General features: G+C 34.7%; 32 protein-coding genes, 2 tRNA genes and 1 rRNA gene (1 of these 35 only partly in view). 6 read left to right on the plus strand and 29 right to left on the minus strand.

Features of this window, described 5'->3' with window-relative positions; all coding sequences use genetic code 11:
- From H0173_RS21195 to H0173_RS21270, 17 genes are all read right to left on the minus strand, one after another.
- On the minus strand, positions 1-1,576 hold the 5' portion of the coding sequence (locus tag H0173_RS21195) for an MBL fold metallo-hydrolase (protein ID WP_221848784.1). 926 nt of this gene lie to the left of the window's left edge; 1,576 of the gene's 2,502 nt are visible here — the first part of the coding sequence; its start codon is at positions 1,574-1,576; the stop codon falls past the left edge of the window.
- Positions 1,577-2,018: 442 nt separating this feature from the next.
- Positions 2,019-5,879 carry an AAA family ATPase gene (locus H0173_RS21200; RefSeq protein WP_221848785.1) on the minus strand — a complete coding sequence of 1,287 codons (3,861 nt, stop codon included), beginning with the start codon at positions 5,877-5,879 and terminating at the stop codon, positions 2,019-2,021.
- Between the two features lie 457 nt (positions 5,880-6,336).
- Positions 6,337-8,166, minus strand: a complete 1,830-nt coding sequence (locus H0173_RS21205) for an ATP-dependent nuclease (protein ID WP_221848786.1) — start codon at positions 8,164-8,166, stop codon at positions 6,337-6,339.
- 92 nt (positions 8,167-8,258) lie between these two features.
- Positions 8,259-9,374 (minus strand): UvrD-helicase domain-containing protein, encoded by a 1,116-nt coding sequence (locus H0173_RS21210; RefSeq protein ID WP_221848787.1) that lies wholly within the window; start codon positions 9,372-9,374, stop codon positions 8,259-8,261.
- The gene (locus H0173_RS21215; RefSeq protein WP_260631302.1) at positions 9,358-10,434 is read right to left on the minus strand and encodes an ATP-dependent nuclease; all 1,077 of its coding nucleotides are present in this window, start codon (positions 10,432-10,434) and stop codon (positions 9,358-9,360) included. The genes H0173_RS21210 and H0173_RS21215 overlap by 17 nt, the downstream gene beginning before the upstream one ends.
- Positions 10,367-10,948 (minus strand): AAA family ATPase, encoded by a 582-nt coding sequence (locus tag H0173_RS22485; protein ID WP_260631303.1) that lies wholly within the window; start codon positions 10,946-10,948, stop codon positions 10,367-10,369. The genes H0173_RS21215 and H0173_RS22485 overlap by 68 nt, the downstream gene beginning before the upstream one ends.
- Positions 10,949-11,865: 917 nt before the next feature.
- Complete coding sequence (locus tag H0173_RS21220; protein WP_221848788.1) at positions 11,866-13,359, minus strand: class I SAM-dependent DNA methyltransferase; 1,494 nt, start codon at positions 13,357-13,359, stop codon at positions 11,866-11,868.
- Complete coding sequence (locus H0173_RS21225) at positions 13,352-14,704, minus strand: restriction endonuclease subunit S (protein WP_221848789.1); 1,353 nt, start codon at positions 14,702-14,704, stop codon at positions 13,352-13,354. The genes H0173_RS21220 and H0173_RS21225 overlap by 8 nt, the downstream gene beginning before the upstream one ends.
- Positions 14,701-17,496 carry a type I restriction endonuclease subunit R gene (locus H0173_RS21230; RefSeq protein WP_221848790.1) on the minus strand — a complete coding sequence of 932 codons (2,796 nt, stop codon included), beginning with the start codon at positions 17,494-17,496 and terminating at the stop codon, positions 14,701-14,703. The genes H0173_RS21225 and H0173_RS21230 overlap by 4 nt, the downstream gene beginning before the upstream one ends.
- 132 nt (positions 17,497-17,628) lie before the next feature.
- Positions 17,629-18,276, minus strand: a complete 648-nt coding sequence (locus H0173_RS21235) for a hypothetical protein (RefSeq protein WP_221848791.1) — start codon at positions 18,274-18,276, stop codon at positions 17,629-17,631.
- Positions 18,277-18,293: 17 nt separating this feature from the next.
- On the minus strand, positions 18,294-20,213 hold the full coding sequence (locus H0173_RS21240) for an N-6 DNA methylase (protein WP_221848792.1): 1,920 nt from the start codon (positions 20,211-20,213) through the stop codon (positions 18,294-18,296).
- 50 nt (positions 20,214-20,263) lie between these two features.
- Positions 20,264-20,587, minus strand: coding sequence for a DUF2325 domain-containing protein (locus H0173_RS21245; RefSeq protein WP_221848793.1), 324 nt, complete (start codon positions 20,585-20,587; stop codon positions 20,264-20,266).
- A gap of 507 nt (positions 20,588-21,094) precedes the next feature.
- Positions 21,095-22,252: a tyrosine-type recombinase/integrase gene (locus H0173_RS21250; protein WP_221848794.1), complete on the minus strand. Its 1,158-nt coding sequence runs from the start codon at positions 22,250-22,252 to the stop codon at positions 21,095-21,097.
- Positions 22,253-22,959: 707 nt separating this feature from the next.
- Entirely contained in the window at positions 22,960-23,877 is a 918-nt protein-coding gene (locus tag H0173_RS21255; protein ID WP_221848795.1) for a tyrosine-type recombinase/integrase, read from the minus strand.
- Positions 23,877-25,058: a tyrosine-type recombinase/integrase gene (locus tag H0173_RS21260; protein WP_221848796.1), complete on the minus strand. Its 1,182-nt coding sequence runs from the start codon at positions 25,056-25,058 to the stop codon at positions 23,877-23,879. The genes H0173_RS21255 and H0173_RS21260 overlap by 1 nt, the downstream gene beginning before the upstream one ends.
- 1 nt (position 25,059) lies before the next feature.
- Positions 25,060-26,634, minus strand: a complete 1,575-nt coding sequence (locus H0173_RS21265; RefSeq protein WP_221848797.1) for a tyrosine-type recombinase/integrase — start codon at positions 26,632-26,634, stop codon at positions 25,060-25,062.
- Positions 26,635-26,855: 221 nt separating this feature from the next.
- Complete coding sequence (locus H0173_RS21270) at positions 26,856-27,887, minus strand: site-2 protease family protein (RefSeq protein ID WP_221848798.1); 1,032 nt, start codon at positions 27,885-27,887, stop codon at positions 26,856-26,858.
- A gap of 340 nt (positions 27,888-28,227) precedes the next feature.
- On the opposite strand from H0173_RS21270, the gene H0173_RS21275 reads away from it, so the two are divergent.
- Both H0173_RS21275 and H0173_RS21280 read left to right on the plus strand, forming a co-directional pair.
- Positions 28,228-28,458 carry a helix-turn-helix domain-containing protein gene (locus H0173_RS21275; RefSeq protein ID WP_260631304.1) on the plus strand — a complete coding sequence of 77 codons (231 nt, stop codon included), beginning with the start codon at positions 28,228-28,230 and terminating at the stop codon, positions 28,456-28,458.
- A 108-nt stretch (positions 28,459-28,566) separates the two neighbouring features.
- Complete coding sequence (locus tag H0173_RS21280) at positions 28,567-29,790, plus strand: tyrosine-type recombinase/integrase (RefSeq protein ID WP_221848799.1); 1,224 nt, start codon at positions 28,567-28,569, stop codon at positions 29,788-29,790.
- Positions 29,791-30,338: 548 nt separating this feature from the next.
- On the opposite strand, the gene H0173_RS21285 is transcribed toward H0173_RS21280, so the two are convergent.
- On the minus strand, positions 30,339-33,374 hold the full coding sequence (locus H0173_RS21285; protein WP_221848800.1) for a tetratricopeptide repeat protein: 3,036 nt from the start codon (positions 33,372-33,374) through the stop codon (positions 30,339-30,341).
- A gap of 619 nt (positions 33,375-33,993) precedes the next feature.
- Here H0173_RS21285 and H0173_RS21290 point away from each other — a divergent pair.
- Positions 33,994-35,205: a site-specific integrase gene (locus H0173_RS21290; RefSeq protein ID WP_221848801.1), complete on the plus strand. Its 1,212-nt coding sequence runs from the start codon at positions 33,994-33,996 to the stop codon at positions 35,203-35,205.
- Positions 35,206-35,287: 82 nt separating this feature from the next.
- Here the strand turns inward: H0173_RS21290 and groL are convergent, their stop codons facing one another.
- On the minus strand, positions 35,288-36,916 hold the full coding sequence (groL, locus tag H0173_RS21295) for a chaperonin GroEL (RefSeq protein WP_221848802.1): 1,629 nt from the start codon (positions 36,914-36,916) through the stop codon (positions 35,288-35,290).
- Between the two features lie 97 nt (positions 36,917-37,013).
- Positions 37,014-37,298, minus strand: a complete 285-nt coding sequence (gene groES, locus H0173_RS21300; protein WP_221848803.1) for a co-chaperone GroES — start codon at positions 37,296-37,298, stop codon at positions 37,014-37,016.
- A gap of 307 nt (positions 37,299-37,605) precedes the next feature.
- Here groES and H0173_RS21305 point away from each other — a divergent pair, with 307 nt between their 5' ends.
- Together H0173_RS21305 and H0173_RS21310 are read left to right on the plus strand one after the other, a co-directional pair.
- A complete protein-coding gene (locus tag H0173_RS21305) occupies positions 37,606-38,337 on the plus strand; it encodes a CPBP family intramembrane glutamic endopeptidase (protein WP_221848804.1) in 732 nt (243 codons plus the stop codon).
- Positions 38,334-38,540, plus strand: coding sequence for a YdiK family protein (locus H0173_RS21310; protein WP_221848805.1), 207 nt, complete (start codon positions 38,334-38,336; stop codon positions 38,538-38,540). The genes H0173_RS21305 and H0173_RS21310 overlap by 4 nt, the downstream gene beginning before the upstream one ends.
- Positions 38,541-38,563: 23 nt before the next feature.
- Here H0173_RS21310 and H0173_RS21315 read toward each other — a convergent pair whose 3' ends face one another.
- A complete protein-coding gene (locus H0173_RS21315; RefSeq protein ID WP_221848806.1) occupies positions 38,564-39,211 on the minus strand; it encodes a redox-sensing transcriptional repressor Rex in 648 nt (215 codons plus the stop codon).
- A gap of 66 nt (positions 39,212-39,277) precedes the next feature.
- Positions 39,278-39,766 carry a cyclic pyranopterin monophosphate synthase MoaC gene (gene moaC, locus H0173_RS21320; RefSeq protein ID WP_221848807.1) on the minus strand — a complete coding sequence of 163 codons (489 nt, stop codon included), beginning with the start codon at positions 39,764-39,766 and terminating at the stop codon, positions 39,278-39,280.
- A 208-nt stretch (positions 39,767-39,974) separates the two neighbouring features.
- On the opposite strand from moaC, the gene H0173_RS21325 reads away from it, so the two are divergent.
- Entirely contained in the window at positions 39,975-41,897 is a 1,923-nt protein-coding gene (locus H0173_RS21325) for an ABC-F family ATP-binding cassette domain-containing protein (RefSeq protein WP_221848808.1), read from the plus strand.
- Between the two features lie 237 nt (positions 41,898-42,134).
- On the opposite strand, the gene tsaD is transcribed toward H0173_RS21325, so the two are convergent.
- The 7 genes from tsaD to rrf all read right to left on the minus strand — a co-directional run bounded on the left by tsaD (position 42,135) and on the right by rrf (position 45,253).
- Complete coding sequence (tsaD, locus tag H0173_RS21330) at positions 42,135-43,157, minus strand: tRNA (adenosine(37)-N6)-threonylcarbamoyltransferase complex transferase subunit TsaD (RefSeq protein ID WP_221848809.1); 1,023 nt, start codon at positions 43,155-43,157, stop codon at positions 42,135-42,137.
- The gene (gene rimI, locus H0173_RS21335) at positions 43,157-43,606 is read right to left on the minus strand and encodes a ribosomal protein S18-alanine N-acetyltransferase (RefSeq protein ID WP_221848810.1); all 450 of its coding nucleotides are present in this window, start codon (positions 43,604-43,606) and stop codon (positions 43,157-43,159) included. Before rimI ends, tsaD begins: the two co-directional genes overlap by 1 nt.
- Positions 43,607-43,624: 18 nt before the next feature.
- On the minus strand, positions 43,625-44,326 hold the full coding sequence (gene tsaB, locus H0173_RS21340) for a tRNA (adenosine(37)-N6)-threonylcarbamoyltransferase complex dimerization subunit type 1 TsaB (protein WP_221848811.1): 702 nt from the start codon (positions 44,324-44,326) through the stop codon (positions 43,625-43,627).
- Positions 44,323-44,778 carry a tRNA (adenosine(37)-N6)-threonylcarbamoyltransferase complex ATPase subunit type 1 TsaE gene (tsaE, locus tag H0173_RS21345; RefSeq protein WP_221848812.1) on the minus strand — a complete coding sequence of 152 codons (456 nt, stop codon included), beginning with the start codon at positions 44,776-44,778 and terminating at the stop codon, positions 44,323-44,325. Before tsaE ends, tsaB begins: the two co-directional genes overlap by 4 nt.
- A gap of 173 nt (positions 44,779-44,951) precedes the next feature.
- Positions 44,952-45,028: transfer RNA gene (locus H0173_RS21350), tRNA-Asp, on the minus strand.
- A 4-nt stretch (positions 45,029-45,032) separates the two neighbouring features.
- Positions 45,033-45,106: transfer RNA gene (locus H0173_RS21355), tRNA-Met, on the minus strand.
- Positions 45,107-45,136: 30 nt separating this feature from the next.
- A 5S ribosomal RNA gene (rrf, locus tag H0173_RS21360) occupies positions 45,137-45,253 on the minus strand.
- Between the last annotated feature and the right edge of the window lie 175 nt (positions 45,254-45,428).

Below are 45,428 nucleotides of genomic sequence, written 5' to 3' on the forward strand. Positions count from 1 at the left end.
TTTTTTGTTCGTCAATTGAATAATCGCCTGTAAATAAAATAGAAACCCCTTGAAACTCTATGTGTATTGCTCCTGCTCCCAAGATGTGTCCTGAGGGATAGAAAGTTATCTTCCATTCGCTTTCTTTTGAAGGAATTGAAAATGTTTTAAAGAAATCAACAGGCTTAATAGACAAAAGAGTGTTTTGAACATCTTCCTCACTATACATATTCACTACGGTATCCTTACTAATACGGACCGTATCTGTAAGTAATATCTTCATTAAACCTACAGTTGCTTCCGTCGCATACATTAACATGTCTGGTCGCTGCTTATGAACGAACGGCACCGCTCCTGTATGATCCATGTGAGCATGCGTAATCAGTAGAGCATCTATATCCTCGAAGGAGAGCCCTTTATCAAATAAAGGAGTGTAGTCTGGGTGATATACATCTTCGTGCAAGTGCATACCAGCATCCAATAACAGATGATGACCTTTTACACTTATCAAAATGGATGTGCCACCGATTTTTTCTCCTCCACCAAAAAACGTAACAGAACAGTCTTCAAAATCTTGTTCACGGGTACTGTCTTTTTTGGAACTTTTCCAGTAGGCTTTAATTGCCTCAGGTCTATCAGCATGTTTAGGAAACTCCGAATCCCAAAAAGATTTCAATTTTTCTGGATGTATAGACTTTAAATAATCTGCATGTAAAAGCGTAGTTAATAGGTCATCAGGTGCTTTTGAATTATCTTCTTCTACCCCTACAAACCAATCAGATTCACCTGCCAACCTCATAATAAGCCGAAGGTATGACTTCCTTTTAGCTTCTAAAGTTTCATCTTTAAAGGGATTTATTTGTAATTGCTCCACGATCTTTTTAGTTAAAGAGTGTTGGGATAATTGACGATATAGACGACCAATTACAAATACATCTCCCGTTAGTTCTCTTTCAATTTCAGCCCAATCTGGACGAACAACAAAATTCGCTATCTCATCTAGAACCGCAGCCCAATAAGCTATATCTTGGATTCTAGACATTCTTTCCTTCTTGAGATAAATTAGTTTTCTCAAGTGAAATCTAGCTTGGGTGAAGTTTTTAAAGGTGTACTCTAATTCCACTAGATTCAAAATAGCATGTATGTAAAATTCATAGCAACTTGGATTTTCACGGAAATCTCTTTCCATTCTCTCGGCAACCTCAAGTGAGATCATATAGGATTTATCAACTTTCCCAAAGGTGAATAAATGCCTCGCTATTACTAATCGCTCTACCGTAAGATGATCAACACCAGGTTGATTTAACAACCATTCCAACTCACCGATATCCAAACTTAGATATTCCCAAGCATATATAAACAATGGGGCTAGTTCACGGATATCACCTAACTTCTTAATTCCTAACTTACTGGCCTTAAACACAACATCATATTCACTTAATAAATCGTAAAACTTACTTATTGTTGTTAAACTATCAGAATCCAGTTTGTTTAGTTGATCTATTAATTTATCATAATGACGCTTGGCTTCTTTCCTAAATCCTCTATTTTCAAGGAATAAGGCCTCTTTTAAATGATTTTTAATCACTGGATCCATTACAAATCCCTCCTTTCTATCACAATCTTAGGTCAGACAAATATGTAAGTATTTAGGTTAGATACAAGGCAATTGTACTACACAAAACTTACTGGCGATACTCAAATTCGACTAAATTTGTCAATAATCCCTAATTTATATAAGCAAATTCCCCTTGTTTATACCACTAAGTAGGAACTGGGTTTCAATTAATTTGTTATGGATTGCTTAAATATCCTCTGAATAAGGAGTGGAAAAATTTATATTTATATGAATTTAAGAAAGTTTAAATTGCTTATAAAAAAATCGTCCTGATTAAGGACGACACAGAATGGATTATTCAAGATACTCTAATCATTTTTAGACCAAAATGCTATTCTATTTATTATTTTCTCAAGAAAATACACCCTCTAAAATATTGTCCTTTAACAATTCATCAATGCTACATTATGTTCTATATAGCCTATGAATTTAACGAATAATGATATTTTGAATACCAAATATTGTTACCTTCACCTCTGATGTTATCACCTAATATATCTTCAATAATTAATGAGATTTTTTCATCACTTATCCCGTTTAACTCATCTGTGGTAATGAGATTTCCCAATTCTCCCTTTTGTTTGTATATATCTAGCCGACTTTTCCAGTTCCCAACATATGATTTATCTGTTAGCCTACCTAGGTGTTCCCAATAGATTTTTCTGCCTGATAGTAATTCAATTGTAAAGTCTGGTTTTATATCAAATTTTCCATTGTTAAGTTCATATACTTCTTCATATTTAAAACTGAAGCCGCCTATTGAATTTTGATAATGCTCTAATTTTTTATATATAATGTATTCTACCCTTGACTTTACGCTTATTCCATTAGCAGGCAAATAGGTATCGTTAAAAGTAGGTTCATGGAAAATTGATGTCCTTCTATGGGAAATATAAGATCGGTTTCTGACTTCCTCAAATAAATCGACAACGTCATTCTCGCTATCTTGATAGATGAAAATGGATAGAGAATTTCTAGAACGTGTTAATGCTGTATACAACAGCTCCTTAGATAACAGTGCTCTTTTATTTGGTATTACTACAAATACGTGGTTAAATCCACTACCTTGTGATTTATGCACAGTAATCGCATAACCAAGCTCTAATTTTTCAGAGTCAAACTTTCGTACACCTCCATACTCAGGGAAGTATTGTTTAACTTTATATCCATTCTTTACAGCTAATCCAATTGATCCATTTGACACAACAAGTTTCCCTTTTTCATAAATATTTTTGGTTAAAATAATCTTATCTCCATGTCTAAAAACCTCTGATGACTTTTCTTCTGTTCGAAAAGACTGTTGTAAATAATTATTCAATCCTAAGGTTCCAAAGTATCCAGATCGATACGGTGATAATATCTGAAATGCTTCTAAGTTTAACGTAGTATTTGATTTATAATTTTTTTCTGAATTACCAAATCCTAGTAGATTATCGATTATTGTAGTTAATTGTCCAGTTCCTGCTCCATACTGTTTCTCAAATAGGAATCTAAAATGAGAAATTATTTTCTCTTGCAACTCACTTCTGTTTTTCCAAAAGTCTATAAATAGACCTGAAGATAGCTGCCCAGGTGACTTCAATCTGGAAAATAACTCTTCAAAATTCTTATTCTTATCAGCAAAAACATTTGCTAAGTCTAAAATCATAGTATCAGTTTCTTGTCTACAATTTACTGTTAGTGAAATATGATTATTTCTATACTTATTATCAGATTTAATATAATCAATGATATCAACAAAAACCTTACCGTAACCAATAGGTGGCAACTGATGTGGATCTCCTACTAAAATTAACCTTTTAAAATTTGTGGGCTTAAGGTTTAGATTTTGTAAAAGTTCTTTAAATTTAATAAGGTCTACCATTGACATTTCATCAATAATAATATTTTCATACAACATATTTTCATCATCATTATTTAAGTATTTATCTATTGTCATAGCATTTATGTTTTTGAACTCAGGATCAGTTTTTAACCTTAAGGCAGCTTTTCCCGTAGGTGTAAGTAACAGGTACGATCCATAATTTTCTTTCAATTTGGTAATTATCCTTAATAATTCATGGGATTTTCCAGAACCTGGCGATCCGGTTAAAACAAACAATCTTTTCTTAAAAACATTTGAGTAAAGTGCTGTATGTTCTGAAATATATGTTTCTTTATCGAATCGATGTTTAAGTCGTTTCGACAGTCCTTCGACTGATTGATTAATTATTTCCCTCATATCTTTATTTAAATCGTTATTATCGGGTAATTCCAGAATATTCTTGATTGTACTTTTGATATATATCTCTGCTTCATTTATCTCGTTTAAATAATAATATGAATGTATACCATTCTTGTCTTTCTTTATTGTTATTTTCTTAACAAGATGTTCTATGTATTTATCATCTAAGTTTCTAAGATCCTGTTTAAAGATTAATTCGGAATCTGCCTTATAAAATAAAGGATAATTTCTAATTCTATCAAGTATTATCTCTGCCTCTTCGAAACAATCACCTTTTCCTTCGAGAGTTTTTAGTATAGATATTATTAATGCCCTTATTCTTCGAGGATCATCTATCCTTATATTTTGTAGCTTCCTAATTTTTTTTATATAATCTGAGATTGGAAAATAAGCTATATCTATCTTATATAAATCGATATTTCCATCGATTACATCACCATTATTTGCGTCTTCTGTAACTGAAGAGGGGATGTAATCCTCATACAAAACATAAGGATTTTCACAAACATCTTTTAATGAAAAAATGTTGCTATTAACTATTCTTTTAAACTGGTCATATGTTAAATCTAACATTGCAAGCCTTAGAAAATCTTGAGATGTTATATCATGTTCTTCAATAGCATCATTTAGATCATATATAAGATCTTCATAATCATCATATCTCTCATCTATGCTATCTGGATCCTCCATCATTTCTATTAACTTCTCAAAATATTTTTTCCCTTCATTCTCTTGAAGTACATGAACAAGTTCATCTAATATAGACTTTTCATTTTGTCTAATATCAAATAATACACGTGACAGCTTGGAGAACCCAGGAAAATGGCCGCGTTGATTCCAGCACATTCTTAACATATCATCAATAATCATTAGGGAATTATCAACATCGTAATCAACAAGAGCGTGCTCTTTTATTATCAAAAGGCTTCTCTTAATTTTTGTTAATATAAATATAGACTGGTCATTTCCAATATCCATAGCTACATATTTAAATCCACTTACTAGTTCAGGCTCATCTATAGTCACTTTAATTTGATTAAGGAGATCTTTCTCTCCATTTTGGTTATTTTCTTCTAGCTCGAGATACTCGTGATATGGCAACAAAACGCCATTCTCGGGAAAATCTAATGAATATCGTAAAGCCCAATTCATTGTAGGAAAGTTTTGGGCTCCTGGCCTATTTCTTAATTTAGCTAACTCATCCCGTTGGATATCAAAATATTGTTTTTCTCCTCTGTCCTTCATTAAAGCACATCCAACAACTAAATATTTCTGTTCATCGCCGGAGACTGGATTGTCATAATTGGTATAGAGAAATACTATGGATTTCTTCTCTTTAAATTTTGATTGAAAGTGTGAAATCCTATTTTCAAATATCCTATCTGGATAATACTTTCCATATTTTTGTTCATCACTTTTTTCACGTACAAAAGATAATTTAAATGGCCATGTAAATACTGAATAAGGTGTTAATTGTTCTCTAATATGTGTTACGTTTGGTGCTGCAGGATTGTCGTGTTCTATCTCAGCGCTGATATTCCCGAAAGCATTTATTCCCCAAAAACAAGGTGGCTGATAACCTTCCTTTTTTACCTTATCAAGGTCATAGCTACACATTTTACATTCTAAGCTCGTATTTCTTCGTGTCCTTAAACGTTCTGATAAAAGTGAATGTTCCCCTATACAGTAATCATTTAATTCAGGGCTGTTACATATTTTACCATTCCACTTATTATCGTGCCAAGCTATCCTAACTGTAAGATGACTAACATCATTTGTAGCTTTTCCTTTATTATTTTCTACCAATTGTGCATAGTGTACTTCTTCGGCCATATTTACGGAATCGCTATTGTATTTTTCCAATATCTTTTTTGCATATTCAATCTGCTTAGTAGTGGGTTTATCTCCTCTTCGACTATATGAGGCAATAGTTCTTAACAAATTACATTCATTATAATTCAGTTTTCCGTTTTTCTGAGCATCCTCAACTATTAGTTCAAGTTTGATATGTGTAAACTTATTAAACCACTTATATAGTTCATCATTACTATGCGACATTTTAGTTCCTCAATTCTTTGCTTTTTAGATTGAACGTATCACTTATGTTCTCGTAACTCTGAAAATATAAAAAGGCAACCTAAATAAACTATTCTTAGGTGCCTTTTCTTAGTAGTAATTTGATAATAATTTATGCTCCTGCAATCTCTTCTGAATTCCTATTTATTTCATAAATAACTCCAATAATCTGACGGGCATCTTCCATATTGTCCTTAAACAACTCAACAATACTTCCGACAGATTTAAATGGATCTTGTTGTAATACTTTCTTATCCCTAAGGTGAGAGTGTGTAATATCTTTAACGTTGTGTGAAAAAAGTGCGGTAAATCAAGCTTTTGCTAAATTCTTTCTGTAACATCTTTAACGGTAGAATACTGTTTTTCACTGGATTGCGTTAGCAAAATGTTAGCATTCTCATGATGGCTAACCCTACGTTGGCATTATAGTTTATTCTCTTTAATATTCACCATTAGATAAATTAGATTTATCTAGAAATTCTTTTAATTCATATACTTTATGCTTTACCAATGGAGGTACTTCAACCATATTTTTAACAACAATTTTTGCAATGTCAATTTTGACAGCATTCAGTGCATTCTTCATTTTCTTTATATCTTCTTCTCTTACTTTCTCACCTGAAACAACACCTTTAGAATTTAGACTTTTCTTTATATCATCAGTAAAAGAAAAGTTATATTTATATAAACCGCTAAAAAATTCAGTGAAGGATTCTTGCTGAGAATTAAACTTCCCCTTACCTTCATCACATAGAGATACTTTAATATTTTTTGATAACCCTTTAGATACCTCTACTCTAACTTTATCTTGCATCTTTACACTGTTAATAGCGCTAGACAGTTCTTCATGTGGAATATAATTCTCTATTTCTTTATAATCTGTTTTCCAGAGCATAATGTTATTTTTTATACTTTCATCATCTTCAAAACGTTTTTCCCAAGTAGCAAGTCTTTCCTTAACATCGTCATCTGGATTAGTTCGATCAAGATCACTTACAAGTACAGCATACCTACTTGTTGAGAGTAAATTAATTAAATTATCATCATATCCATAATGACTTAATAGTGAACCTCCATACATTACAAAACTGTAGTGCTTTCCCTCAACCATAGATGGCATAGTTAGTTTCATCCAAGCATTTATATAAATTCTATCACTTGGGCCTTCTACCCATATAACAAGATTACTTTGTAGTAAGTGAGATGGTTTTGCGCCAATAAGGTCCAGCATAGACCTCATCTCACTCGCTGTTCTTATTTGTTTAATTACAGAACCATCTTTTTTATTTTTATCAATATTATATATTTTTGACACATCCGGATCATCTATTAGCCAAGGAGAATGAGTATTTACAATAAATTGGATATTGTTTTCTTCCTTTAAAATATTAAATAACCTTACCACCGCATGAGGATGTAAGTTTTGCTCTGGTTCTTCAATTAGCAGAATATACTTGAATTTTGAGCTTAGCTTTTTATATTTGTATAAAATGGTTAATATTGAGATGACTTGAGCTACTCCCGAACCTACAGCACTTAATTTTAATTTAATTTTTTCTGTAGATAATCTCTGTTTACCGAAATTATCAAGCTCTTCTGACAAATATAAGTGTTCTTTCATTCTAAAATCTGTTGATGAAACTTCACCTTTTTTGAAATTTTTCCCTACCCATAAAGATTTATCATTTAAAATCCTTCTTAGGGGGTGAGACACAGCAGGATAATAACCTGCATTTTGCCGAGCATCCTCATCGTCAGGATTATCAATTGCCTCAATAATTGTCTTTTGTATATCCAAACCCTTTAAATACTCTTCAGTACCCCTCAAATCATCAAAAAAATTAAATGAAAGCTTAATATCTTCTAACATTTCTATATAATCTTGATAATATTTATTATTAAAATTACTAAAATTTATTTCTTCTCCTTCCTCACAAAGAGCTAAGTGCATCTTCTGAGAATCAATATTAAAGTAAATTGATAGGCCGTTTGAATAAGACAGGGTAACTTCAATGGTTTTTTGGGGATCCCAAAAATCTAATTTTTTAAATCTATTTTCCTCGAGATTAAAAGTTAAGACCTTAAAATCTTCAGTTATATTATGCTTCTCATCTATTATATTAATCACTGACTTTAGCAATCTAAATATATTGCTTTTACCTACATTGTTTGGTCCGATAACAATGTTAAATTTATTAATATATAAGTCACCTTTTTGTAAAGATCTATAATTCTCAAAAGTTATTTGTTCTAACTCATAAACTGCCAAATGTTTGCCCCCTCATCTTTTAATTGGATACAATTCTCTACCTTTATTTATACGTAAATAAAGTGCCTTCGTTTAGCGAATTAATGAAATGGTTATTTGTTAACGAGCAACTCTTTATCAAAAGTAAACTCTGTTACAAAGTTGTTTGTGACTGCTTTCTGATCTGTTACAAAAGTTACACTATATCTTGCCCTAGTTATTGCAACATACAATCCTGCTTTTGTTTTTGGACTACTAATTGCACGGTAATCATTTTGCAAGAACTTTTTTATTGGACCATTAGCGAGAATAAGAACTCTTTCAAATGTTAACCCTTTTGATTTGCCAAAGTTTAATGGGTTTAAATTATCTGGACAATTACTCCTTTTATCATATCGCAAGACAACTGGCTTATATTGTTCTATATATTGCTGTAAGTCTTGACTTTTAATGTAAAAGATACCATCGTGCCCGGTTATAACCTTGTTTGTAGAAGTGGTAGAAGGCATCTCAGGATAAAGCGAATCAGCTATATCGCATATTAGTTGGTTACCCCTATGACACTCAGTTTTAAATTCTATGTTGCATATCCCCTCTTTTTCCCACTCTTCAAATAAATTAAATATATTAGTCCCTTTATATTTCTTGTTCCTTCTAGCGTTATTTGTAAAATATGTAGCTTGTCTATTGTCTCCTACTAAAATAGTATTGATCTCCGAACGTAATAAAAGTTGTAAAAAGTCTAAGTCTGTACCTGCTAAATCCTGTACCTCATCTATCATTACCAAATCATACATTTTTTCTAAACGACTAATTACCATCCCTCTTGAGATTCGATTCACATGAAAAATAAAATCACAAAGCTTATCTGTATAGATATATCTACCTTCCCGAAAGTAATACCTTTTTGTATCTCTTCTTGGTACGTAAGGTGCAGATATTCCATTTACAAACTCAATGTTCTCAATCCTTCTTTCATCATATAGAAAATTCTGATATGGTCTTGCACATTCCCTTAGTAGAAATGAGAACCAAGTTTGTATAGTAACATTAGAAGGAATATAACCTAACTCTGAATAAAATTTATTCCTTATTTCCTCTGTATTATCAATAGTAAATGTAGTAATTAATATTCTTTGACCAGAACTATCAATAGCTCTTTTTACTAAATCTGATGTTTTTCCTGAGCCAGCTGCTGCTATTAACACCGTATTATTCAATTGCTTCATTGATATACTCCGGTATTATGATTTCTACTTGGGTATCAAAAATTCTCATTGCACAGTCATTTTTATTACTAGATGTAGTCATATATTTTACTAGCTCTTCTTTAGTAGAGAATTCTTTCTCAAGGATATTATTTAGAATCTGAAGTTCATTAACAGCTACTAGCTGAGGTTCGAGTGTCTTTGATGATTCATCATCGCTATAACAAATCTTAATGGTTTGATGATTTAAATAGTCACTATATTTATTTGTGATATTTTGTTCTACGTTCCCATCATTGTCTGTAATAACTGCAACGTGCTTTTGTAGAATATCCGCAATTTCAAGAAAACGCTTAAATGATAGACCTCTTACAGTAATTACATCTATACCATCCTCAATTGGTAATTTATTATACTTTTGAATATATGCTTTTTGAACAATAAGCTCATCTGAAGGACCTTCAACTAGGATCACTTTGTCTGACAGTAATAATCTTAGTGTGTCGTAGCCTGGGAGCTTTTTGAAATATTTATATGTATCCTCTTTTAAATCTTTTAGAGTCATGTGATTTCCATTATGAATTAATATAACTTTATCTAAGCCCAGTTTATTTAGAACAAAGTTACTATGCGTAGTTACAACTATCTGTTTCCCAGCGCACTTTTGGGTAATTTGATCTACCAATTTAGCCATATTTGAAAAAGATAAATGGTTTTCTGGTTCCTCTATTAGGATAATTTGTGCATCATCCTCGCTAGATTCAAGGGATAATTTTAATTTTATCGAGTTTTGTTCACCTTTACCGATTAAGTCAAAAGGTATATTATCCAAGTAAGCTATGAGATTGGATTCCCAGCCATTTTTTTGAGATATGTCTAATGAAATAGTGAGATTCTTCTCAGATATTTCACCGGTTCTGTGTGATAATGCTGTATTTAATTCAGAGATTGCCTCTATATTTGAGAACTGCTCTTTAATATCTCTGTAATGAAAATTAAGAGATGCCCGCTGCTTAGGGTCTAAAGTACTCCCTATGACATTGATCCGGTCCAGTCCATGTTTTGCCTTCTGTCGTGTCAATAAGAATACATTTAACAGGAACATTTCTGCTTGTAATAGGATTAGAAGCAAAAGAATACCAGCTAACCTTATAGTATTCGATTGGCACATTATAAATATCAGATTTGTTCACAATATAATGCTCATACTCTTCATTAAACTCTTCATTAAATTCAATCTCTAGTTTTATACCACACAAGTTTTCTCTAATTGAATTGATCGTTCCTTTAAGATGGGAGGTTTGTTCATTCTCTTCGAGATAGACTTCTATTAGGATATGTGGGGGTTTTTCCCGACTAGCTTGATTAACATAAGCTATGTACCGTGTAACAGCTTCTTTATTAAAGATAAATGGATTTATTTCGTTGTGGATAGTCCGCCTGTGCAGTAAACCTGTTAAAGCCAAGTTTATTGCTTCCAGAATTGTTGATTTGCCTTGTTCGTTATTTCCAACAAGTATGTTCATGGAATCGTTTAATTTCAAATCTAAGTATTGAATAGATTTATAATTTTTTATTATTACTCTACTAATCATTATGAATTACCTACTCTCTAAAAGGATAGAACTATTTCAAAGTAATAACGTATAGTATTAAAATTAAACCTTTGTATAACTCCCTCTAGTCATTACCCAACTACCACTTCTTTTTACAGCCCACCAAATTGCTTTTGTTGTTGCTGTTTTGTAATACGTATTAATTATTTCACTGTAAAAGCTAGATCCGTTAAAAAGTCCTACGAGTTCTTTGTTACTAAAGACCTTTCCGCTTGGAACTGACTTTTCGAATGAAAATATAAAGTTCAAGGTCTCTTCGTTTAGGTTATACTTAGTATTATTTTGCATACCTACACCTCATTTACTCATTCTAGTTAATAGCCAATATCATAGGAATATCCCATTTAAAAGTGCTAATAGGGAAGCTTAAGAATTAATTGCACAACACCTAAATTGTATTATTCTCCCACTTATATTTCTACAATTCTCCTTAAATTTTTTCACTATCTGTTCAAAATACCGAACAATTAAAGAAATCTATAATAAGTTAACCAATTTTCCTAAAGTTGTTTCAAAATACTAAAATTATTATTCTCTATTGATGCTGAATATCTTCTGTCAAAATTTGAGGCAGATTAAGAAAAGAGACAATCCTCAATTACAGGATTGTCTCTTTATTTTATTTATCAATGTCAAGACCAAAAAACTGAGATACTTTATCAATGGTGTATTGGCTTCTCAACTATATTCACTATTCTGGTTTGCTTTTAAGCCCTTTATCCAATAGGCATCTTCTTTTGGGACAGTCTTAATTCATTCCACTTTAACAATATATTCGCATGTTTCAGGTTCATCGGAATCATGGAGCATATTCGGTGCTTAAAAAGAAAAGTAGAAACCTGTTTAACGGCTCCAACTCAATTGATGCACTCTATTATCAATCTTTTAACATTTTTTCAATTCTCTTCAGAACTACCGTTTAAAGTAACCATTATCTCCCTGAAACTCTCTAATCCAGCTTCAATATTTTCAATAATCTCATTTGCTAGAATATCAGGATCTGGAAGGTTATCTAAATCCGCCAAGCTCTTATCCTTTAACCAAAAGATATCAAGATTTGTCTTATCTCTTGCCATAATTTCTTCGTAAGTAAACTTACGCCATCTTCCTTCCAGGTTATTTTCAGACCATGTTTCGGTACGTTCATTACGATTTGATGGGTTGTAACACTGAATAAAATCCTGCAAATCATTTAGTGTCATAGGCTTTTTCTTAAGTGTGTGGTGAACATTGGTTCTGTAATCATAGAACCAAACTTCTTTAGTCCAAGGATCTTTTGCGCCAGGTTTATTTTCAAAGAATAATACATTTGCCTTAACACCAGGTCTGTAGAATATCCCGGTAGGTAGACGCAATATTGTGTGTAACTCAGTTGATTGAAGTAATTGCTTTCTTACCGTTTCTCCTGCACCACCTTCAAACAGAACATTATCTGGAAGAACAACAGCTGCTTCACCAGTTTCTTTTAAAAGTGTCCTAATATGTTGTAAAAAGTTTAATTGTTTGTTTGAAGTTGTTACCCAAAAGTCTTGTCGGTTATAAACTAAATCTTCTTTTTCCTGTTCTCCTTCTTCATTGGTAATCGTCATACTAGATTTTTTACCAAAAGGAGGGTTTGCAAGTACATAATCATATCGTTTACCTTCGTCAGCTACCAATGCATCTGCAGAAGAGATAAAAGTATCTCCATCAATTTCACCGATATTATGTAGGAACATATTCATTAAACAAAGTCTACGTGTATTTGCAACTATCTCGTTCCCGTAAAAAGTTTTACTCTTTAAAAACTCTTTTTGTTCTCGGTCTAACTGGTGATTTTCTATAATATAGTCAAAAGCTGCTAAGAAGAAACCTCCTGTACCACAAGACGGGTCAATAATTTTTTTCATTGGTTCAGGCTGAACACAAGCAACCATTGCCTTGATAAGTGACCTCGGAGTAAAGTATTGTCCAGCTCCACTTTTAGTATCCTCTGCGTTTTTTTCTAAAAGCCCTTCATAGATCTTTCCTTTAAGATCAGCTCCCATCATACTCCACTTTTCTTTATCGACCATATCAATAATTTTCAGAAGCTTAGCTGGGTCTTGAATTTTATTTTGAGATTTAGTAAAAATTTGACCTAGAATTCCTTTAGTAATGGATAGTTCTTTCAATACCTTATTATAATGAGCCTCTAATTCAGCTCCCCTCTTACTCTTTATACTTTCCCAATCACAACCTTCTGGGATATTAATCTCTCGAAAATAGGGAGGTTTAGAAAATTCATCAGCCATTTTAAGAAAAAGTAAATATGTCAACTGTTCTAAATAATCACCGTAACTTACACCATCATCTCGAAGAACATTTGCAAAACTCCATACTTTTGAAACTATGCTTGCTTCATTACTCATAATTTACTTCCTCATTCCAATTCTTAATTTTCTCTAAAAGTTGCTCTGCTGGATCCCAATCACGCTCTCGTTTGCAACTTTCTAATTCATCTTCACTTAGTAGCCTGCCTTCAAAAGCCTTTTTTAGAATGCTTTGTCGGAGGGATTCAGCCTTTTCTAACCCTTCGTCTATATTTGTTAAGATATTTTCACAAATAGAAAGACGGGTTTCTAATTCTTTTACAATTTCATTTTGTTCCTGAATTTTTGGAAATGGTATTTTTGTTTCTTTTATTTTTGTTAGATTCAGATTCGGTTGGACTCCACCACTTGAAAGCATTCTTATATCATTATAATTTTTAATAAAAAACCACTTTAGATATTTTTTTGACTCTTGATATTCTTTTTTAATCAACACCGCTGCAATTGCTTGATTCGTGGCTGCATCAATCGATAGTTCAGAACATTTACCACGAGTTTTCCCCTCTCCATACATTGCTATCAGTAAAGTTCCTCTAGGGAAGACTTTGCAGTTAGTTTCCTTAAGAGCTTGTTCTGTAATAAAATCAGACGCTTCCTTTACAAATATATTATTCAATGCACCACTAGTTACCCAAGGAATTCGCCCTTCATTCCAGTATGAAAAATTCCCTTTTTTAGGTGTAGCTCCGGTTGCTACATCAGCTATTTCCTTCAAAGTGACATACGAAAATTCATTCAGTATATCCTCCTGTTTAATTCGCCACTCCTTTGTCAATTCTCCCTCAAAAGCTACTTTCAATACCGCTTGGCGATAAATCTTAAGTTTTTCTTTAGCCTTGTTAAGGTTAGCAATTCCATTGTCCAACTCACTGAAAAGCTTCTCCATTTTGTTTACTATGGCTCGCTGCTCGGGGAGAGGCGGAAGGAAAAAAACTATATTTTCGATATCTGTCTTTCTTACTGAAGGAACAGTTGTAGCACGAGAATAATCTTCTAGTCTAATTTGGAGAAAAAAATAAAATAAATACATCGTGCTAATATAACTAGTTTTCGACTTAATACCTATAACATTGTTATCTACAAGGCAATCTGTTGAAGTAATAGCTCTTCTATTGAGTTTTAGTGCTTCACCAATTTTTGCAAAAACTATACAATTGCTAGGGAGTATATTCCCTTTAATTATAGATAATGTTTCTTCTTCTATATAATTGTCACATAAACTTAATCTTTGAAAGCCACTTTGTACATTTTTTGAAATGTCCCCTACTTTATAAAAGGGGTATTTACCTTCCTTTAAACCTTGATATTGTTTAGGGAACCCTGTACCAGAATAAATATCACATACATCCCCAAGATCTGCTTCTGCCCATTCTTCTCTCATCATGCCACTAATACCTCATTTAATTCTTCTATTATTTCCATCATTGTATCACCGAAAAGTTGATACATCATCCCTCTACCACCTTGAGCATCAAAAGGTGTATAGTCCAAGTCATTCAATTCAACATGAAAACTAGTAGCTATATGGTCTTTTATCATTCTCAGCCAAGTCATCTGCTGATCGTTAAATTTTAGTGCTCCTGCTTGTTTACCAAATACCCAATTCTGAAAGTTTTTATCCACTACTTTATTATAAGGGGTGAGATTTTGGTCAATGCCAGTTACTCTACGAACTAAAGATATTAATGCTACTAATTCATTTTTAGGACTATCACCTTTGACTTCTTCCAATTGAGCATAGGCATCCCATACAAAATGAGGAGCCAATAAAGGTTTCTCCAATTTCAATCTTTCTAGTAAATCTTTTATCATCTTAAAAGTTATTTCTCTTCTACGATAGGGTTGATCGTAAAAGATACTTAATGCAATGATTTCATCTCTGTTTGTTTCAATGTATTTTTTAAAGTTTTTTACAATATCTTTTGCCTTTTCTTCTGTAAAGCTATCCCATTCTGCTCGTATTACCTTATCTTGATTGACCAAATCGATTATTTGTTCATGTACTTTACGAACATTTTCAATATACTCGTTTAGTTCCCCTGTAAAAGTTTTTGCAGCAATAGTAGCTAGTTCATTTTGAACCTTTTTTCTACATTCTTCTTCTTTGGCAGGAGTACGTCGTTCTTCAGGTATTTCATTAACTAATGCTCTTGTTTTTTCTTCTATGATATCAGGGTCATAAGCATTTAGTAGGTTTTTTACAACTGTATTTATATCTTTACCAATACTGATTTCCTCAAATTTAATCTTTTCATTTTCTGTCAACTGTTTATCTAGACGTGTTAATCGATTTGCCAAAGATGTAAACAAGTCCTCGTCTTGTACACCCATAGCTACGGCTCCTAATAAATCCTTTAGCGGTGTACCAGGTTTTCTCTCAAGTGGTCTACTATCTGTTTTTTTTGACTTAGTAGCACCAATTGCATCTACAATTACGAAATGTGTTTTGGTATGTTTGGCTGTTCGAGTTACTTTTTTAAGGTCATCAAAACTTATTGTCCTTGTTCCTCGTCCTTTCATTTGCTCAAAATAATTGATGCTTTTCACATCTCTCATAAATAACAATATTTCCAATGGTTTTACATCAGTTCCAGTTGCAATCATATCTACTGTCACAGCGATTCTTGGTGCCCATGAGTTTCTAAAACGGTTCAACACCGACTTAGGGTCCTCATCAATCTTATAAGTAACCTTTTTACAGAAATCGTTACTTTCGTCAAATTCTTCACGGATGATTTGTATAATGTCATCAGCATGGCTATCTGTTTTTGCAAATACTAAGGTTTTGGGCACTTCGTAATCCCCGTTTTCATCCAACCTTTCGGGAAAAATCGTTGGTAATGCCTCTTTAAATGCTCTTATTACTTGTCTAATCTGGCTTGGATTAACGACATCCTTATCTAGCTTATTAGATGTGTATTGATAATCTTCATCAAGCATTTCCCATCTTTTTCTACGAGTTAACTTTTCTCTTTTATCTACAAACTCTTTCGCCTTAATTTTTGCTCCAGCCTTTGTAATTTCTGTTTCAATGGTAAATACATCGTAAGGTACATTTACACCGTCAGCTACTGATTCTTCATAAGTGTATTCACTAACTACATTTTCATTAAAAAAACCAAAAGTTCTCTTATCTGGAGTAGCAGTTAGTCCGACTAAAAAAGCATCATAGTAATCAAGCACTTGTTTCCATAAGTTATAAATAGACCGATGACATTCATCAATAATAATAAAATCAAACTGTTCAATCGGATTTTTATTAGAATATTCAACGGGTAGAGGTTCTTTCTTTTGCCATTGCGAACTTAGTTCATTAGGATTCTCTTTTTCTGCTGATTCTTCTAACTCTTCCCCTTTTAAAATTGAGTAAAGTCTTTGAATTGTTGAGATACAAACCTGACTGTCGGATGCAATGTAACTTGAACTTAGACGCTGAACATTATATAACTCAGTGAATTTTCTATTATCATCTGTAGGTTGGTATTTTAAAAATTCTTGTTCTGCCTGTTCTCCCAGGTTTTTTGTGTCTACTAGAAAAAGAATTCGTTTCGCTTTTGCAAATTTTAATAGCCTATAGACAAAGGTACAGGCTGTGAATGTTTTTCCCGCTCCCGTGGCCATTTGAATTAATGCTTTTGGACGGTTGTTTTTAAAGGATGTTTCTAGATTTTTAATTGCTTTTATTTGAGCCGGACGTAGCCCTTCTTTGTCTAATTCAGGTATATTTCTCAAGCGACTTCGAAGTGTTGAACTTTGGCCAAACCATTCTAGTAAAGTTGAAGGTTGATGAAAATGAAACACAGGTCTTGAACGAGGTTTAGGGTCTCTATTATCAGTAAATCTAGTCAATACGCCTGTACTTTCATAAACAAAAGGAAGTGGTTCTTTATTTAGATTGTACTTTAATTTAGCATTTGCATAACCTGATGATTGGTCTTCAGCAACAGTGAGTCTTTGTCCTTCTTCTTCCTTTTTCGCTTCAATAACACCGACTGGCTTTCTCTCTACAAACAAAACATAATCAGCAGGACCTACATCAGTTTGATATTCACGAACTGCAATGCCTATTCCGGCAGACAAGTTCACCTTATTTTTTGATTGTACAATCCATCCTGCTTGTTTTAACATCAAGTCAATTTTATCTCTAGCTATTTGTTCTGGATTTTGATTAACCATCCCTTCACCTCATCCCATTATTTCGGTCATATGCACTTTAATTCCATTAGTATATATACTTGAGGTTATAACCTCCTTGATATTTCCAATATTAATTATACACCTTTTTAACTATAGAACGAATGATAAATCCTAGGATATAGTTGGAGAGCAATTATTAATTAGGTACTCCGAAAAAGCTAACGCATCATCCTGAACTTTACCTACATCCAATGGATCACTGGCTGAGCGTCTTCTTCCAATTAATAAAAAACCTACAGTTTCTTTTTTAACGTCCCAATCATACGCAAAGCTAATTTCACGTTTAGCCATTTCCAGGAGGTTTCGAACTTCCTCCATTTGATTTCCATTAAACCACATTTTCGCTTCTTGTCGTCCATGTCCGTCACAACTCATCGAAGTATACAAACCGACTTTATTTAAGGAGAAAACTAAACTTGCAATTCCATAGTCTAATTCAGAGATAGATAGATCATTTCTTGAAATCCCCTGGAATAGAATAGGTAATGGAACTTCAGTGTTATATTCTCTAAAAACATCGCAAGTGGCCGTCTCAATTTGACTAAGAATTTCATCCGGGATTGAGGAATTCGATTTAACACGAACCCCTCTATTACCTGCTTCTAAAGTGATCTTAAGAGAAGATAGAAGAGAAACCATCTCATAATAATTTGATCTAGAAAACCAGCTATCTAAGACAAACTCGCCTTCAACAATATCAACCCAAAATCCCCTTCTTCGCAAACTGTTTCTTAGTTCTATTAATTCTCTTTTTTTCATAAGCAACTTTCCTCTCCTTAGTTCTTTTGTAAAGCAGCCCCAAATCCTAGATTTAGATAAGCATCTAAATACTGTTTCTTCCTATTTTCATATGCTTGACGGATTAAATCATCCGCTTCTTCTAATTGCCTTACCATTTCGTTTTGCTGTTCTAATGAAACGAGTGGTAATTCAATGGATCGAATATCATTTGGTGTTAAGACTGTGGCTACTGAGCCACTCTGATTTACTTCAAAATAATACTGGCCGACTGGACTCTCTAAGAATCGCTTAATATAGTAAGGGCTCACTTCACTATTTGAAGATAAGCGAATAATAATAAACATATTTGATACTAAAAATTCACCTTCATACTCTGGTACAATTGCAATTCTTTGTTGAGTACCTCTACTTGAAACCAATATATCACCTGGTTTAGCTGTTATTCGGTCTATATCTCTTGCTTGAATTGGAAACTTATCAACTTTACTGAAATTTATTACCCCTTCTTCAATATCACGTATCTGAATAACAGGATAAACTTCCCCATTTGGCGTTTCCATTAGTCTACGACTTGGCAGGTTGACTCCCCTTATTATTTCTGCAATTTTGTCTAATTGAACTAAGGATTTGGTTTCAGTTTCGTATTTCCTTTTATTGAAAACAATCTTCCCTAATTCTGTTTCAAGTTCAATATTTACAAAGTAGAGCGAAGGATTGAGATCAAAGTTATTTTCTGCGATTTCATTGATTGATACAATTCTTGAATATCTCTCCTTGTTTTCGTACGCCTCTACACTCGCTGCTATTTTAGAGATATGCTCTTGCTGTAAAAACTTTTGTGTTCTCGTTCTTTCATAGTCACCTTCTGCATTGATAAACTGTACTTTTCCTTTTTTATCGGTAGTTTTGTTTTTGTTTAAGATAAGAAGAGCAACTTGAATTCCTGTCCCGCTAAATAAATTGGTAGGGAGTGAGATAATTGTTTCAATTACATCATCTTTTAATAAAATTGATCGAATTTTCCTTTCAGTTGCTCCCCTTACAAGAGTTCCAAATGGTACAACTATTGCTGCTTTTCCTGTATTCACTAAAGATGCTAAAGCATGCAGAATAAATGCATAGTCACCTTGAGACTTTGATGGGACACCGTACAATTCAAATCGACCATATGGGTCATTAACAGCAAATTCATATCCCCAGTCCCTAACTCCAAATGGATAATTCGTTAGCACATAATCAAACTGTTTAATCCGATCATTTTCTAACCACTTTGGCTCTCTAATCGTATCACCTAACTTAATATCGCCCTTTTCAGGAAGGATGTTGTTCAAAAACAAGTTAAGTTTTCCAATAATGAATAGTTCTTCGTTGATCTCTTGGCCAAAAACTGATACTTCTTTACCCTGCTCCTTGGCATTGTCATATGCAGAAACTATGATATTTGAAATTCCCGCTGTTGAATCATAAACAGTTCCTCCACTTATCTTTAAAGACTGCACCATTAATTGAATAAGTCCTTTGGGAGTGAAATCAAATCCTTTTAATCCTCCAAACAGCTCTTCAATTAACGTATCAAAAAACTCTACAGCTGCATCCTTATTTCGATATTCTTCTTTAGTTAATCCATATCTTTCAAACAGAACAATCATTTTATAAAGTGCATTCTCTTCAAAACTGTTAAAGGATTTAGTCAAAAACACTCCAGCTAATGCTGGTTCAAGAGCTTCAAGCTTTTGATAAAGTTTTTTCAATGTATCTTTTACGCTCACAGGGTTATTCCGTAGTTCTTCTCTACCCGCAACTTCAACTAGTTCTTTTTGAATTTTTGAATGTTCCATTGCAAAGAGTAACGCATGTAGTTTAAATAATTCTACGGCAAAACTTCCTTCAACCTCTTTTTTACTAAACTGACTTTCCAACTCTCCATTGAATATAAGCGCCTTTTCTCTAGTCATAATTTCATCCTCCTAAATTTCCTATAAAAGTATTTTAAATTCCTTTTTATTTAAGATGCAAAAAAAGAGACTTTATTTTGAAATACTTCAATCGCTGAATTAATTGCTCCTGAGACCCCTCTACTTCTTGGATAAGTAACAGGTACTTCATATTTTTTTGAGAGCTTTTTTACTTCCCACATCGTTTTATGGGAACAAGCAGCTTGTAATAACACAACACAGTCAGCTTGTTTAACCATCTTCTCGAACACTGATGTACTTTGTCTTTTTATTATACCGTCATGGAATAAGACATTGTAGTTACCTTTTTTCTTACCTACCTCTTCATAACCTGTTTTATTAAATCCACCTATTACAAGTATCGTTTGTTTCATCAACATTACCTCCCTAAAAAGATATTATGTATTATCTCGGTTGGTAACTTCTGTACTAATAATATACCATCAAACAAAATTTTTGTAAAGGGTATTTTAAATTCTTTTTAATTTTATATTTAATTTCTTTAAAATCGTTTTGTTAATTCCTTTTTACCAAAACTAACTAGACAGACTTTCTACAAAAATATTGTTCAAGCTTAATTTACTATCCTCCTTAACGAAACTAATTGTTCAGCATTTATGTTGTACTTACTTAGGATTTAAAATCTATTTGTATTTTTATTTAACATTTTATTTTATTACATTTTTCGGTAACTCGAGAAAACGGTTTGTAAGGGATTCGTAACATCATCAGAAGAAACGTAAATACTTTTCATTTTTGACTTATGTATTTTGACTTTCTTAATTTCTTCTCTTAATGCGAAATTAAAGTAATAAAGAGGGCTCAAACATTAAGTTTGAGCTCCTTTAAAATTTGAATATATAAAGCCATTAAATTGTTATTTAATCAATATCATTCTCTTTGTCATTAACTCCAAAGAGTTTAATTGATTTCATTGAATCAGAAAATTGTGGTGGCAAAAAGTGATAAAGTGTATCAACACTCTTGTAACCCAATTGTTTACTTACAAGGTAAAGAGGGACCCCTGCCTTAACAAGCAGACTAGCGTGCGTTTTTCTTAAATCGTGGAAATTAATTTTACTAATATTCGCTTTATCAACTAAACGATTAAATCTAGCACGAACGGTCGATGGGCTTTGAACCCCACCGCCTTTTTTAGGGAAAACGAGACCAAGTGCATCGCCATATCGGTCGCCTAGCTCTTCCTTTATTAATTGCTGTTCTTCTTTGTGTTTTTGTAACTTAGGTAACAAATGTGAAGGGATCATTACCTGTCGGAAATTACTTCTTATTTCCACAATGTTCTGTTTGCCGCCTATTCCAGCATCCACAATTTTCTTAACAATTATCGTCTGGTGATCAAAATCAAGATCACTCCATGATAGAGCCAAAATCTCTGCTAGTCGTAATCCTGTAGATAGTCCAAATTCATACATCATACCTTCACCTTCTGAGTAAGTAGCTTCAAGGAACTTTTCTATCTCTGATTCGCTCAAAATTACTGGAATACGATTCGGAGCTTTTACCATGTTCATAAAGCGGATAGGATTTTTATCAAGATAACCTTTCTTAACTGCAGAACGAAACAAAGTAGATAAAAAGTTATGAACGCTACCAACAGTACTTTTCGAATATCCTTCACGGTCCTTTTGAGCAAGCAATTCTACTATTTTCTGTCCAGTAATTTCATGAAGGTACTTATCACCTAAATGAGGAACAATATGTTTGTTTAATAATGCTTGTCTTACCTTGAAGGTCTGGTATTTAATCACATGAGCATATTCCCCATAAAACCAATCTTCTACGTATTCATTAAAAAGAATCTTTGTTGCCTGTTGCTTTTTTTGTTCTTTAGCCAATAGAATCCTTAATTCACTTTTATCGTTACCAATATCTTCAAGAAACTTATCAGCTTCTTCACTTGTTGGAAATAATTTTTGCTTCATATATTGTTTGCCACTTTTAGAATCTAATCTCTCATCGTATATCACTGCATACCTCGTTTTGAATCCATTTTCAATTATTACTTTTTTTGCCATAACATTACCTCCAAATACAAGTAACAGACAACATTTACCAGTTATTATCAACTTACTTGTTTTCTTATTTTTTGTTCGCTTAAGCTATTTGGTCCAGCTCTGATTATCAATGTAATCTTAAAATTGTCCCTGGCTTGCTTTCTAATGTTTTACATGAATTACTCCTTTCAATTCTGACACAAGGGAAAATTGACAAATAAAAAAGGGCAGACGGATAGTGTGAGGTCACTAATCCATCGCCCTGGTTCTTCCAGCTGCAATGCATTTACATAAGGCAACTATATTGAATTAACTTCATTATATTTGAAGGTATTATTACGTAGCAATTGTAAGCGATAAAAAAATTCTACATTATTTATTAATTAAGATATTGCTCACCAAGCCCTTAGACTGTGATATAACTTACTTGACCAGTGAAGTGATACTCCAGTATACTCTACAACCTATTCAGGATTAATTATTCTTTCTATCTGAATCGCTGTCATGCGATTTAAGTGATAAAAGTTCACTTTGCCTTTCCTGTAGTATGCATGCCAAAAACCAATTGACCTCATAGTTCGATTCTAGAATTTGGATTATTCCCTATTTTCCTCATTCCTTTCTTTGTTATATTGAGATACCCTTTCTCAGCAGCTAAACTATTGTAAGGGTAGTTAAAGATAATCCTTTCAAATAACCACCCTTACTTATTCAAATTGTCATTTAAACTAATCAAGGTATCCGTTTAATTCAACATGAATAGGTAAGTAACCTAGCGTTGTTTTTAATTTCTTATGTCGAAGTTGTCTTTGAATCGACTTATAATCGGTACCCTCTTTATATAATAGATAGGCCATCGTTGCTCTTAGATCATGATTGGTTACTTTGCGTGATATTCTTGCTTTTCTTCTAAGTTTATCTAATAACTTATTAATATCCGACGGAGTAAAAGGATTGTCTTTCATAAAAAACAACTCCTTATCTTTTTCCTTTGTCCAAGCTATAAAATAAGGATGATTCATATATTCCCTAAGCTTCTTTTGGAGGGCATCTGTCATTCGAACTGTACCAATTTTCGTTTTACGGCCTTTATCAATGACAATGACATTGTGTTCGAAATCTATTTGCGAAACAGTAAGTTTACATAATTCCTTTGCTCTTAATCCACAAGTGGTTTGCAGCAAAATAATCAAATAGTATTGTTGAAAAAAAGGATCTAGATCGTAGGCTGCCTTTAAAAGTTTTAAACACTCTTCTTCACTTAACGCTCTGTTTCGAAACGATTCGTAGTAGAATGGATTTTTAAAATGTCTCAGTGGATTATATTCCATCAAATCATAATCAACCAATAAGTCCATAAAGCTTTTTACAACGGTAAAACCAAGTTTCGCTTGTGATTTTGTTTTGTTCTCGTGAAGATACTCAATAAATCCATCCATAAAATCAAGGTCAATGGGGGCATACTTATCATGAATCTTGCTGTAATAAAACTTGTCAAAGTCAAGCTCCCCCTTCCATCCCACTAATCCTAAATAGTCATCAAAAGCTTTTAAACAACTACTATACATTTTAACAGTACTAGGCTTTAAGGCATTGAGTTCCTTCCACTTATGAAAGTAAATAGACGAAAAGAGAATCCCTTCCATTACGCATCAACTCCCAAGTGTTTTAATTGATCTGTTTCAAGCTGTGCAAACGGATGTTTATCTATTGCTTTTTGGTATTGCTCATCAAATAAATTTAAATAAACTTGTGTTGATTCAATAGATTTATGCCCTAGTAATTCTTTGACAATATAAATATCCATCCCGCTCTCAAGGGCATAAATGGCGAAGGAATGCCTTGTGGAATGAGTTGAATAATTTACTTTCACCTCTTCTCCTCGATCACTATCCCATACTTTGTCTTGAATCACTTTGTCCTCAATAGCCTTGTCAATCAATCCCCTTACCATTTTTTGAATGGCCCGATTAGACAAAGCTTGTTTTCCATTGTCATCCGAAAAAACGTAACGGCGATTGTAGTCGGTCTCACTTAACACATTCTTTAAGTGAGAGTAAGTGAAATTGATATAGTATTTTATTGCCGTGATGGCTCCTTTTGTCATGAACCGTTTAACTTTTGCTCGTTCTTTCCGTCCTTTCGCTTTGACTTTTATCCAACCTTTTTCAAGATTTACATCACCAATTTGAAAATGTAACTCGTCCACTCGAATCCCTGTTCCCACGAGCGTCCAAAGTATCGTATAGTTTCGAAGGGCACAACGTGTTAAGCGGGACAAATTAAGTAAATAATCAATTTGTTTCGCCGTAAAGGCTCGTGGGGGCTGTGGGTCTGGGTCATCCAGGTGTAATGCCTTTTTTTTAAATTGATTGATTTTTGTCTCACTTAGCAGATCTCTTGCTACTGAATCGATAAAGGTCCTTAAAAAAGCCGCCTTTTTTCTTCGTGTCGCATCCGCTATCCCTGGCTGCTTTATATAAGCCTCTAGCTTTTCAGGGGTTAATACCTCTTTTAACAAGACATCCGTTGATATATTCTCATCGATATTGACCCCAAAGTACTTACAAAAACTTCTCGTTTCACTTTTATAGGATGATTGTGAGGAAGGGGAAACACTTTGGTAGGTTGAAAATTCATCCTCTAAAAAGTGCTGTGCTGCCTCCAACAACGTTATCTCTTTATTTTTAGGATTCTTTTGTTCCGTTAAAAGAATACCTACGGATCCAAGTTCTTTTTCCACCTGAATCTGCCCGTATTTTTTCAAAAGCGTTTGTATTTCATCCTGGATGGTGAATTGAGGATGGTCCTCTTTTTCTAGTGCCACGTTAATTCACCTCCCACGGAAACGAAATCTTTTGTGCGTTTTCTCCAACTTCGCCTTCTGTTCGATGGATATATAGTGAAGTCGTTGCTAGGGATTCGTGTCGAGCTAATCGTTTAAGTGCCTTCGGTACAACATCTTGCTTAGTTAGGCGCGTTATATAAATGTGGCGCAACTGGTGGGGACCACTCGCCTCTTTCCAGTTTGCAATCAATGTAAATATTCGGTACTTTAATGACAATGTGGCTCTTAGTTGTTGTTCCTTCATTCCAAACACTAACCCGTTCTCTTGTTTTTCTACCTCCTGTAAGAGATCCATAAGCGCTGAAGGAAGCGGTAAGGAGTGTCCTTTTCCTCCCTTTGCTGTAAATTTTACGTCCTCAAGGCTCCAATTGATGTTTTCCCATTGTAATTTCGCCAGTTCACATGAACGAAATCCAAGATAGAGCATAAACCCGAATGCGAGTTTATCTAGTTGTGGCGTGTCGGAATATTGTTCAATGGCGGTAAAGAACTTTTCTATCTCCGTATCTGTTGGCATATAACGAGATTGATAGTCATCCCCCTCGATATTTCGTATACCTCTTGTATTATCGTTTTTAATAAACCTCATATGATAGAGGGTTCTAAAGAACGTTTTGATATTTTTAAAATGTTTCATGGAACCATTTTCTGCAAAACGGCCGCTTTGGACCCCCTTAATGAGATAGTTTTTATACGTCTTCAAGTGTTCTTGTGTAAACAAGGTAATGGGAACTTTATCGATCGGATAGGAACTAAAGTCATTTAGAACATTGCAGGACCATCGTAAGTAACGATGCAGTTCATATCGAAACTTATCTAACCTCTCGGGTTTTGTTCCCTGCCGCTTTTTATAAGTCAGAAACGATTGCACAGCCGGCGGCAGAACCACCTCTATCCTTTCTTTGGGTGTATACGTTAAAGACGATTCTGTAAAGGGATTCATTTGTTTGTAAAACAAAGCAAAGTTTTGGTAATAAAACTGACTCGTGATTACCTCCTCATAGAGTTCCTGATTTAAAAAGTCTTCTCGTACTAGATCGAATGGTTTTTTTCGTGTTGCCTTACTGACCAACGACTCAAAGTCCGTAAACCGTAAGATTAGTTGGAACAACAATTTATAATTAAGTTGTTTAGATCGCTTTACTAAAAACTGTCGAATCGGTTTGGCCTCTAGTTCACTGATCATATTGTCAATGAACCACTGCTTTAAACCATCCTCTCCTAAAGAAATCACTTTCATTTGATGAGAGGTTTTAAATAAGCTTTCCATAATGGAGATCAACTCTTCCTTTGTAAATTTATCTCCATTATGAGCAAGCCATTTCGATTTTAAACCTAGTTCTTGCGAATTTTTGTTCAGATAACTTCCGGACCATGCACCTATGTTCTCTTTTTCAGTTCCAAGTAAGAACGCCTTCAAATCCCGCTTCATTTGCCTTAATTCATCTGTTTCATCTGTTGAACTACTTTCACATAAAAAGGCTTGCTCTTCGCACGTACTAATATCTATTTCAGTAAAGTCAAATGAAAGCTGTAAATGTTTTTCCAAACTCACCTTAAACCTCTCCTTTTTTAAACAAAAAAGCACCCCGAACTATAGGTACATCTGTACCATAGCTCAGGGTGCTTCCTCTGAGAAATGTATAAATTGCTTTTAGCAATAATTTTCTTTATTTGTACTTGTTTATGTAACATAAGTATATACACATACTTAATAGTATTGCAATAGTTTAATAGACTTTTTTCGATGGCAAATTGAAATAGTATTTAATAATTTTAAACAGGTGTTCTTTTATCCTTCCTGTTTTCAATAAAAATTTGAAGGTTAATCAAGGCCGTGACCCCCACTCCTATCCATAACAAGAATTCAAATAGTGACATATTTAATGACACACTTGTAGCCCACAAATTATTTATAATTATTGGACTATAGATAATCACTGCTCCCATTGCTAGTAAAGTGTAAAAAGTTGTTTCAATAATCTTCTTAGGAATACTCAATAAACCTAAAAGAGACGTAAAGATCGCTAATATAACTCGACCTCCGTCTAAGATTGGAATAGGAATTGTATTAAAGAAGGCGATTATTATACTCAAAACTGCAAAACCAAGCCAAAATTCCTGAGTAATATCTGCCATTGAAATATATACTCCGATACTGTGTTCAAGGTCGTGTTCAGGTGTAACTATATCTGAAAATTGAAGTTGGGTAAGTAAAGAATAAAATTTAGGGATAAAGGCAATAAACTTTTTTGTAACAATCATAAAAGAATCAATTACGGGGTGTCCCTGCTGAATAAAGTAAACAGTTAAGCCAATAAAAAAACTAATAATATTCACAAGAATTCCTGCTAAATAAAAGGTACATTTGAATAATAAGGGCAGCTTTTCTTCTTGCTTGGTGTCAACTTGTACAAATCCTTTCATTGGGAAAAGGTGGAATTTAAATACTGTATTAGACCGATCAAATGTAAACAGTTTCGGTCCGATCCCTATTGAAAAAGTAGACGTTTTTAATTTAAGACACTTTGCAGCAATGAAATGTCCTAATTCATGCAAGGTTATAATCAAATAAGCTGTAAAAATAAGTTTTCCTATTAATACAATGTTCTCCGCCGTTAAAGGGGGCGTATTTATTAAATACCCAGCAAGAGCTCCTAGTACAAATCCATATAAGGAAAATTTTATTGATTTTTCGTTGTTATCCGCCTTTCCTTTGCCAATTACCTCAAGTACCATAAAATATGCTCCAATTAAAATTAGTATGATTGATGAAATAGCAATTAATCCAACAAAAATATAATACATAAGTCACCTCCTGAATAGTTAGTTAAACATATGTACAAGTCCTTAACTATATGAGTTATAACTTATTTATAAAAAAATCCTTAATGAAGTACTTGACAAATCAAATTATGACAATATAAACTATGAGACATAACATTAGTTAACAGCTTTGTTCTTAAATTGATAATCTATCAACACAAATTAATTAATATAAATCATGGGATCAAACCCCACAGATTGGACGAGGAAGCACCCGCCAATCCAAGTAATAAGATTATTAACTAATAATCTTATGCCTTGGGAGCAGTGTCTTTCTTTCCGCATCTGTGGGGTTTTTCTTTTGGTTTAACTGGAGGGAACTATGATGAAAATCACGGAAGAAATTATTTCTTGGGAGTCGCTCCCTGAAATACTGACAGCAAAACACATAGCAGGAATCTTAAAAATATCTAGAAGGCGAGTATATGAGTTAATGCAAATTCATGTTGAGCACGGGGGCATTCCAAATTTTGAAATTGGAATTTCTAAAAGAGTTGAAAAGGCCGATTTAAAACAGTGGATCAAGCGTAAAAAAGAGAAGAAACAAGGTTAATAACAAGATTAATACAACTGTAGGAAGAGGAGACTCTTGGTCTTGAAGGTTATTGGCTTCTCTTTCTATTAGTAACATAATCAATTAGTAAAGCGAGGTTATTGTATTTTGAAAGGCCATTATAAAAAAAGAGGCTGTACTTGTGATACGGGCGATTGCAATTGTAATAAGACTTGGAGTTTTGTTGTTGATATTGGACGAAATCCTAAAAATGGCAGAAGAAAACAGGCAACAAAAGCAGGCTTTAAAACTAAAGAAGAAGCAGAGTTAGCTGCTGCTGCACTTCTTAATGAAATGAAACAAGGGACTTATATTGCAGAAACAAATACTCTCTTTAAGGACTTTGCTCAGGAATGGCTCTCATTATATACCGAAAGAACTGGACCAAAACCAGGAACAATACGTTTGAGACAGTATAGTATTAATAAGCTATTACCATACTTCTCACATTTAAAACTGAATGCCATTACAGAAGAAGTGTATCAGATAGCACTAAAAGACTTAAAAGAAAGTGGTCTTTCTAAAAGCACAATGGAAGGTATTCATGTCACTGGGAAGATGATTTTTGGAATGGCAAAGAGCAAAAGATTGATTAAGATTGATCCATCGGAACTCGCTTATATTCCACGAGATAACAAAGTCGTTATTGAGGAAGATGAAGAGCCAGATGATGACGAACTTCCAAGGTACTTCGAAAAAGAAGAGCTTGCTTTATTCTTGGAGACAGTAAAAGAAAAAGGTTTATATATGGATGATTTAATATTTATTACATTAGCATATACGGGTATACGTGTAGGTGAGTTAGTAGTACTAAAGTGGAAAGATATTGACTTTGACGAACAAACAATTAAAATTACTAAAACTTACAACAATGAAAAGAACAACACCAAAAACTATCAATTGGTTCCTCCTAAAACAATAAAATCAAAACGAAAAATAGTTGTTGATGAGTTTGTAATAGAGGCACTTAGAAAACATAAATTAGAACAAGAAAAATTAATAAAGAGCTTTGGAAATTCATATCGAAATAAGGGTTATATTTTCGCAAACTTTAACAAGCATCCAGGTTATCCAATTCTAACAAAGCTTATTAGAACTAGAATGACTAGACTATTAAAGTTTGCTGGATTGGTATCAAAACTTAACCCCCACTCTATCCGCCATACTCATACGTCCCTTCTCGCTGAAGCTGGAGTGGATATAGAAGAGATCATGGACCGATTAGGACATAGCGATGAAAAAACAACCAGAAAAATATATCTCCATGTAACAAACGTAATGAAAAGAGAAGCTTCAGATAAATTTGGGAAGTTAATGCGTGGAATTAAGTGATATAAAAATTGAAAGCAAAACAGATATAAAGAGGCTGGGACATAACGGATTTATCTGTATCCAAAGCCAAATGTTAAATTGACTTTTTATTATCTAAATACTGAAAGCTGAACTATTGTAGAGTGCTATGTTAGCATTATTAGAAATAGTTCGGCTTTTTTAGTTACTGAAAACCCTTTGTCCTGGCCTCTTTTGAAAATACCCATAAAGGTAGTACATCCATTATGCTATATCGTTAATTCAATTGAATAGTATCGTTGTACTGCGCAGCAAACTTTGCTTTATTAGTTTTGTTACTGTTCAACAATTGGACAATTAGAGAATTTAAAATAGTCCTTTATCCAATATACTTTAAGCTTTGAAGAATATGTTTAAATAACACAACCAAAAGGAACTTTTATCGAATAATACTATTCATCATATGCTTAAACATCTTGCTTGCTAACCATTCTCCTACATTTCTTTACGATTAGAGGGTATAGGTACTGTGACCCGGATTGCAAGAGTTTATTCTTTAAAATATAGCCCCCTCGTCTCTCTAGGTTGAATTAGCTAAACGATATGTTGTTCTTAAAACACATCCGTATTTTCAATAAATATGTAGATTGTTTTCTTGGATCTTGTTTATCCTTATAGAAATTTACCATCTTGTTATAATAATGGAGCAGAAATGGGTCACATTCTTCATAAATTTTCTCAAAAATACTAACAACTTTTTCAAAACTCCTCTCTGCATTTGGAAGTTGTTTTAGTTTCCAATAACATTCTCCTATATTGTCGTAGCATGCAGCAACTTCGGGATGATTTAAAGAATGGTCTCTTGTCAAGTTCTTTAACGCTTCTTGAAAATGGGGAATAGCTTTTTTGAAATTTCCTCTTAACATATGTATATTTGCAATTGTTAATAAAGTGCTCGTATACTCTTCATGCTTCTTTCCATGTACTTTCTTAACTAACGTTAATAAACGTTCTAAATATCCTAGGGAAGAATCAAAATCCATTTTTATTAACTTGATTTCAGATACATCCGCAAGCCATTGGATTAGAAATCTTTCATCTATTTTCAGCTTCGATTCATCTAACAAACTTAATCCTTTAGAGTAATAGTGGTTTGCTTTTTCATTCTCACTTGCTTTTTTATAAAATTGGGCAAGGTCCAACATATTTATGATTGTTTCATTACTGTCCATACCAGTTTCATTAATATGTATATTTAAGATTTTTTCTTGGTAGATTACTGCATCTTTATAAAGATCTTGAGTACTGTACAAATTCACGAGACTTTGATATATTGGTATGATTCTTCCATCATGTGGTCCAAAAATCTCAAGATGTGATTCTAGTGAATCTTCCAATAATTGTTTTGCCTTTACGTAATTTTCTCGCTCAGTCTCTACTACCCCTAGCACTCTATAAAACATGGACCGCACATCAACAATTGATTTACCTTCTGCTAATTCGATTGCATATTGAGTAACTGAATATGCTTGATCCAAATCACCACTATCTAAATAAGCTTTACCTAATGCTGATAATGTATCTAATTTATCAAATGTAATAACTCCTATTTGATCAAAATCTTCATCTGCCTGCTTAAGAAAATCAATTGCCGCTGGAAAGTCATTCATCATATGAAATGTAATTCCTAAGTTCTTTTTTACGTTGCCTCTGTGGAAATAATAACTGTCGAGATCATCATCTTTTGACTTGTTATTCATTTTATTAAGTATTGTTTCAAGGATAGATTTCGCTTCTGGTAATTTACCTTGTTGACGATAAATAACAGCAATTGATTTCTCAATTTCTATACCATCGCTATCTAGTAGCAATGCTTTTTCGAATGCTTCCATCGCATCTGAAAAATATTCTTTAATCATCAAATATCTGCCCTGCAAATAGTACGTATTACTAATGACTTTATTTACTTCCTCAGATTCCGATTTATCTATGTGTTGGAGGCATACATCTAGCTCATCAAGATAAATCTTCATGTGTGAGAAATTTAGCTTGCTAAAGTAAAAAGATGCTAGATTAATTAACCCAATCATCTTAACAATGTAATCCTTCTGATCCGTCATTTTTAAGTCTTGTGTTAAATTTTGAATCAAAGGAACTAACATTGAATAATAATTCATTGTTAGTTTGAATGGATTAGTAATATTATTAATCCATACTGCTAGATCGACTTTACTAAGTAATTTACTCCCATGTTCAAATCCTTCTATAACAGCAGTTACAAGAGAAGTGCTAATGATTGATGCTTCCACATCTTGTAATTTTTCATTATAGTGGCTAAAGAGCAATTCATTTGCCTTCTTGTATGTATTCATCCTATGTTCCATCATATTATTTATCAGTGTTTTGCGCATTAATGGATGCATAACATAATTTTCAAGCTCTTCATTATAATTAATAATGGAGTATTCCGCAATTTTTCTATAACCATCAATACCAAAACCAGTTGGAAATTCTTTCACCAACTTTAAATAAATTTTCTCATCCCAAAAAGAAGGTAAGGAAAGCAACATTAATGTCTCTTTTTCTTCATGCTCCAAGTAATTAAGAAAATGATTAACAACCGTCTGCTGGTCACCCTTGAAAGCATCTTCTTTAAGTTCATCTTTATCACTTATTCGTTTATAGGTTTCAATAGCAAGCTGAACATAATAGGGATGGTTTTTTGTAGTTTCTATTATTGTTCGTGCAACATCATCTGGTATATTCGCATCATCTAATAATTCCTTTGTTTCCTCTTCTTCTAATTCTTTTAATTCCTCACATATTAATGTATCTTCTTCACCAAACTCCCAATCTAATTCATCACGACCAAAAGTAATCCACAGTACTTCTGGTAATAACTTACAAAGATATTTAATTTGTAAGTAAACAGGGTAATCATCTTGAAATTTTAATTCTTCACAAGTATCTAACAATATTACCGCTGAAGTATCTTCCTGTTTAAGAAAATAAGCTAAATCTTCCGCCCATAATCTAGGTAATACTTCCTCAATTTCATAGTCTTCCATTTCAACTAGCTTTTTCAGTGTTTCATTTCCTTTTTCCTGCCACCATTTTTTCACTATTAAGGAATACTTAACAAAAAAGTGAGATGCTTTTGGAATCCAGCTGACACCAGGAGTTATTTCACCAAGATCTTTTAAGAAGTTCGCAACAAAGTCACCTTCATCTACTAGTGGCATGCTTCTCGTCGTTTCATTAATAGCATAATGTGGCATATTCTTTTTTTGAAATATTGATCTTGCTAAATCGAAGGTGGGAAAATGAATGTTAGGATTTTGTTGTTTTATTATTGTTTTTAATCTACTTAACGCTTCTGGAACATTACGATGCGCTGGATATTTAAAGTCTAAGCTTGCAACAACCGTGTTTTCTTCATTTTTTGCGATATATCTATAAAACTGTGTTCGCAAACTTGTTTTCCCAACTCCACCTACACCAAAAAAGTGAATTATTTGAAGCTTATGGCGATCAAATCTTTGCTCAGACACTAGTGTATCTTTTAAATTCTTTAAATAATTTTGTCTTCCAACAAAACGTTTACTTTCTAATTCAACTGTACTCATACGTCACCTCAAAAGATTTAGAATTTCTGTATCAATAGGGGCAGTACCTTCAATTCCCAAGAAAAGAGGTTCTTTTTTTAACTTAATAATATCACAGTGCTTTTTCGAGATACTAGGGACAATCCCTGTGTCATCAAGTTGCGTTTACTAGAACTTTATTTCCTCTTAACTGATTTAAATAATCATAATAACTTATTTGAATACCGTTTTTCGTTGGTATATCAATTATTAAGTGGAGTTAAGTTAAGGTCTACTAGGATAGGGAATTTGTTACCATTTTGAAAAAGAGAGTTTATGTTGCGCAGTATAGGTCTACTGTTCATTAACATAATAGCTTCAAAAAGATTATTCATAACAATTCTTCATAACAGCATATGAGCAATAGACCATTACATTGTAGAATATCTAATATATTACTAATTCATTTAGATTTTCCCTTCCTCCACTTACACGCAAATATTAGGGATTTTATTTTATCCAAAAATACACTCACTTTAGTTCGCCGAATAAATTTATATCCAGTCTGTTTAACCTAGAATTGATGACATGAATTTTTATTTTTATTCTGGCAATAATGTACTTTTAGTAACAAAATAATTTTTAGAAAGTGAGGACGCTAATGAAAGGATATTTTTACAGAAGAGGATGCAAGTGCAAAAAGAAAAAATGCACTTGTGGTTCAAAGTGGGCTTTCACCGTTGATATTGGTTTAGATCCAATTACCGGTAAAAGAAAGCAAAAGGTAAGAAGCGGTTTTAATACTAAGCTGGAAGCTGAAGAAGCTGTAGCCACTCTAATTCACGAGTTAAACCAAGGAACATATTTAGAGGAGACAGATAAAACCTTTAGCGACTTTACAAAAGAATGGCTTCCCTTCTACTGCGAATCAAAGGATGTAAAGCCAGGAACAATTCGAGTTCGTCTCCATGAAATCGGAAGGTTGCTACCCTACTTTGCTCAATTAAAGTTAAAAGATATTACAAGAAAAAAGTATCAAGATGCTTTAAATGATTTAAAAGATCAAGGGTTATCTGATAGTACAAGGGAGGGAATCAATCGAACAGGAAGAATGATTTTCCGAAAGGCACTAGAGCTGGAGCTGATTAAGAAAGATCCTACTGAGTTTGCTTATGTAAAAAAGGATAAAAAAACCATTGAACAATTGGAAGAAGAGGAAGTTCCAAAGTATCTGGAAAAAGAAGAGCTCGCCTTATTTTTAGAAACAGCCAAAAATAACGGACTTGAACATGATTACTTAGTGTTTTTAATACTAGCCTATACTGGAATCAGGGTTGGGGAGTTAGTCGCTCTCAAGTGGAAGGATATAGACTTCAAAAACCACACAATCAGTATTACTAAAACGTATTACAATCCAAATAATAATACTTTGGAGTATCATTTAGTCCCACCAAAAACCCGGAGGTCAAAGCGAAAAATTGTTGTTGATGAAGATGTCATTCAAGCCTTAAAAAAACACAAAGAAGTTCAGGACAAAGTAATTGAGCAATTAGGTGAAGATTATTACAATGAAAACTTTATTTTTGCGAAGTTAAAGCGCCAATTCGGTTATCCCATTGTGATTAAAACAGTACGAGACAGAATGAAAAGGCTACTTACGATCGCTGGTCTAAATGAAGAATTAACACCGCATAGTTTAAGACACACGCATACGTCACTTCTTGCTGAGGCCGGTGTATCACTCGAACAAATTATGGACCGTCTTGGACATACTGACGATCAAATTACAAAAAATGTCTATCTCCACGTAACCCAAGAAATGAAAAAAGAAGCCTCTCAAAAGTTCAGTGAACTTATGAGAAGCCTCCGTTAATTTCCTCAATGTGAGCAAAATGTGAGCAAACCACTCTCACCTTACCAACAAATCCTTATCTATCAAGGGATTGAGGGGCAGATTACATCATGCCGCCCATTCCACCCATACCGCCCATATCAGGCATTGCAGGGCCAGCAGGTTCTGGCTTGTCAGCAATTACTGCTTCAGTAGTTAGAAGCATAGCTGCTACGGAACCAGCGTTTTGAAGTGCAGAACGAGTTACTTTCTTCGGATCTACGATACCAGCGTCGATCATGTTAACCCACTCGCCAGTAGCAGCGTTGAAGCCGATGCCAACTTCTTCGCGCTTTAAGCGGTCAACGATAACTGAACCTTCAAGGCCAGCGTTTTGAGCGATTGTGCGTACAGGCTCTTCGATCGCACGTAATACGATGTTGATACCTGTTTGGATGTCGCCTTCTTCTTGTAGAGCAGCTACTTTGTTGTACACGTTAAGTAGAGCAACTCCACCACCAGATACGATTCCTTCTTCAACAGCTGCACGAGTCGCATTTAATGCGTCTTCGATGCGAAGCTTGCGCTCTTTTAATTCTGTTTCTGTAGCGGCACCAACTTTGATTACTGCCACACCGCCAGCTAATTTAGCTAAGCGCTCTTGTAATTTTTCCTTGTCGAATTCAGAAGTAGTTTCTTCTAATTGAACGCGGATTTGGTTAACACGAGAAGCGATTTGTGCGCTGTCTCCTGCACCTTCAACAATTGTTGTGTTTTCTTTTGTTACAACCACTTTAGAAGCGCGTCCTAAAGAATCGATTGTAGCAGATTTAAGGTCACGGCCTAATTCCTCAGTGATTACTTCACCGCCAGTTAGGATCGCGATATCTTCAAGCATAGCTTTACGACGGTCACCGAAGCCAGGAGCTTTAACAGCTACTGCATTGAAAGTTCCGCGAAGCTTATTCACTACTAATGTAGCAAGTGCTTCCCCTTCAACATCTTCAGCAACAAGTAATAATGGCTTTCCTTGTTGAACCACTTGCTCAAGAACTGGAAGGATTTCTTGAATGCTAGTGATCTTTTTATCAGTGATTAAGATATATGGATTATCTAGAATAGCTTCCATTTTATCAGAATCTGTTACCATGTATGGAGAAGCATATCCACGATCGAATTGCATACCTTCTACTACATCTAACTCAGTAGTGAAGCCTTTTGACTCTTCGATTGTGATAACGCCGTCGTTGCCAACGCGCTCCATAGCTTCAGCGATTAATGCACCAACTTCTTGATCATCAGAAGAGATAGCTGCAACTTGTGCAATTGACTCTTTGCCTTCGATTGGTTTAGAGATTACTTGTAGTTCTTCAACAGCAGCAGCAACCGCTTTTTCGATTCCTTTACGGATACCCATTGGGTTAGCGCCAGCTGTTACGTTTTTAAGTCCTTCACGGATCATCGCTTGAGCAAGAACTGTGGCAGTTGTTGTACCGTCACCAGCTACATCGTTCGTTTTGCTAGCTACTTCAGCAACAAGCTTAGCACCCATGTTTTCGAAAGCATCTTCTAATTCGATTTCTTTCGCAATAGTTACACCATCATTAGTGATTAATGGAGAACCGAATTTTTTCTCAAGAACCACGTTGCGTCCTTTTGGTCCAAGAGTTACTTTTACTGCATTTGCAAGAGCATCTACACCACGAAGCATCGCACGGCGTGCATCTTCACTGAACTTAATGTCTTTTGCCATTATCAATTACCTCCTTGAATAGTTAAATAGACGATTCAATCAGTCTAAAAAAAATGACTCTAGTAATGTTAAATTAAAAATGTAAAGCTGTTAGCCATTAGCCAATAACAGCAAGAATGTCGTTTTCACGTAAGATTAAATATTCTTTGCCTTCGTACTTCACTTCAGTACCAGCATATTTTGAGAAGATAATACGGTCGCCTTGAGCAACTTCAAGGGCTACACGCTCACCATTATCAAGAACACGGCCAGTTCCTACAGCAACGACCTTGCCTTCTTGAGGCTTTTCTTTTGCAGTATCCGGCAACACGATGCCGCTTGCAGTTTTTTCTTCAGTTTCAACAAGCTCGATAATAATTCGATCACCTAGTGGCTTTAACAAGTGAAACAACCTCCTCAATAAATATGTAAATTTTATTTATTAGCACTCTCATCAACTGAGTGCTAACACAATTATTATATTAATGAATCTCACCTATATTTGCAAGAGTGAAGCTCAAATTTTTGTAAAAAATATTTAAGAAAATTAAAAATATCTATGTACAGTCTCTTAATAAAATGGCGCAAAAGACAGTTTGCTCATTATATACATTCACTAAACTTAATCTTAAAAGTATACAATTTGTAACTTAGCCCTTTTTACGGGTAAAATGAGGATTGGTATACACAAATGATAAGGAGAAAAAATATTGAAAAAGGAATATTGGTTTATTCTCATTGCTTATATAGGAATGCAATTATCAAGCTATATTGGAGTACCATTCATCGCTTTTTGGGGGACACTGTTAGGAAAGACTATGAAAGAAATGGAGACCTTCGCGGTATCTACTTGGATTGTCATCAGCTTTTCTGTCACACTAATCATTACTTTAGCCTTGCTGCGGAAAGAAATGAAAGATCATTTATCGATGAGACATGCTGCCTCTGCAGGCTCTTCTATTGCATGGGCCATAGCCGGTGTATTTCTTGCCTTATTTGCACAATCTATTGCCGCTAATATTGAAAGACTAATCGGAATTGAAATGGGCTCAGAAAACACACAGCAAATTATTCGGCTCATCCAAGCTGCACCGATTGTGATCATTATTAGCTCAGTCGTTGGTCCAATTTTAGAGGAAATTATCTTTCGAAAAATACTTTTTGGGACGCTTCATAAAAAGCTGAATTTCTTTCTATCCGCTTTAATTAGTTCAGTTATTTTCGCACTTGCCCATTTTGAATTTGAACATATTCTTTTGTATTCTGCGATGGGCTTTACATTTGCCTTTTTATATGTAAAAACCAAACGCATTCTTGTACCTATGTTTGCACACGTTTCAATGAATACACTTGTCGTTATTATCCAATTTAACAGAGAAAATATCGAAAACTGGATGAAGAACATCGAGAAAATACAGAGCTTTATTGGAGGATTTTTATGAGAAAGACACCTTTGTTTTCTGGGATAATTTATATTATCCTTGGGATCCTCTTTACCTATGTTGCGATTCAAACCATACAAAGAGATCAGGAATGGGGATTCTTTACATACTTCCTAATTATTATTGCCACCTTTGACTTAGGCACCGGTTTACGTCTAGTCTCCTTTCATTTCAAATTCATTAATAGTCAGAAAAAAAAATGAGCGAAATGCTCATTTTTTCTTTTCTATTCGTCCTCTGACGGATAATGCTTTAGGAAGTATATTAATGATTGCAGTTCTACAGCTAGGTCAATATGGTGAATTCGGATTGAGGGCGGTACAGATAACCGGGCAGGAGTAAAATTCAAAATGCCTTTCACACTGCCATTTACGATTCGATCGGCAATCAATTGTGCTGCAGGCGCAGGCACGGTAAGAATGACTACTTGAATCTGCTGCTCTTCAATCACCTTTTCCAGGTCATTCATATGATAAATAGGGACATTCCCAATATATGTACCTACTTTATTCTCATCTACTTCGAAGGCTACTTCAATTTTCGTATTATTGTTTTTTAGGAAATTATAATTGAGGAAGGCTGTTCCTAGATTTCCCACACCAATAAGCGCTACTTTCGTTAATTCGTCCTGATCCAATGTTTTTCTGAAAAAGGAAAGCAGGTAATTTACGTTGTAGCCGTACCCTTTTTTGCCTAATGCTCCAAAGTAGGAGAAATCTCGTCGAATGGTTGCAGAATCTACTTTCACTGCTTCACTTAATTCTGCTGAAGAGACTCTTTGCTTTCCAGAAGCATGTAAATTTTTAAGAAATCGATAATATAAAGGCAGCCGTTTGGCTGTTGCTTGTGGAATTTTTAATGACTCATTCGTCATTATCTTATCTCCTCTCTTTGAAAGCTTGAGATTAACTTATTCAATCATAGATTGAGCCATGAAATATTAGAAGGACTCTCTTTTAAAATCCCCATTTTTTCCACCTGTTTTTTCTACTAAATAGGTTTTGCCGATAACCATTCCTTTATCAACGGCTTTACACATATCATAAATGGTTAAAGCACATACTGATGCGGCTGTTAACGCTTCCATTTCTACTCCAGTATTGCCTTTTGTTTTGACGGTAGCCGTAATAAGCAGCGTATATTCTTCATTTTCCGCATTCCAAGCAAAAGAGATATCTACTCCTGTTAATGGGATCGGATGGCACATCGGAATAATGTCCCACGTTTTCTTACAAGCCATCACACCTGCTACTTGGGCAACTGCAAGGACATCTCCCTTTTTCATTGTATTCGTAGATATTTTTTCATATATTTCTTTATTCACCGTTATACTTGAGTGGGCAATGGCAGTTCGGACTGAAACTGGCTTCTCGCTAATATCGACCATTTTCGCTCTGCCCTCTTCATTAAAATGAGTAAAATCAGACATTTATAACACCTCACAACAAAATCATACACTATTTTTATCCAAATGTGTAAGACTTCCGAAATTTGCTATTCTTAATCGATTTTAATATAGAGACATTATACACACTACAAGTAAATAAAAATTTCTTCAATCTATTCACAAGCTGACACACATTGCTCAACAAATATGAATGAGTTACACTTATTGTATAAAGCTTGAGGTGAAAAAAATGATTTTATTACAAGTTAATCAATTAATCAAGCACTTTGGTGCTGAAGCTATATTATCCAATATTAAACTTGAAGTTCAAACACGCGATCGGATTGCCCTTGTTGGCCGTAATGGAGCAGGAAAATCGACGTTATTAAAAATAATTGCCGGGCAGATGTCACATGACTCTGGGGATATTATTAAACCAAAGGAAGTCGAAATTGGGTATCTTGCTCAAAATACGGGACTTGAATCCGACCGTTCCATTTGGGATGAAATGCTAACGGTTTTTGAGCATCTGCAAAAGCTGGAACAAGAATTGCGCAAGCTTGAGAATGATATGTCAGATCCAGCTGCAATGGCAAACAGTGATCGATATGAGCGGATTCTAAAGGAATATGATCATAAACAAATTCAATTTAAAGAACAAGGCGGCTATCAATTTGAATCAGATATTCGCTCTGTCCTTCATGGACTAAACTTCCAATCCTTTAGCTATGATACGAAAATATCCACACTTAGCGGGGGACAAAAAACTAGGCTAGCTCTAGGGAAACTATTATTAACAAAGCCTGATATTTTAATTTTGGACGAGCCGACCAACCATTTAGATATTGAAACTTTATCGTGGCTTGAACAATATTTGCAAACATATGACGGGGCTATTTTAATAGTTTCGCATGATCGATATTTTTTAGATAAAGTTGTCTCTCAGGTCTATGAGCTTTCAAGAAATCAGATTAAGAAATATATTGGCAATTACAGCTCTTATCTTGACCAAAAAGCGGCAAACTATGAGCGTGAATTAAAGCAATATGAGAAGCAGCAAGAAGAGGTAGCAAAACTCCAAGACTTTATACAGCGAAATTTGGCCCGCGCTTCAACAACGAAAAGAGCGCAAAGCCGCAGAAAACAGCTTGATAGAATGGAACTAATGGACCGCCCATTAGGGGATGAGAAATCGGCAAGCATCGGATTTCAAATCGAAAAGCAAACGGGTAATGACGTGTTAAAAGCTGATTCCGTTGCCGTAGGCTACAATGGTGAAGAAATATCAAAAAATATCTCCTTTCGGATTACCCGTGGAGAGAGCATTGCCCTCGTTGGCCCTAACGGTGTTGGTAAATCGACATTATTAAAAACAATTATTAAGAAGCTGCCTTCCCTTGCTGGAAGTATTCATTATGGCTCTAATGTTGAGATTGGCTATTATGATCAGGAACAAGCTGAGCTTACCTCTAATAAACGAGTATTAAATGAGCTTTGGGATGAATATCCGTTAACACCTGAAAAGGATATTCGCACTGTGCTAGGGAACTTTCTCTTTTCTGGAGATGATGTCCTTAAACCTGTCTCTACTTTAAGCGGGGGGGAAAAAGCTCGACTTGCTTTAGCAAAATTAATGATGCAAAAAGCTAATTTTCTCATTCTGGATGAGCCGACAAACCATTTAGATTTAGATAGCAAGGAAATATTAGAAAATGCACTAATTGATTATCCGGGAACAATCTTATTCGTTTCCCATGACCGCTATTTCATCAATCGCATTACGACTAAGGTTCTTGCGCTAAGTGAAAATGGGGCAACCGAATACTTGGGTGACTATGATTATTATGTTGAGAAAAAACTGGAGCAAGAAGAATTAAAAGCTCTAAACATAGCTGCAAAAGCCTCATCCATAGCTCAAACCAGCCAAGATAAGAAAAACTACCAGCAGGATAAAGAAACAAAAAAATTAGAAAGACAAAAACAAAGAAGATTAGAAGAAGTTGAGAAACTCATTGAAGAATTGGAAAATAAAATAGCAGAATTTGAACAGCTTCTTTGTGAACCTGACGTCTATCAAGATCATGAAAAAGTGATGGAAATAACAAAAGACAACAATGAGGCAAAAGCAAAATTAGAGGAATTAGTTGAAGAATGGACGGTCTTGGCAGATTAATTATTTGATTGTGACTAACTGAGTTTTGAACCAGGAGTATATTCCCTCCTGGTGTTTTTTTATCCACAAAATTACTCACATGATAAGACCTTAAATAGAAGGATTCCACAGACTTCTCCACATTATCCACATTTATATTGTTTTTTATCCACATTATCCACATAAAAGTAAGGAAAACTTCATTTTATCCACAAAAAAAAGCCCCTTATACAATCGGGACTTTTTTCTTATCAAGTTTTAATTGTGGATAGAGATTTCCAAACCTGGATTCGCATTCAACGCCATTGTGGATCGTATACCCTTTTCATACAGTACACTTCCTGCCGCTGCAATCATAGCTGCATTATCTGTACATAAATTTAACGGAGGAATAATTAATTCGATATCTGGCAATTTGGCGAATTCCTCTTGCAAAATTCTGCGTAAACCTTTATTCGCAGCAACTCCACCAGCTAATAACACTTGCTTCACCTGGTATTCTTCCACAGCTCTTAATGTTTTCGTAACAAGAACATCAATTACGCTTTCCTGAAAGCTTGCTGCTAAATTCTCAGGGGAAATCGTTTCTCCCCGCTGTTCCGCGTTGTGGACAGTGTTGATAACTGCAGACTTTAATCCACTAAAACTAAAATCATAGGAGCCTTCCTCCAGCCATGCTCTTGGCAAATCAATAGTTGCTTCCCCATCATGTGCCAACCGGTCAATATGAGGCCCCCCTGGATATGGGAGGTTTAATGTTCTCGCAACTTTGTCATAAGCCTCTCCTGCCGCATCATCCCGTGTTTCGCCAATCACCTCAAAGTGTCCATGCTCTTTCATATAGACAAGCTCTGTATGTCCGCCTGAAACGACGAGAGACAGTAAAGGAAACTGAAGCTCCGCAATAAGCCGGTTCGCATAAATATGACCAGCAATATGGTGAACACCGATTAATGGGAGGTTATGTGCAAACGCAATAGCTTTCGCTGCATTGACACCTACTAATAATGCACCAACTAATCCAGGTCCTTCTGTAACCGCAATAGCATCTAAATCACTAAAGCTTAAATTCGCCTCATGAAGAGCTTCCTCTAAAACAATGGTGATTTGTTCAACATGATGCCGAGACGCTATTTCTGGAACGACGCCACCAAACCTTTTATGACTATCTATTTGAGACGACACCACATTTGTAATGATCTCCCTGCCATTCTTAACAATGGCTACGGAAGTTTCATCACAGCTTGTTTCAATCCCTAGTATATATTGATCTTTATTCATTATAAATTCACCCACATAACTAAAGCATCTTCTTGATTATCACTGTAATAATTTTTTCGAATAGCTCCATCCTGAAAGCCCAGTTTACGATACAGCGACTGAGCGATATGGTTGGTTACACGTACCTCTAAAGTCATGGTTTTAGCTCCCATTTCAACCGCTGTTTCCATAATCTTTTTCATTAACGCTTCTCCAAGTTTTCTGCCCCGATATTCAGGCAGGACTGCAACATTTGTGATATGAGCTTCGTCAACAATAATCCAAACACCACAGTAGCCTATTAGTGTTCCGTCATCCTCTAATCCAATGTATACCGCAAACTTGTTTTGTGAAAATTCGTTTTTAAAAGCATCTTCCGTCCATGGCAATGTAAACGAAGCACGTTCAATCTGCAATACTTCAGCAACATCATGTTCCTTCAACAAACGAAAGGTATAAGAATTCGTCATCATGTTCTTCCCCATATCTTACTTGTTCTCTTGATTTGCTTTTAGCCAATTGGTTTCTGCTTCGGCTAAACGAATGTAGTTGGGAACGAAGGAATGAATATCCTCCCCCACTTTATCTCGGCCTATTAAGGCAAGCTCGGATGGACGAGGGTTTTGCTCGGTAATTTCTGCAAATACTGCCTGATCACCAAGAATCTCTTCGAAAATTTGTCGATGAAGTGGTAAATCATTACCTATAAATAATGTTGGTCCTTGCTGCTCCTTTAACATGGCTGCCCATTCAGTTGATAACAAAAGCCGATCCTCTTGTAGAGTTTGTATTTTACCTTCAATGAATTTGTACAGACCAGTATATATTTGACCTCTTCTTGCATCAAATAATGGAGATACAGCACCATTGAAGTAACGGCCGGCTGAAGCAGCAGAGACCTCTAAACTTGAAATGCCTACTAATGGAATGTTTAGAGTCCAAGCCAATGTCTTAGCGATCGTAACGCCAATTCTAACACCTGTATAGGACCCTGGACCTTTAGCTACAACAATTTTGGAAAGCTCGGCTGGTTTTATATCACAATCATTCATCAATGCCTCAATCGCCGGCATGACTCGAATGGAATGATTCTTTTTTAGATTAGTGATATACTCTCCTTTTACTTGATCACCATCCAATAAAGCGATACCTAACGTGTAATTGGACGTATCGATTGAAAGTACCTTCATAGTAATATCTCCTTACATAGCTCCTCATATCTTTCACCTTTTGGCTGTAAAACTAACTTTCTTGATTGATTTTCATCTAAATAGATAGAAATCGTCAATAGTTCATGTGGCAGCTGATCCTCGATAAGGTGTGCCCATTCCACAACTGTAACCCCATCCCCCTCGAAATATTCATCAAATCCAAGATCCTCGAAGGAGTCCTCAACCCGATAAACATCCATATGATAAAGTGGAAGTCTGCCTTGATATTCTTTAATAATCGTAAAGGTCGGACTGTTTACATTTCTTTGAATACCTAAGCCATTAGCCAAACCTTTAGTAAAGGTCGTTTTCCCTGCTCCAAGATCGCCTTCTAAGGCAATAACATCTCCAGGCTGCAAAAGAGTGGCCAGACGTTTAGAAAACGCGAATGTATCATGTGGATCTTTAGAAATAAACTCATATGTATGCATAGTCATTAATCACCGTTATCGTCCAATATTAGAAAAAAAACCTTAGGATGCATCCTAAGGAATACCGTTCTTATATATAGTGTACATGATTTTAAATCTGCGAGCAAAACAAGCTATTGAAAAATAGCAAAAAAAAAGACGAAACACCGTTTCGTTTTTACCAAAAATTTAAATGGCGGTCCGGACGGGACTCGAACCCGCGACCTCCTGCGTGACAGGCAGGCATTCTAACCAACTGAACTACCGGACCATGATTGCGGGGACAGGATTTGAACCTGCGACCTTCGGGTTATGAGCCCGACGAGCTACCGAACTGCTCCACCCCGCGATAGTAATATTAATAAAGCTTTTAAAAACAGCCTGGCGACGTCCTACTCTCACAGGGGGAGAGCCCCCAACTACCATCGGCGCTGAGAAGCTTAACTTCCGTGTTCGGGATGGGAACGGGTGTGACCTTCTCGCTATCGCCACCAGACTTCGGCTTGTGATCATCGTCGATTTTCTTCGTCAGCTTCCTTCACTCAGATCCTCATGTACCAAGAATGTACACTCCGGTCTTCGTTCCGTCTGCTTCCTCGAAACTCTCGATGCTAACAACCCTTTATTTTGTTTGAAAGTTTGTTCCCTCAAAACTAGATAATGCTGAAGAA

The sequence above is a fragment of the Bacillus sp. S/N-304-OC-R1 genome (assembly GCF_019749375.1).
Taxonomy (GTDB): domain Bacteria; phylum Bacillota; class Bacilli; order Bacillales; family Cytobacillaceae; genus Cytobacillus.

Coding starts and splice junctions, on each gene's coding strand:
- H0173_RS21200 (WP_221848785.1), bottom strand. CDS start 5,879: ATGTCGCATAGTAATGATGAACTATATAAGTGGTTTAATAAGTTTACA.
- H0173_RS21210 (WP_221848787.1), bottom strand. CDS start 9,374: ATGAAGCAATTGAATAATACGGTGTTAATAGCAGCAGCTGGCTCAGGA.
- H0173_RS22485 (WP_260631303.1), bottom strand. CDS start 10,948: ATGATTAGTAGAGTAATAATAAAAAATTATAAATCTATTCAATACTTA.
- H0173_RS21220 (WP_221848788.1), bottom strand. CDS start 13,359: ATGAGTAATGAAGCAAGCATAGTTTCAAAAGTATGGAGTTTTGCAAAT.
- H0173_RS21225 (WP_221848789.1), bottom strand. CDS start 14,704: ATGATGAGAGAAGAATGGGCAGAAGCAGATCTTGGGGATGTATGTGAT.
- H0173_RS21230 (WP_221848790.1), bottom strand. CDS start 17,496: ATGGTTAATCAAAATCCAGAACAAATAGCTAGAGATAAAATTGACTTG.
- H0173_RS21235 (WP_221848791.1), bottom strand. CDS start 18,276: ATGAAAAAAAGAGAATTAATAGAACTAAGAAACAGTTTGCGAAGAAGG.
- H0173_RS21240 (WP_221848792.1), bottom strand. CDS start 20,213: ATGACTAGAGAAAAGGCGCTTATATTCAATGGAGAGTTGGAAAGTCAG.
- H0173_RS21245 (WP_221848793.1), bottom strand. CDS start 20,587: ATGAAACAAACGATACTTGTAATAGGTGGATTTAATAAAACAGGTTAT.
- H0173_RS21250 (WP_221848794.1), bottom strand. CDS start 22,252: ATGGCAAAAAAAGTAATAATTGAAAATGGATTCAAAACGAGGTATGCA.
- H0173_RS21255 (WP_221848795.1), bottom strand. CDS start 23,877: ATGGAAGGGATTCTCTTTTCGTCTATTTACTTTCATAAGTGGAAGGAA.
- H0173_RS21270 (WP_221848798.1), bottom strand. CDS start 27,887: ATGTATTATATTTTTGTTGGATTAATTGCTATTTCATCAATCATACTA.
- H0173_RS21275 (WP_260631304.1), top strand. CDS start 28,228: ATGATGAAAATCACGGAAGAAATTATTTCTTGGGAGTCGCTCCCTGAA.
- H0173_RS21285 (WP_221848800.1), bottom strand. CDS start 33,374: ATGAGTACAGTTGAATTAGAAAGTAAACGTTTTGTTGGAAGACAAAAT.
- H0173_RS21290 (WP_221848801.1), top strand. CDS start 33,994: ATGAAAGGATATTTTTACAGAAGAGGATGCAAGTGCAAAAAGAAAAAA.
- groL (WP_221848802.1), bottom strand. CDS start 36,916: ATGGCAAAAGACATTAAGTTCAGTGAAGATGCACGCCGTGCGATGCTT.
- H0173_RS21310 (WP_221848805.1), top strand. CDS start 38,334: ATGAGAAAGACACCTTTGTTTTCTGGGATAATTTATATTATCCTTGGG.
- H0173_RS21315 (WP_221848806.1), bottom strand. CDS start 39,211: ATGACGAATGAGTCATTAAAAATTCCACAAGCAACAGCCAAACGGCTG.
- moaC (WP_221848807.1), bottom strand. CDS start 39,766: ATGTCTGATTTTACTCATTTTAATGAAGAGGGCAGAGCGAAAATGGTC.
- H0173_RS21325 (WP_221848808.1), top strand. CDS start 39,975: ATGATTTTATTACAAGTTAATCAATTAATCAAGCACTTTGGTGCTGAA.
- tsaD (WP_221848809.1), bottom strand. CDS start 43,157: ATGAATAAAGATCAATATATACTAGGGATTGAAACAAGCTGTGATGAA.
- rimI (WP_221848810.1), bottom strand. CDS start 43,606: ATGACGAATTCTTATACCTTTCGTTTGTTGAAGGAACATGATGTTGCT.
- tsaB (WP_221848811.1), bottom strand. CDS start 44,326: ATGAAGGTACTTTCAATCGATACGTCCAATTACACGTTAGGTATCGCT.
- tsaE (WP_221848812.1), bottom strand. CDS start 44,778: ATGCATACATATGAGTTTATTTCTAAAGATCCACATGATACATTCGCG.